This window comes from Streptomyces sp. NPDC079020 (assembly GCF_044542225.1).
Lineage (GTDB): Bacteria > Actinomycetota > Actinomycetes > Streptomycetales > Streptomycetaceae > Streptomyces.
The window spans coordinates 454577-512247 of sequence record NZ_JBITUB010000001.1 but is presented as its reverse complement, the minus strand read 5'-3'; the positions used below and the strand labels follow the sequence as shown (position 1 = coordinate 512247).

The following is a 57671-nucleotide window of genomic DNA, read 5'->3' as shown; positions in this document are numbered from 1 at the left end:
CGATCCGGTCGGTGGAGCCGATGGTGACCCGGGCGCCGTCCGCCGAGCGCACCGTCACCGGCAGCCGGGGCTCGGGGGTGGTGGCCAGCGGCTCGACCCGGTCGGCGGTGGCGGCCGGGGCGCCCGTCGTGCCGGACCCGGCGGCGGGCTCCGCCGTACCGCCGCAGCCGGTCAGGACCAGGGCGAGGGCCACGGCGGCGGCCAGGGCGGCGCCCGTCCTGCCGGGGGCGGCCCGGCGCACGGGACCAGGTCCGCCGGGGCCCTGCCGGCCCGTGGGGGCGTAGTCCTGCGAGAAGCGCACTGGGCACCGTCCTGTCGTTCCGCTGCGTGCGGTTGATGGTTCTTCACGACGTTCTGCGAACTGTCCGGAACGGGGGGTTCCGGGATAGGCAGAACATAGCTTAGGTTAGCCTTACCTGACTCGCTAGGCCTCGGAGGGGTCCTCATGCTGCCGTCCAGATCTGCCCGCGCGCTCGCCGTCGCGCTTCTCGCGGTGCTGCTGGGAGCCCTGCTCCCGGCCACCGCCGCGCAAGCGGCGAGCCGCACGGTGCAGGGGGGCCGGCTGGACTGGGGCATCAAGTCCTCCTTCCAGAGCTATGTCACCGGGCCGATCGCGGGCGGCAGTTGGAGCCTCAGCGGCGGCGCCGCGACGGTCGGCGGCAGCCAGTTCCGTTTCCACTCCGCCACCGGGTCCTACGACCCGTCGAGCGGCGCCTTCAGCTCCGGCTTCTCGGGCGGGGTGCGCTTCACCGGCCACAAGAAGGCCGGCGGCTACGAGCTCGACCTCGCCATCAGCAGGCCCACCGTCAGGATCAGCGGGGGCGGCGGCACCGTCTACGCCGACATGGTCAGCAAGGAACGGGGGAGCGGCCGTGTGACCTCGTCCGCGCAGGTGCCGCTCGCCACCCTCGGGCTCTCCGGGATCAACATGAAGGGCGGTACCACCCCGATCGCCCTCAACAACGTCCCGGCGACCCTGACTTCCCAGGGTGCCAAGGCGTTCGCCGGTTACTACACGGCGGGCACCCCGCTCGACCCGATCAGCCTCTCCGTCGACACGACCGGCCCGGCCGCGAAGCCGGACGCCGCGAAGAAGTCCTCGGAGGCGCCCTCCGGGAAGAAGGCCGAGGACGGGAAGAAGGCGAAGGCGGGCCGCTTCGAGGACGCCGCCGTCGACTGGGGGGTGCGCCGTACCTTCCGCGAGTACGTCACCGGAGCCATCGGCCAGGGGAAGTGGACCCTGGCGGACGGCGCCCAGGACGGCGGGGCGCTGTTCCGATTCCCGCGGGGCAAGGGCACCTACGACGCGAAGAAGCAGACCCTGGACGCCGCCTTCACGGGCAGTGTCCGCTTCACCGGAGCCCATGACCTCGACCTGACGTTCGCCGGAGTGACCGTCGAGGTGGCCTCGGGCAAGGGCACGTTCTCGGCGGACGTGACGAGCGGGGGCGGCACCCGCGAGGACGTCCCCCTCGTCACCTTCACCGCGAAGGACTTCGCACCCGAGGACGGGCTCGCCGTCCTCACCGAGGCCCCCGCGACCCTCACGGCGGACGGCGCCAAGGCCTTCGGGGGGATGTACAGGGCGGGCACCGCGATGGACCCGGTGTCGCTCGCCGTCACCGTCGACGAGAAGGCGCAACTGCCCGCGCTGCCCGACCTCGGCAGCGAGGCGAAGCCCTCCCAGGAGCCCGCGGAGAAGGCCGCGGCCGGGTCCGACGCCGAGCCGGTGGCAGCCGCCTCGGACTCGGGCACCGGCACCGGCACCGGCACGTACCTCGCCATCGGGGGCGGTGCGGTGCTCCTTGCGGCAGCCGGTGCGGTGTACGCCGTCAGCCGCCGCCGGTCCGGCCGGACGTCGTAGCTCCCCCCGGTCCCCGCGACCCGGCCACCTTCCCCGGCCACCCTCCCCGGCCACCTTCCCCGGCTACCTTCCCCGGCCACCCTCCCCGGCTACCTTCCCCGGCTACCTTCCCCGGCTACCTTCCCCGGCCACCCTTTCCAGATCCTTCCGGTCCCCACAGCTCTCCCCGTCCCGTAGCCGCGAAGTCCGCCGCTCCGTAGGGCCCGCATGGCCGCGCGGCCCCCGCAGACCACCCCCGTCCCCCGCTCCATCCCCTGCTTCACCCCTGTTCCCCCCTTTCCTCCCGCTTCATCCCCCGCTCCATCTCCCCTTCCTGACCTAGGAGACCCCCTCTCATGGCAGCCACCCGCCGCCCCATAGCCCTCGCCGCCGCCGTCGCCACGGCCGCCGCGCTGGGCGCGACCTTCGCCCTCCCGGCGCTCGCCGCCGACAGCGGCCCGGCCAAGGACGGCTCCCCGGCCGCCGCCCCCACGATGGAACTGAAGGACGGCACACTGGACTGGGGCTTCAAGGAGTCCTTCCGCAAGTACCTCGCCTCCCCGTTCTCGGGCGGCAGGATCACGGTCACGGACGGTGCGAAGCAGGCCGCGGGCAATGGTGTGTTCACCTTTGTCAACGGCAAGGGCACGTACGACATGACCACCCACGGCACCGACACGGCCTTCGAGGGCGGGGTCAACTTCTATGCCCACAAGGGCGCCCTGGACATCACGCTCTCGGACGTGAAGCTCTCCACGGCCGGCAAGGGCGGCGCGATCACCGCCGATGTGAAGTCCCCCGAGGGCACCAAGAACGACGTGGCGGTCGCCGCCCTGGACCTCTCGGCCGTCCGGCCGGGCCAGGGCGCGGGTGGCGCGATGGTCTTCAAGGACATCCCGGCCACGCTGACGAAGGCCGGCTCCGAGGCGTTCAACGGCCAGTACAAGGAGGGCGACGCCCTCGACCCGGCCACGCTCACGGTGAAGGCGGTCACCGCGCCTCCGACCGAGAAGCCGACCGACCCCCCGACGGAGAAGCCGACGGAGAAGCCCACCGAGAAGCCCACCGAGAAGCCGACGGAGAAGCCCACCGCGCCGTCGACCGGGGAGCCGACCGGGAAGCCCACCCAGAAGCCCACCGAGCCCGCCGCCGACCCGGGCGCGGTGCTGGGCGGAACGCTGGACTGGGGCGTCAAGAAGTCCTTCCGCTCGTATGTCACGGGCCCGATCGCGCACGGCAGGATCGAGATGAGCGGCGGCGCCACCGCCTCCGGTGACGGCTACCGCTTCGGCGACGCCACCGGCCGCTTCGACGCCGCCAAGAAGACGCTCAACGCCGGATTCGACGGCAAGGTCCGCTTCCTGGGCCACAAGGAGGGCGACGCGTACACGCTCGACCTCTCCCTCACCAACCTGGAGATCCAGGCGAACGGCACCTCCGGCCGGCTGATCGCCGACGTCTCCGCCAAGGACCGGGAGACCAAGAAGGTCACCGAGTACACCGGTCTGGCGATCGCCGACCTGAAGATCCCCGCCGGTGCCCTCACCGCCAAGGACGGCGTCGTGAACCTCTCGGACGTTCCGGCGACGCTCTCCGCCGGCGGCACCAAGGCCTTCGGCGGCATGTACGGCAAGGGCGAGCAGCTCGACGCCCTGACCGTCGCGGTCGCGCTCGACAAGAACGCGCAGCTCCCGGGCGGCAGCGGTGGCAGCGGTGGCACGGGCAGCGCCGGCGGCACGGGCTCGTCCGGCACCGGCGGTTCCGCGGGCGGCGGCACGGTCGGCGGCGGAACCGGTGGCACGGTGGGCGGCGCCGGTGCGCTGGCCTCCACCGGCTCCGACATCCCGACCGGTGCGCTGGTCGCCGCCTCGGGCGTCGTCGTGGCGGCCGGTGCGGGCGTGCTGATCGCGGCACGCCGCCGCCGTACCGTCTGATCCGTCCGGCGGGCCCGGTCCACCCAGCGGCCCGTCCGTCCGATCCGTCAACAACTCGTCAGAGACCCGTCAGGGCCGTACCGGCCGTCCGCCGCCGGTACGGCCCCGCGGCGCCGCGGGCGTCCGCGCGGTGCTTGAATGCGCACGTGAGCGACTTCGACGTACCCGATGGCATCGACGTATTACGGGTGTTCTGCGGCCCGGACGGCCGGCACGGCAATGCGCTCGGCGTCGTACGGGACGGAGGCCGCCATCCCGGCGAGGCGTCCCGGCAGGAGCTGGCCCGGCGACTGGGCTTCAGCGAGACCGTGTTCGTCGACGACCCCGAGCGCGGCCTGGTCGACATCTACACCCCCGGACTGCGGCTGCCCTTCGCCGGGCACCCGCTGGTCGGCACGGCCTGGCTGCTCGACCTGGAGATCCTGGAACTGCCGGTCGGAGACGTGTTCGCCCGGCAGGACGGCGAGTTCACCTGGATCGCCGCCCGACCCGAATGGGTGCCGCCGCGCACGCTGGAGCGGTACGGCTCGGCCGCCGAGGTCGAGGCGCTGACGGAGCCGCCGCCGGGCGAGGGCTGGGTCTATGCGTGGGCCTGGGAGGACGAGGCGGCGGGCCGGGTCCGGGCGCGGGCGTTCCCGCGCCGCGGCGACGGGATCGTGGAGGACGAGGCGACCGGCGCGGCGGCGCTGCTGCTCAGCGCGCGGCTCGGCCGGGCCCTGAACATCAGACAAGGACGCGGCTCCCAGATCCTCGCAGCACCCGCGCCGGACGGCACGGTGGAGGTCGGGGGCCGCGTCCTGCTGGCCGTCCGTGGCTGATCCGCGGCTCTGTACCGAACCGCGGCTCTGCACTTCTGTGCTTCTGCACTTCTCTGCCCGGCTGCCCGGCTGCCCGGCTGCCCGGCTGCCCGGCTGCGCGGCGCGTGAATTCTCCGTGTACCGCGTGGATTTCTCCGGCCGGTACTACGCGCTGAGCGGGAAGGCCTCGCCCAGGTCCCGGAACACCGCGGTGTTGAGCGCGAAGGCGCGCTTGCACTCGTCGATGATGCGCTGCTTCTCCAGGTCGTCCGCGTTCACCGCGTCGAGCAGCTCGCGGTATCCCCGCTTGAACGCGGCCGGGTTGGAGATCTGCTCGAAGACGTAGAAGCGCACGCCGTCGCCCTTGCGCTCGAAGCCCCAGGTCTTCTCCGCCGTGTCCCGGATGATCTGGCCGCCGGAGAGGTCGCCGAGGTACCGGGTGTAGTGGTGCGCGATGTAACCGGCGGGCCAGGTGCGGGCGCACTCGGTGACCCGGTCGGCGTAGGCGGCGGTGGCCGGCAGCGGCTCCAGGCCGGTGCGCCAGCCGGGGCCGGCGAGATGCGCCAGATCGCGTTCCAGCTCGGAGCTGCGCAGCAGCTCGGTCTGTATGAAGGGGCCGGCGACCGGGTCGCCGGCCAGCTCCTCCGCACCCTCCTCCAGCGCGCGGTACACGAACCACAGCTGCTCGGTGTAGCGCGTGTACGCGTCCACTCCGAGCCGCCCGCCGAGCAGATCGCTCATGAAGGTCGAGGTCTCCGCCTCGACGTGCTGCTCGTGCGACGCGGTGCGGATGAGCGTCGAGAAGGGGGTGGCGGTGGCGGTTGCGTCCAAGGCGGGCCTCCGGGGACCGAGGGGACGGGAAGTCCGAGGAAAGACGGAAATGCCGGCAGCAACCGCCGCAAAAAGGTGCAGCGGCGCGTGCCGATATGCCGATCTTCCTACTTAGGCTTACCTAAGTCAACTGGTTCCCGACTGTCTGTCGGTAAAAAACCCTGCCCCCGATGGGCGGCCCGGCATGTTACGGAAGGGTGAGAATGTCCGCTCCGGTCTCTGTCACGACCAGCGTGTGTTCGAACTGCGCGGTCCGCTTGCGGTCCTTGGTCACCACGGTCCAGCCGTCGTCCCACATGTCGTAGTCATGGGTGCCCAGCGTCAGCATCGGCTCGATCGTGAACGTCATGCCGGGCTGCATGACGGTGGTCGCGTGCGGGCTGTCGTAGTGCGGGACGATCAGACCGGAGTGGAACGAGGAATTGATCCCGTGCCCGGTGAAGTCCCGCACCACCCCGTACCCGAACCGCTTCGCGTACGACTCGATGACCCGCCCGATCACATTGATCTGACGCCCGGGGCGCACCGCCTTGATCGCCCGGTTCAGCGACTCCCGGGTGCGCTCCACGAGCAGCCGGGACTCCTCGTCCACATCGCCGCAGAGATAGGTGGCGTTGTTGTCGCCGTGCACCCCGTTGATGTACGCGGTGACGTCGAGGTTCACGATGTCTCCGTCGCGCAGCACCGTGGAGTCCGGGATGCCGTGGCAGATGACCTCGTTCAGCGAGGAACAGAGCGACTTCGGGAAGCCGCGGTAACCGAGCGTCGACGGGTACGCGCCGTGGTCGGTCATGAACTCATGGGCGACACGGTCGAGTTCGTCCGTGGTCACCCCGGGGGCGATGTGCTTGGCGGCCTCCTCCATCGCCTGCGCGGCGATGCGTCCCGCGATCCGCATCCGCTCCACGGTGTCGGCGTCCTGGACCTCCGGGCCGGTGTACGGCGTCGGAGCCGGCTTCCCCACGTATTCGGGGCGCCGGATGTTTCCGGGTACGGAACGGACGGGAGTGGGCTCCCCTGGTACAAGCAGTGACTGGCCAGACATGCCAGCGAGTCTAACCAGCGGCCTTGGGGCAGCATGGCACAGAGGAAAGGAGCCGTTGATGGCCCTGTTCAAGAAGCGCACCGTCGGCAAACCGGGCGAGTGGTACTACTGCCTGGTGCACAAGAAGGTCGAGGAAGGCCCGGAGTGCCCGGCGAAGGACCGGTTCGGCCCCTACACCTCCCCGGGGGAGGCACAGCGCGCGATGGACACCGCGCAGGAGCGGAACCTGGAGTGGGAGACCGACCCCAAATGGCACGACCGCACCGGGGGCGACTCCGCGGACGGCCCCGGGGGCGGCTCCGGGGGCGGCTCGCGGAACGGCTCCGGGGGCCCGCCGAAGTAGCCCTTCCGGGCGTCCGGCGGGCGGCGGGGTCAGGACGCCGGGTCCGCCGCCCGCTTCCGCAGCGCGTCCTCGTCCGTCTCCGAGTCGTACCGGATCAGCTTCGGCAGCGCCGCCGTCAGCAGCGCGACCGAGGCGACACAGGCCACCCCGCCCGTCCAGATCGCCGACCGCGTCCCGGTCCACCCCGCCATGGCCCCGGCCCGGACCTGGCCGAGCTGCGGTCCGACGCTGTACGAGAGCACCTCGATGCCCGCGAGCCGCCCCCGCAGCTCCTCCGGAACGGTCTGGTTCCAGATGGTCGAGCGGCCCAGCCCGCTCAGCATGTCGCCCGCGCCCGCCACTCCCAGGCAGACGAGCACCAGCCAGACATTGCTGAACCAGCCCGCCGCCGCGATGGCCAGCCCCCACGCCGCGGCGCCGAACACCACGAACAGCCCGTGCCTGCGCACCCGTGAGGTCCAGCCGCTGGTCAGCCCCAGCACCAGCGAGCCGACCGACCCCGCCGCGTACATCAGGCCGAGCGACCACTCCGCGTCCAGCTCGTCCGCCAGGAACGGGAAGATCGTGTTCGGGAAGGCGAAGAGCATCGCCGCGAGGTCGATCGCGTACGTCCCCAGCAGCACCGGACGGCTCCAGGCGTAGCGCGCGCCCTCCGCGATCCCGCGCAGCGACGGCTTCCCGGCGTCACCGGCGGGCGGCGCGGCGGCCAGCCGCAGACAGAGCAGGACGGAGACGGTGAAGGTGACCACCGTGACCGCGTACGCCGTCGCGTGCCCGGCGTAGGCCACCACCAGACCGGCCAGCGCGGGACCGGCGATCGCGCCGACCTGCCAGCGCAGCGAGTTCAGCGCCGCCGCGGCGGTCTGCTGGTGGTGCGGCACGATCCGGGCCATCAGGGAGTCCAGCGCGGGCCGCTGGAGCCCGGCGAGCGCGGAGACCCCGCCGGCCACCACGTACAGCGGCCAGAGCAGCGGGTCCGTCAGCAGGGCGTTCACCAGCAGGACGGCGGCGAGCACCCCGAGCCCCGCCTCGGTGAGCAGGATCACCTTCCGCCGGTCCACGGCATCGGCGAGCGCCCCGCCGTACAGACCGAAGACGACCAGCGGTACGAGCTCCACCGCGCCCATCGCCCCGACCGCGAGCGGTGACCCGGTCAGCTCCTTGATCTGGAGCGGCAGCGCGATCAGCGCCATGAAGCTGCCGAAGTACGTGATCAGCCCCTGGATCCACAGCAGCCGGAAATCGGCGGAGGAACGCCAGGGCGAGAGGTCGGGCAGCAGCGCCAGGAGCCGGGACGGGAGCGGGGCGGGACGGGCGCGGGGGCCGGGGGAGTCCGTCGCGTCCGGGGCGGCCGGAGGATCCGGAGCGTCCGGCTCGGCAGGGGGAGTGGCTGAGGTCACGAGAGGTCATGCTCGGTGCCGTGCATGCCCTCTGCAACCGGTTTTACCCGGGGGGCGGCGGCGGCTCCGCCGGCCCCCGGGAGAGCCGGTCCCGGAAGCTCCGGTGCCGCCGTCAGCAGGGTCTCGCCGGCCGCGGCAGCCCCGGCCCGGCCGCCGGATGCGCCGGGTCGCCGCGGGCCACTCGGTCCCGGCGCGTACGCCACGGAACGGGGCGGCACGCACGCCGCCCAAGGCCCGGCAGCATGCCCCAAGAGCCCTCGCCCCGCTGCCGGTCGGCGCCGCTCCACCCGAACGGGAGCGTGCGGGGAGGCAGGGACCGTACGCCGGCGGCCCCCGGATTCCGCGTGCCGCCGGCAGTAAGGTCGCCCCCATGACTACCCAAGACAGTGGCAGCGCCCCCAAGCCCCCCGCCAAGGACCCCTGGGACCTGCCCGACGTTTCCGCACTCACCGTCGGTGTGCTCGGCGGGACCGGCCCCCAGGGCCGGGGCCTCGCCTACCGCCTCGCGCGTGCCGGGCAGCGGGTGACCATCGGTTCGCGGGACGCCGGACGGGCCGCCGAGGCCGCGGCCGAGCTGGGATTCGGTATCGAGGGGGCGGACAACGCCGACTGCGCGCGCCGCAGCGACATCGTGATCGTCGCGGTGCCGTGGGACGGCCACACCAAGACCCTGGAAGCGCTGCGCGAGGAGCTCGCGGGCAAACTCGTGATCGACTGCGTCAATCCGCTCGGCTTCGACAAGCAGGGCGCCTACGCGCTGAAGCCGGAGGAGGGCAGCGCCGCCGAGCAGGCCGCGGCCCTGCTGCCGGACTCCCGGGTCACGGCCGCCTTCCACCACCTCTCGGCCGTTCTGCTCCAGGACGTGACGATCGAGGAGATCGACACCGATGTGCTGGTCCTGGGCGAGGTTCGCGCCGACACCGACATCGTGCAGGCGCTCGCGGGCCGTATCCCCGGGATGCGCGGCATCTTCGCGGGCCGGCTGCGCAACGCCCATCAGGTCGAGTCGCTGGTGGCCAACCTGATCTCGGTGAACCGCCGCTACAAGGCGCACGCCGGACTGCGCGCCACCGATGTCTGAGCCGGACCGTACGGACGTCTGAGCCGGACCGGATCCGGGGCGGAGCGGGGCATGAGGGACACTGGACGGGACCGCGCACCATCCCCGGACAGGAGCCACCCCCCATGCCCCGCCTCGCTCTCTACGCGTTCGTCGTCTGCGTCCTCGCCGTCGTCGCAGCAGTGGTCTCCTTCGTCCAGGGCGGCGTCTGGATCGGGGTCCTCTGGGTGCTGGTGGCCGGGCTCTCGTCGAACATGACGTGGTTCTACGTACGCAAGCACCGGATGGCGGCGGACGCGGCCCGCTGACCGCCCGGACCACCGGGCCGCGCTACCCCGGAACCGCGCAGCGGGGGTCCTGCTCGTCCCAGAACTCCTGCCAGAAGCGGTAGGTGTCGAGGCCGCAGTGCGTCTCGAAGCCGCTGACGCCCAGGCCGCGCAGCAGCGCGTCGATCGCGTCGAAGAACGCGATGTTCACCTCGGGGATCCACAGGATGCCGAACACGGCGAGCAGCCCGAACGGTGCGATCGGCTCGACCTGGCGGCGGATCCGGTACGAGAGCCAGGGCTCGATCACTCCGTAGCCGTCCAGCCCCGGAACCGGCACCGAGTTCAGGATCGCCGCGGTGACCTGGAGCATCGCGAGGAACGCCAGCGCGTACCGGAAGGTGTGCGGGACACCGTCCAGGGCGTCCAGCCAGAACGGCGCCGTGCACACGACCGCGAACAGCACATTGGTCAGCGGGCCCGCCGCGGAGATCAGGCTGTGCTTCCAGCGGCCGGTGATCCGCCCCCGCTCGATGTAGACCGCGCCGCCGGGCAGCCCGATCCCGCCCATGATCACGAAGATGACCGGCAGCACGATGCTCAGCAGGGCATGGGTGTACTTGAGCGGGTTCAGGGTCAGATAGCCCTTGTCCTCGACCGAGAGGTCCCCGCTGTGCAGTGCGGTGCGGGCGTGCGCGTACTCATGCAGACAGAGCGAGACGATCCAGGCCCCGGTGACGAAGAGGAAGACCGCGAAACCGGTCCGCCCGGCGAAGTCCGTCCACACCGCCCAGCCCGAAACCGCCGTGACGGCAACGATCCCGAGGAAGATCGGGCTGATCCCTTGGCGTCCGGTGCGGGGCATGGAGCGAGTCTAGGTCGCGCCTGTCCCCGGGAGGGCCTTCCACCGGCGGCGCGGAGGCCGGACGTCACCGGTTTCCCAGGCAGCGGTCCACGAGCCGGGCGGCGGACCGGAGACCGGCGGCCCGGCGGTCACGCGGGGCGGCGGGGCCGCGGCAGGGCCGGGGTGATGGGTGCCGCGTTTTTCCCGGGGTCCGTCGCGGACAATGGGCCCGTGCGCTACTGCATCCTCGGCACCACCCAGGCACTCCGCGACGACGGCACGGCCGTCGCCCTCGGCGGGGCGCGGCTGCGCGCCCTGCTCACCGTCCTCGCGCTGAGCCCCGGCCGCGCGGTCCCGGCCGGGGTGCTCGTCGAGGAGGTGTGGGACGGCGATCCGCCCGCCGACGCGGTGGGCGCCCTGCAGGCCCTCGTGGGGCGGCTGCGGCGTGCGCTCGGCCGGGCGGCCGTCGGGTCGGCGGACGGCGGCTACCGGCTCACCGCCGTCCCGGACGCCGTGGACCTGCACCGGTTCGAGCGGCTCGCCGGTGAGGGGACCCGCGCCCTGGAACAGGGGGACGCCGCCGGGGCCGCCGCCCTGCTGGACGAGGCCCTCGCCCTGTGGCGCGGCCCCGCCCTCGCCGATCTGCCGGACCGGGCCGCGACCGCGTCCCGGTGGGAGGCCCGCAGGCTCGACGCGCGGCGGACCGGGTTCGCCGCGGCCCTCGTGCTGGGCCGGGCGGAGGCGGTACTGCCCGAGCTGACCGCCCTCTGCGAGGATCACCCGCTCGACGAACCGCTCCACGCCCTGCGGATCCGGGCCCTGCGCGACGCGGGCCGGACGGCGCAGGCGCTGGCGGCGTACGAGCAGGTGCGTACGGTGCTCGCCGACCGCCTGGGCACCGACCCGGGGCCCGGACTGCGCGCCCTGTACGGGGAGTTGCTGCACCGGACCGGGACGGGCGCGCCTCCTGCGCCCACGGCTCCCGGGCAGCGGCCGGCCCCGCCGCCGCCCCCGGTGCCTTCCGGCATCCCGCAGCCCCTCCCCGGGCCTCCCGCGCCCGCCGGGAACCTGCGGGCCAGGCTGACCAGCTTCGTGGGCCGCGAGAGCGACATCGCCTCCCTGCGCGAGGACCTCACCCGTACCCGGCTGATCACCCTCCTGGGGCCCGGCGGCGCGGGCAAGACCCGGCTCTCCCAGGAGGTGGCGGAGGCGACGGCGACGGCGTGGCCGGACGGGGTCTGGATGGCCGAGCTGGCCCCCGTGGACGACCCGGACACCGTTCCCGAGGCCGTGCTCACCGCGCTCGGCGCCCGCGAGACCGTGCTGCGCGGTGCCGGAGCGGAGGAGCTGAGGGCCGCCGAACGCGGTGCGGGGGACCCCCTCGTACGGCTCACCGAACACTGTTCCCGGCGCCGCATGCTGCTGCTCCTGGACAACTGCGAGCACGTCATCGAGGCCGCCGCCGCGCTCGCCGACCACCTTCTCGCCCACTGCCCGCAGCTCACCGTTCTGGCGACCAGCCGCGAACCGCTCGGCGTACCGGGCGAGTTCGTCCGGCCCGTCGACCCGCTGCCCGACCCGATGGCGCTGCGCCTGTTCGCCGACCGGGGGAGCGCCGCCAGCCCCGGCTTCCGGACGGACGCGGACGAGGGGACCGCGGCGGCCTGTGCAGAGATCTGCCTCCGGCTCGACGGGCTGCCGCTCGCCATCGAACTGGCCGCGGCCCGGCTGCGGATGCTCACCCCGCGCCAGATCGCCGACCGGCTGGACGACCGTTTCCGGCTGCTGACCAACGGCAGCCGCACCGTGCTGCCGCGCCAGCAGACCCTGCGAGCCGTCGTCGACTGGTCGTGGGACCTGCTGGACTCCGCCGAGCGTGCCGTCCTGCGCCGGCTCTCGGTGTTCGCGGGCGGCTGCGCGCTCGACGCGGCCGAGGAGGTCTGCGCACAACCTGCCGCACGCGGCCCCGGCACGGCGGGCACCGGAGCCGCTGACGGCACCGCGGGCACCGACGCCACCGCACCCGCCGAGGGGACCCCCGTCGACCCCCGGGACGTGGCCGTGCTCCTCGGCTCCCTCGTCGACAAGTCGCTCGTCGTCGCCACGCCCGGCGGTGACGGAGCGATGCGCTACCGGCTCCTGGAGACGGTGGGCGAGTACGCCTCCGAGCGCCTGGACGAGGCGGGCGAGCGGACCGCCGTCGAGCGACGGCATCTGGTGCACTACCGGGAAGTGGCGCGGATCACCGGGCCGGAACTCCGCGGTGCCGGACAACGGGCCGCCATCGACCGCCTCCAGCGCGAGTACGAGAATCTGCGCGGCGTGCTGCGCCGGGCCGTGGCCGCCCGGGACGAGCACGAAGCGCTCTGTCTCGTCCACTCGCTGGCCTGGTACTGGCTGATGCGCGATCTGCGCGCCGAGGCCCGCCACTGGGCCGACGCCACCGCCGCGCTGGGCCCCGATCCGTTCGCCCCGCCGGGCACGCCCGCCCCCACGCTCCCGCGGTCGGCCACCGACCTGCCGCCCCCGATGGAACCCGAGCAGCTCCAGGAGGCGCGGCGGGGGGTGGGTCTCATCCAGCTGGCCTGCATGGACCACGCGGAGGACCTGTGGATGCGCGACGACAACATGGCACGGCTGCGGGTGATCGCGAGCACCTACCGGACGGGTCAGCCGCAGACCTGCCGTACACCGGGCTCGCTCTGGGTGTACGCCGTCATGCTGACCGGTGAGGTCGACCAGCTGAGTGAGGTGATGGACGGGACCGTCCTGGCCTGCCGGGAGCTCGGATATGAGTGGGAGCTGGCCGCCGCGCTCCAGACACGGGCCAACTTCCTGGCCAACCACCCCGCTTCGGTGGACCGGGCCCGGCAGGACGCCGACGAGAGCCTGGAGATCTTCGTCCGGCTCGGCGATGCCTGGGGCGCCGCCGAAGCGCTCTCCTCCCGGGGCGAGGCCCGCGAGAGGGCGGGTGAATTCGTCCGTGCCGCCGAGGACTTCCGCTCCGCCGTCGGCTACGCCGAACGGCTCGGCGCCCAGTCCCAGGTCGCGCTGTTGCGGGCCCGGTACGCGGCCGTCCTCTCCGAGACGGGCCGGGGCGAGGAGGCGGAGGCCATCCTGCGTGAGGTCATCGAGGAGGGGCGGCACTCGGGGAGCGAGGCGACCCCGGCCGCCCGGATGCATCTGGCGCTGTTGCTGGGGGAGACCGGGCGGATCGGCGAGGCCAGGGCACAGCTCGACCTGCTGAGCGCGGAGTTCAGTTCCGAGACCGTGGAGATCTTTGGTGGGTTCGTGCTGGGCGTCGTGGCCTGGCTGGACAATCTGGAGGGCGATCACCCCACGGCGCTGAAGCGCGCCCTGCAGGCCCTGGAACGGTCGCGGGACCGGCTGTCGCGGATGGTGGCGCCGCAGATGACGTCCACTCATCTGGTCGCGGTCGCCTGGGCGCTCGGCGGGACGGGCGGTGAGCGGGGCGCCCGCGACGCCGCGCGGGCGCTCGGTCTGCAGGCAGCGCTGCTGCCCGAGGGCCAGGTGTCGAGGGCGATGGAGCGGCAGAATCTGGCCCGCGCCGAGGCGATCGCCCGCGCCGCGCTCGGTGACACCGCCTATGAACGGGCGTACGCCGAGGGCGGCGACCTCACACTGGAGGAGGTCACCGCCCTGGCGGAGGCGTACCGCTGAGGTGGTCCGCCCCGGATCGGGTCCGCCCGGGGACATCCGGGGTTCGCCCCGGGACATCCGGGGTTCGCCCCGGGACATCGGGTTTCGCCCCGGGATCAGGTCTTCTTGCGGAACCTGGACACCGCGAGGGGGGCCACCACCAGCGTGATCGCCGCCGCCCAGCCCAGCGTCACCCACACCGAGTGGGCGACGGGCCCGCCCATCATCAGACCGCGTGCGGCGTCCGCCAGGTTGGACAGCGGGTTGTACTCGGTGAACGTCTGCAGCCAGCCGGGCATCGTCTGCGTCGGGGCGAAGATCGAGGAGCCGAACTGGAGGGGCATCAGCACGAGCATCCCCGTTCCCTGAACCGCCTGGGCCGTCTTCATGGACAGTCCGAGCAGGATGAAGATCCACATGATGGCGGCACCGAACACCGCCGACAGGGCGATCGCCCCGATCAGCCCGAGCACCGAGGTCCCCAGCTCCATGCCGAGCGCGAAGCCCATGGCCAGCAGGATGAACGTGGCGACCATCATCCGGCCCAGCTCGACCACGATCTTCGCTATGAGGACCGAGGAACGGGCGATCGGCATCGTCCGGAACCGGTCCATGACGCCCTTGCGGAAGTCGTCGTTGACACCGGTGCCCACCGCGGAGGCGATGCTCATGCCCATCATCGCCATCAGGCCGGGGATCAGGTAGTTCAGATAGTCCTGCCGGTCTCCGCCCAGGCTGCCGCCGACCGAGCCGCCGAAGACGTACACGAAGAGCAGCGTGAAGATGATGGGCATCAGGACCGCGTCGAACATCGACTCGGGGTCCTTCTTGATCTGGAGCAGATTGCGCCGCACCAGGGCCCCGATGTGCCGCAGATTGGCCCGCAGGCCGATCCGGCCCTCGCCGGGAAGCGCCTTCGCCGGTACGGGCTCGATGGGCGTGGGTGTCAGAGTCGCCGTGCTCATGCCGCGACCTCCTCGGGGATCGTGCCGGTCACCGACGGGGACTTCTCACCGGTGATGGAGAGGAAGACCTCTTCCAGGCTGGGCAGTGCGGTGGCCACATGGGCGAGGGAGAACCCCCGGGTGCCCAGCAGCCCTATGACGGCGGTGAGCTGTTCGTCGCTGAGGATCGGCACGAGCAGCAGCCCCTCGTCCGGTACGGCCTGCGCGCCCGCGATCCCGTCGAGTCCGGCCTCCCCGAGCGCCCGGGCCATCGCGGCCAGCTGCGCCGGGTCCGAGGGCCGGATCTGGAGCGTGCGGCCGCCGACCTTCGCCTTGAGCTCGTCCACCCCGCCGCGCGCGATGATCCTCCCCTGGTCGATGACCGTCAGTTCGTCGGCGAGCTGCTCGGCCTCCTCCATGTACTGGGTGGTGAGCAGCACGGTCGCCCCCTCCGCGACCATGCGCCGCACCTCGTCCCAGACCTCGTTACGGGTGCGGGGGTCGAGCCCCGTCGTCGGCTCGTCCAGATACAGGACGGCCGGGCTGCCGATCATGGAGGCGGCCAGGTCGAGCCGGCGCCGCATGCCTCCGGAGTACTCCATCGCGGGGCGCCGGGCGGCGGCGGTGAGCGAGAACCGCTCCAGCAGTTCGTCGGCGCGGGCACGGGCCCGCTTGCGCGGCAGGTCGAGAAGCCGCCCGATCATGTAGAGGTTCTCCCAGCCGGAGAGCTTCTCGTCGACCGAGGCGTACTGTCCGGTCAGCCCGATCCTGCGGCGCAGCTGCCGGGGCTGCTTCACCACGTCGTAGCCCGCCACGACGGCGTGCCCGGCATCGGGAAGGATCAGGGTCGAAAGGCAGCGTACGAGAGTGGTCTTGCCGGCGCCGTTGGGGCCGAGCACACCGAGCACGGTGCCTTCGCCCACATCGAGATCCACGCCGTCCAGCGCTCTGGTCGATCCGTAGTGCTTGACCAGCCCCCGTACCTCGACGGCGTTCCCGCCGTGCCTGAGGTTGTTGTCGATTCGCGTCATGCCCCCATGGCACCAGCCGCGACCGACAGCCCGCCGACATCCCGCCGACAGCCCCGGCGGCCGGCGGACGACAGGGCGACAGCCCGCCGATGGGGGATGTCGGCGGGCTGTCGGTGGTGCGGGAAATGGTCCGCGGGAGTGGCAGTTCCTAATGGAACGTGTGCTCGGGCGCCGGGAACGAACCGCCCACGACCTCGTCGGCGAACTCCTTCGCCGCGTCACCGAGCACCTTGCGCAGGTCGGCGTACTGCTTGGTGAAGCGCGGCACCTTGCCGCCGGTCAGGCCGACCATGTCGGTGTAGACCAGCACCTGGGCGTCCGTGTCGGGCCCGGCCCCGATGCCGACGGTCGGGATGTGCAGGGTGCGGGTGACCTCGGCGGCCAGCCCGGCCGGTACGAGTTCCAGCACGACGGCGAACGCGCCCGCGTCCTGCACCGCCTTCGCGTCGCGCAGCAGCTGCTGCGCGGCCTCCTCGCCGCGGCCCTGCACCCGGTAGCCCATCGCGTTGACGGACTGCGGGGTCAGACCGATGTGGGCCATGACCGGGATGCCGGACTCGACCAGCAGCCGGATCTGCTCGTGGGAACGCTCGCCGCCCTCCAGCTTGACCGCGCCGACCCCGGACTCCTTGACCAGCCGGGTGGCGTTGCGCAGGGCCTGGACGGGGCCTTCCTGGTACGAGCCGAAGGGGAGGTCGGCGACGATCAGGGCCCGCTTGGTGCCCCGGACGACGGCGGCGGACAGCATGGCGATCTCGTCCATCGTGACGGGCACGGTGGTCTCGTAGCCGAGGTGGCAGTTGCCCATGGAGTCCCCGACGAGCATGACCGGGATACCGGCCTCGTCGAAGACCGACGCGGTCATCGCGTCATAGGCGGTGAGCATGGGCCACTTCTCGCCGCGCTCGGTGGCGGCGGCGATGCTGTGGACGGTGATGCGGCGGGTGCTCGTGCCTCCGTACAGCGCTTTGCTGCTGTCGGCGGTGGGACCCGCGGGGGATGGGGCGGAATGATTCTGCGCAGCCTGAAGCGACATGGCGAAACGGCTCCTTCGTCATCTCGAGGCGCCCTTACGGCGTCCCCGGATCCCCTCCATGGTGGCATCCCCGCGCGGCCGGCGGGAAGTGGGCCCGCACGAGTCGTCGAGGAGGGTAAAGACTTATCAATACGAGACGGTGTCGTATCGGAAGTGGGCTAGGGTCGGGGGCATGTCCATACCGACCGGCGCTCCCGCCGCCGTGCCCCGTGTCCCCGAGGCGATCCACCGCCGCCGCTGGGCGATCCTCACCGTTCTCATGTTCAGCCTGCTCATCGTGGTGCTGGACAACTCGATCCTGAATGTCGCGGTCAAGACGATCGCGAGCCCTGCCCCGACCGGGATCGGCGCCACCCAGAGCGAGCTGGAGTGGGCGATCAACTCCTACACACTCGTCTTCGCGGGGCTGCTCTTCACCGCCGGTCTGCTCGGCGACCGCATCGGCCGCAAGAAGGTCCTCCTCTTCGGCATCCTCGTCTTCGGCATCGGTTCCGGGCTGGCCGCGCTCTCCTCCTCGCCCGCCGAACTCATCACCTGGCGCGCCCTGATGGGATTCGGCGCCGCGTTCGTGATGCCCGCCACGCTCGCCGTCCTGATGAACGTCTTCGAGCGCGACGAGCAGCCCAAGGCCATCGGCATCTGGGCGGGCAGCGTCGGCCTCGGCATCGCCATCGGCCCCATCACCGGGGGGCTGCTCCTGGAGCACTTCTGGTGGGGCTCGATCTTCCTGGTCAACGTGCCCGTGGTGGTCGTCGCGCTGGTCGCGATGGTGCTGCTCGTACCGGACTCCCGGGACCCGAAGCCCGGCAGGGTCGACCCGCTGGGCGTCGTGCTCTCCATCGTCGGCCTGGTCCTGCTGGTGTACGGCATCATCCGCGGCGGCGAACTCGCCGACTTCACCGACTCCACGGTGCTGGTCTCCAGCATCGGCGGTCTCGTCGTGCTGGCCGCGTTCGTCTGGCACGAGAAGCGCAGCAGCCATCCGGCCATCGACATCACGTACTTCAGGAAGCCGGCCTTCTCCGCCGCCGTGGCCGCCATCGCCCTGGTCTTCTTCGCGCTGATGGGAGTGACCTTCTTCTCCGCGTTCTATCTCCAGAGCGTGCGCGGATACACCGCGCTGGAGTCCGGGCTGCTGATCGTGCCGCTCGCCGCCGCGCAGATCATCTTCGCGCCGCGTGCCCGGCTGGTCGTCGACCGGTTCGGAGCCCGCGCCGTCTGCACGGTGGGCATGCTGCTGGTCGCGGGCGGACTCGCCGCGTTCGCCCTGTTCGACGCCGGTACGCCGGTCTGGGTGATGTGCCTGGTCTTCTTCGCCCAGGGCACCGGCATGGCGCACATCATGCCGCCGGTCACCGTCGCCGTGATGCAGGCGCTGCCCCGGGAGAAGGCCGGTTCCGGCTCGGCGATCAACAACACCTTCCGTCAGGTCGGCGGGGCGCTCGGCGTCGCGGTGCTCGGCTCGGTACTGTCCACCGTCTACCGGGGTGACATCGAAGGGCATCTCGCCGCGGTCCCGGCCGGGGTCAGGGACGTCGCGGGTGAGTCGATCGAGGCCACGCTGGGCGTCGCCGCCGAGCTCGGCCCGGCCGGCCGGCCGCTCGTCGCCGCGGCCAACGACGCGTTCATCGGCGCCATGCATGTGACCGCCCTCGGATCGGCGGCGGTCGCGCTGATCGGCGCGCTGGTGGTCGGACTGTTCCTGCCGGGCAGGCAACCGGTCGGGGACGGCCCGGCGGGACCGGCCGCCGGTCCCGGTCAGGAGCCGGTGCTGGAAGGCAGGGCGGCCGGAAGGTAACCCCGGCGGCGGGACGACCGACGGCCGGAAGCCGCCCCCGACGGGGTGACTCCCCGGCCGTCGGTCGTCCCGCGCACGCCGGGTCGGCGAGAATCGGGGCGACGGCAGGACAGTGCGGCGAGAGGCGGATCTCCAGGTGCCGGAACAGGAACGGGCGGGTCACACGGACCCCGTGGACCACGCGGCCCCTGCGGGCCCCGTGGACCACGCGGCCCCTGCGGGCCCCGTGGACCACGCGGCCCCTGCGGGCCCCGTGGACCACGCGGCCCCCGCGGACCATGAGGGGCACGAGAACCGCACGGATCACGGGCAGGGGTGCCACGATGCCGTCCGGGCGCCGGACTGCGGCGGCGCCGGCCGCGCGCAGGATCCGGAGCCCCGTCGTGGCCGCCCCCGCAGCGCCGCGGCCGAACGGGCCATCCTGGACGCCGTCATCGGACTCCTGGAGGCGGGAGAGCCCCTGGCCGGCCTGTCCATCGAGCGCATCGCCCGCACCGCGGGGGTCGGCAAGGCCACCATCTACCGGCGCTGGAGCGGCAAGGAGGAGCTCTTCGTCGACGTCCTGCGCGACATGGAGCCCGCCGACGCCGTCGTCTCCGGCACCGCGGGACTCGACGATCTGCGCGTGCTCCTGGAGACCCTGCGGACCCGCGGCCTGGCGCAGCGGTCCTCGGTCCTCCTGCACAACGTCTTCGCCCAGATGAAGAGCCACCCCAAGCTGTGGTCCGAATACCAGAGCACGGTGATCGCACCGCGCCGGGCCGCGATGCTGGCGGCGGTGCGGCGGGCGGTGGACGCGGGCGAGCTCCGGGACGACATCGATGCGGAACTGATCGACGATCTGTTCCTCGGTCCGATGCTCGTACGCACCGTCCACCGCCCCGACGCCGCGCTGCCGGAGGATCTGGCCGACCGCATCATCCGGGTGCTGCTCCAGGGGCTTGCCCCGGAAGCCTCGGGTCAGAGCTGACACGCCGGGCCTTCGCCCGAGTATGCGGGTTCTGTCACAAGGGCCCGTGGCCCGGCTCCGGCCGGAACCCGCGGTCCCGGCCCGTTCGTCCTGATCTCCGAACAGCCGCGGTCGGCGGCGGGAAAGAAGCCGCGCATCGCCTAGGGTCGAGAACGCGGCGACGGGCATGGCACGAGGCAGTGAGGACAGCGCAATGGTGCAGGCGTACGGAGCGGACACCGGGAACGGCAGCGCGGAATCGCAGCGCACCGGATCCCGCTTCCGGGGCCTGTGGGAGCGTTGGACCGCGGACCGCGGAATGTGGCGGCGCGGCATCGTGCTGGCGGCCTGCTCGGTCTTCATCACCCTGGTGATGGTCTTCCACGCGCAGATCCCCAACTCGGTCGGCAACCTCGGCAGCCTCACCGAGACGTTCCTGCCCTGGATCGTGCTCCTGGTTCCCGTTCTGCTGGTTCTGGGGCTGGTGCGGCGCTCGGCGACCGCGCTGATCGCCCTGCTCCTCCCGGTGGTGGTCTGGCTCAATCTGTTCGGCGGGCTGCTCACCGACAAGTCGGGCACCGGCGGCGACCTCACCGTCGCCACCCACAACGTCAACGCGGACAACCCCGACCCCGCGGGCACCGCCCAGCAGGTCGCCGGTTCCGGGGCGGACGTGGTGGCCCTCCAGGAGCTGCCGGGCAAGCAGGTGGCGACGTACGAGAAGTCGCTCGCCGACCGCTATCCGTACCACTCGGTCCAGGGCACCGTCGGGCTGTGGAGCAAGTACCCGCTGAGCGACACCCGCCCCGTGGACATCAAGATGGGCTGGACGCGGGCGATGCGCTCCACCGTCGCCTCGCCGAGCGGGAAGGTCGCGGTGTACGTGGCCCACCTGCCGTCCGTGCGGGTCAAGCTGCACGCCGGGTTCACCGCCAACCAGCGCGACGACAGCGCCGACGCCCTCGGCGAGGCGATCGCCGACGAGCCGCTCGAACGGGTGGTCCTGCTCGGTGACCTCAACGGCACGATGAACGACCGTTCGCTGAACGGGGTCACCTCGCAGATGCGCTCCACCCAGGGGGCGGCGGGCGACGGCTTCGGGTTCAGCTGGCCGGCCTCGTTCCCGATGGCACGGATCGACCAGATCATGGTGAAGGGCGTCGAGCCGATGTCCTCGTGGACGCTCTCGGCGACCGACAGCGACCATCTCCCGATCGCCGCCCGCGTCGAACTCTGACGCAACGGTCCGTTCACCTCGCGGCGGACAACCGCTGCGAGAGTCTTCCGGTTGCTCGCACAAGGCCCCGCGGCGAAGTCGCTGCCGGTGGTGCCCGAGCCGCCACCCGGCGCACACCGGTCGCCCCACGCGCGTCCGGCGAGTGAGAACGGAACGGCCGCGGCGGCCGGGAACGGAGCGGCCGCCGAAGGTCCGAGCTCTCCGGCGGCCGCTCCGGCCGTCATCCCCGCGTCACTCCGACTCGCGCCACCGGTTCGTGATCGGCAGCCGCCGGTCCTTGCCGAAGCCCTTGGGCGAGATCTTCGTGCCCGGCGGGTACTGCCGCCGCTTGTACTCCGCGGTGTCCACCATCCGCAGCGTCTTCGCGACCAGCGCCGCGTCGAACCCGGCCGCCACGATCGCCTCCAGGCCCTGGTCCCGGTCGACGTACAGCTCCAGGATCCGGTCCAGTACGTCGTAGTCGGGCAGCGAGTCCGAGTCGACCTGGCCGGGCCGCAGCTCGGCGCTGGGCGGCTTGGTGATCGACGCCTCCGGGATCGGCGGGGTCTGCCCGCGCTCCGCGGCGGCCCGGTTGCGCCACTTGGCGAGCCGGAAGACGGACGACTTGTACACGTCCTTGATCGGTCCGTACGCGCCGACGGCGTCGCCGTACAGCGTCGAGTAGCCGACCGCCAGCTCGGACTTGTTGCCCGGCGCGAGCACGATCTGGCCCTCCTGGTTGGAGATCGCCATCAGCACCGTGCCGCGCAGCCGTGCCTGGAGGTTCTCCTCGGCCAGACCGGTCAGCTCCAGCGACGCCATGTACGCGTCGAACATGGGCTCGATCGGTACGGTGCGGAAGTTCAGCCCGGTACGGCGGGCCAGCTCGGCCGCGTCGCCCTTGGAGTGGTCCGAGGAGTACTTCGACGGCATCGAGACGCCGTACACCTGCGACGCGCCGAGCGCGTCGCACGCGATGGCCGCGACCAGTGCCGAGTCGATGCCGCCGGAGAGCCCGATCAGCACGCTGCTGAACCCGTTCTTCGCGGCGTACGCGCGCAGCCCGACGACCAGCGCCGAGTAGATCTCCTCGTCGGCGTCGAGCCGCTCGGCGTAGCCGCCGGCCAGCTCCGGCTCGTACGGGGCGAGGGGGTCCTCGGAGAGCACGACATGGTCGATCCGCAGCCCGTCGTCCACGACGCCGGACGGTGCCCCGGCCGCCGCGGCCGGCAGATCCAGATCGAGGATCACGCTGCCCTCGGCGAACTGCGGGGCACGGGCGATGATCTCGCCCTGTTTGTCGACGACGATCGAGTCACCGTCGAAGACCAGCTCGTCCTGCCCGCCGATCATCGCCAGATAGGCGGTGGTGCAGCCGGCCTCCTGGGCCCGCTTGCGGACCAGTTCGAGGCGGGTGTCGTCCTTGTCCCGCTCGTACGGCGAGGCGTTGATCGACAGCAGCAGCCCGGCCCCGGCGGACCGGGCGGCCGGGACCCGGCCCCCGTCCTGCCAGAGGTCCTCGCAGATCGCGAGGGCCACATCGACGCCGTGCACCCGCACGACGGGCATCGAGTCGCCCCGCACGAAGTACCGGAACTCGTCGAAGACCCCGTAGTTGGGCAGGTGGTGCTTGGCGAAGTTCAGCGCGATCCGCCCGCGGTGCAGCACCGCGGCGGCGTTGCGCGGCGAGCCGGAGGGCTGGCCGAAGCGCGGCGCGGCGGACTCCGAGCGGTCGAGGTATCCGACGACGACCGGCAGTTCGCCGAAGCCCTCCGCGTCGAGACGCACGGCGAGCGCGCGCAGTGCGTCCCGCGAGGCCTCGACGAAGGACGACCGCAGGGCCAGGTCCTCGACGGGGTATCCGGTCAGCACCATCTCGGGGAAGGCCACCAGATGGGCGCCCTGCCCGGCGGCGTGCCGGGTCCAGTGGACGATCGCCTCGGCGTTGCCGGTGAGGTCGCCGACGGTCGAGTCGATCTGATTCAGTGCGAGGCGTAGTTGAGGCACGCCGCCCAGTGTAATCGTCTTTCTGACGCGATGTCCTGGCGGGCCCGCGAGAAGTCGTCGGGACCCACCAGGAACGGGCGTCCGGGCCCAGCAGGATCAGGTGTCGGGACCCACCGGGAAAGGGCTCAGCGGCGGTAGCCGAGAACCGTCATCATGCCCGCCTCCGCGTGGTAGACGTTGTGGCAGTGCAGCATCCACAGACCGGGGTTGTCGGCGTCGAAGTCCACGGTCAGCGAGCGGTGCGGCAGGACGATCGCGGTGTCCTTGCGGGCCCCGGCGGCGTTGCCGGCCATCGCGAAGGTGTGGCCGTGCAGATGCAGCGGATGCCACATCGCCGTCGCGTTGTCGAACACCAGCCGGATCCGTTCCCCGGCCTCGACCGGACGCCGCTGATCCGCGGTGTACGGCTTCGCGTCGAAGGCCCAGTCGTACGCGGCCATGCCGCCGGTGAGCCGGATGCGCAGGGTCCGGTCCGGCGCGCGGGCGGCCAGCGCCACCGACTCGTCCGGCACCAGCCGGCCCGCCTGCACCAGCTTCCCGTCCAGCTCCCGGGGCCGTACGGAGGCGGCGGGCGCGGCACCCCCGCCGGTCCGCAGCAGCGCCGTCGCCGACGCCTTCTTGCCCTCGGCGAGCGCGGTCAGCGGGAACACCCCGTCCCCGGCGGTGACCAGGACGTCGTACCGCTCGCCCATCCCGAGCAGCAGCGCGTCGGTGGTGGTGTGCCGGACGGGGAAGCCGTCGGTGTGCGTCACCGTCATCCGGTGACCGCCGAGCGCGACACGGAACGCGGTGTCGCCGCCCGCGTTGATGATCCGCAGCCGGATCCGGTCACCGGGCCGAGCGGCGAAGACGGACGGGTCCCGCGCGGTGCGTCCGTTGACCAGGTAGTGCGGATAGGCGACATCACCCGCGTCACCGCCGAGCAGCGGGCTGGTGGCGCCCATCATCATCCGTGAGGGCCCGCCGCCCTCGCCGCCGGAGGGCATCTTCGACATGTCGTGCCCGCCGCCGTGGTCCATGCCGCCGTGCTCCGTACCGCCGTCCCCGGAGCCGCTGCCGTCACCGCCCCCCATGCCCCGGCGCAGTTCGGCCAGGACCGCGTCCGGGGTGGAGCCGTCGACCCCGTCGACCCAGTCGTCGAGGACGACGACCCACTCCTTGTCGTACGCGAGCGGCTCCTTCGGATCCTCGACGATCAGCGGGGCGTACAGCCCGCGGTCCTGCTGGACGCCCGAGTGCGGATGGAACCAGTACGTCCCCGGGTGCGGCACCGCGAACCGGTAGGTGAAGTCCGCGCCCGGCGCGATGTCCCGCTGCGTCAGCCCGGGGACCCCGTCCATGTCGTTGCGCAGGGCCAGACCGTGCCAGTGCAGCGAGGTCGGCTGCGGCAGATGGTTGGCGAGGGTGAGCGCCAGGGTGTCACCGGCGGTGACCCGGACCTCGCGGCCGGGCAGCCGGTCCCCGTACGCCCAGGAGCTGACGGTGCGCCCGCCGCCCAGATCGAGGCGGGTGGGGGTGGCGGTGAGCGAGACCTTCCGTACGGGACCGGAGCCCCGCTCGGCCTCGGCGGCGGCGACCTCCTTGCCGTCGGGGGACACGAAGAGGGCATCGGCCTTCGCGCCGGAGGACGGACCGGTCGGCGCGTCGTCGGAACAGGCGGCCAGGACTCCGCTGCCGGCGACGGCGAGGGCGGCGCCGAGCACGGCGCGCCGGGTGGGCTTGGTGGGCATGACTGAGTGCACCTCAAGGCGAAATCGTGTGCTGGATGTGGGGAGGGCGGAGGAGAGCGCCCACTCCTAAATACGCAGCACCGACACCTGGGCGAGCACGGACGTGCGGGGCGGCGGGTTCGGCCACAGGGCCCGCAGCAGCCGCTCGCCCGCCGCCGCACCGGGCGGCCGGCCGAAGGCACGGAGCCCGAGCAGCCAGGAACCGAGCAGAGCCAGGCCCCAGGCGCCGAGGACGGCGAGACAGGCCGAGAGGGGGTCCATGCCGCTCATCGGCGCACCGTCGGGGGAGTGCGTGGCGAGAGCCGCGCCGAGGGCCGCGGTGGCGTGCGCGCCGACTCCCGGGGCGGGTGTGGCCGCGGACGGGTGCGCCACCGGGTCACCCGCGGGCCTCTCGTGCGCCGAGGTCGTCCCGGAGGCCGGCGCGCCGTGTTCGGCGGGATGCCCGACCGTGTGCATGGAGACGATCCCGAAGAGCAGCGCGGCGAGCAGCAGCAGCCGCCCGTACGTCGCACGCCTCTTCCCCTGACCGGCCATGCCCCGCACCCTACCCCTACCGGGTATGTGGGCGGGAGGGCGGCCCGGTACTCCTTCCGGCGAAGGGGCACCGGGCCGCGGGCTCCCGGTACAGCGGCTCAGCGGCTCAGCGGCTCAGGGGGCAGCGGCTCCGGGGCAGCGACTCGGCGGGGCGGTCGCTCCGTGGCCCGGCCCGGTCGCTCCGTGGCTCAGCCGCGTGCGTAGACCTTCTCCGCCCAGCCGGCGATCTGTTCCTCGGAGAGGTGCCGCGCGAGGTCGGCCTCGCTGATCATGCCGATCAGCATCTTGTTCTCGACCACCGGAAGCCGGCGGATCCGGTGGGTCTGCATCTCCTCCAGCACCGCGTCCACGCCCGCGCCCGCGTCGATCCAGCGCGGCGTGCCCTGGGCGAGTTCGCCCGCGGTCACCTTCGACGGATCGAGGCCCTTCGCCACACAGCCGATGACGATGTCCCGGTCCGTGAGGATGCCGACCATCCGGTCCCGGTCACCGTTGGCGGAGATGGGCAGCGCGCCCACGTTGTGCTCGCGCATCAGCTGTGCGGCACGGTCGAGCGTCTCGTGGGCCGGGATCCACTGGGCTCCGGAATGCATGATGTCTCTGGCGGTCGTCATGAGGGATTCCTCCTGCGTGCCGGTGGCACTGCCGTAAAGCCCCGAGCGAACCCATCGTCATGGGCCCGCCCGGAGCACGCGACCGCTATCACCCGTTCGGGTGTGTACGGGAGGTGACGTGACGACTCAGGAGCGTGGCTTCGCGCCGCGCGCCGCGAGCATGTCCGCCATCAGGTCCAGCTCGGACTGCTGGGCCTCGGCCATGCCCCGGGCGAGCCGCCGCTCCACCGGTACGGTGCACAGCTCGGCGCACCCTTCGGCCATGGCGACGCCGCCCTTGTGGTGGTCGGTCATCAGCTGGAGGTAGAAGACCTCGGCCCGCCCGTCGTCGAGCGTGCCCAGCTCCTCCAGCTCGGCCCTGGTGGCCATGCCCGGCATGAGGGCGCCGTCCTTGCCTGCCGGTCCGGCCGTCCCCGCCATGTCGTGCCCCTGGTGCCCACCGCTGCCCGGGGCCATCCACGCCATGGGCGGGCGCCCGTCCGGGGCGACCTTCGGCAGCTCCCACAGATCCAGCCAGCCGAGCAGCATGCCCCGCTGGTTGGCCTGGGTGTTGGCGATGTCGTACGCGAGCCGGCGCACGTCCTCGTCCTTCGTGCGGTCGCGCACGATGAAGGACATCTCCACGGCCTGCTGGTGGTGGACCGCCATGTCACGGGCGAACCCCGCGTCGGCGGAGGCGGCAGACGGCACACGGAGCTGTTCCGCGCCGCTCCCGCCGGGGGTCCGGTCCGGCCCGTCGTCCCGTGCGGAGGCGATCGTCGCCACCCCCGCGAACAGGACCGCGAGCGCCACGGCGGACCCCGCCACCCACCGCGTACGCCCGCCGCGCCGCGTACCGCCGTCGGGCTCCGTACCGCCGTCGGGCCGCGTGGCGCCGTCGGGCCGCGTGGCGCCGTCGGGCTCCGGGGTCACTGGGGTGCCGCCAGCCCGCCGGTGCAGGGCGCGCCCGGCTCCGGCGTCTGCGGCCCCTGGACGTACTTGGCGAAGAACTGGTCCACCCGCCGGTCGTCCGCGCCGTCCACCGTGACCTGCTTGCCCCAGGCACTGAGCATGATCGCCCCGGCCTGGCCCTCGTACGGGCTCATCAGCGAGTAGGGCGTGGCGCCGACACGCTCGGCGAGCTTCTTCACATCGGCCTCGGGGGCCTTGTCGTTGTACGTCACCCAGACCGAGCCGTGCTCCAGGGAGTGGACGGCGTTCACGTCGGCGAGGGCCTTCTCGTACACGTCGCCGTCGCAGTTCATCCACGCCTGGTTGTGGTCGCCGCCGACCGGGGGCTTCATGGGGTAGGCCACGTCCCCGGCCACATGGTTGCGGGTCAGCTTCTTGGCGTCCCAGGTCTTCTCGTCCTTGACCGGCTCGGCCGCCAGTTCCTTCAGGTCCTTCCCGGGCTGCTTGGCGTCCTGCGCCACACCCTCCTCCCGCTTCTCCCTCGCCTCGGACTTCTCCAGCAGCATGTAGGAGCCGAAGCCGACCAGACCGGCCACGACGACCGCGCTGAGGCTTATGGCGATGACACGGGTGCGGCGGTCGCGCGCGTGGTCGTCGTTGCGCATCTGCTCCATGCGGGACCTGTGGTCGAAGCTCATGTCGTCGAGTCCTTCTGCGAAGGGGCTGGGAGGGGCAGAACCGGTCCGTGGACCGGTGTGCACAGGCCGGCCCGGAGGCCGCCGCGTCCCGTGCACACCATGGGCGCCGATCGTAGTGGGTGGCCGAGTGCTCTCTCTCACATCGAGTGCGTAATCTGGGTGAAATCCCGGGTCGTGATACTGGAGTTTCTCCCCTACCCCGGGCGGTGGTGCAAGGACCGTCTGAACTGCAAGGATGTGGCTATGGACAAGCAGCAGGAATTCGTCCTCAGGACCCTTGAGGAGCGCGACATCCGCTTCGTGCGGCTGTGGTTCACCGACGTCCTCGGGTTCCTGAAGTCCGTTGCCGTGGCCCCGGCCGAACTGGAGCAGGCGTTCGACGAAGGCATCGGTTTCGACGGGTCGGCCATCGAGGGCTTCGCCCGGGTGTACGAGTCCGACATGATCGCCAAGCCGGACCCGGGGACGTTCCAGATCCTGCCGTGGCGGGCGGAGGCCCCCGGCACCGCCCGGATGTTCTGCGACATCCTGATGCCCGACGGCTCGCCTTCCTTCGCGGACCCGCGCTATGTGCTCAAGCGCATCCTCGCCAAGACCTCCGACCTGGGCTTCACCTTCTACACCCACCCGGAGATCGAGTTCTTCCTGCTGAAGGACAAGCCGGTCAACGGCACCCGCCCGACCCCCGCCGACAGCTCCGGCTACTTCGACCACACCCCGCAGAACGTCGGCATGGACTTCCGCCGCCAGGCGATCACGATGCTCGAATCCATGGGCATCTCGGTCGAGTTCAGCCACCACGAGGGCGCCCCCGGCCAGCAGGAGATCGACCTGCGGTACGCGGACGCGCTCTCCACCGCCGACAACATCATGACCTTCCGCCTCGTCATGAAGCAGGTCGCGCTGGAACAGGGCGTACAGGCCACCTTCATGCCTAAGCCGTTCTCGGAGTACCCGGGCTCGGGCATGCACACCCACCTCTCCCTCTTCGAGGGCGACCGCAACGCGTTCTACGAGTCGGGCGCCGAGTACCAGCTCTCCAAGGTCGGCCGTTCCTTCATCGCGGGCCTGCTCAGGCACGCGGCGGAGATCTCCGCCGTGACGAACCAGTGGGTCAACTCCTACAAGCGCATCTGGGGCGGCTCGGCCCGCAGCGCGGGCGCGGGCGGCGAGGCCCCCTCGTACATCTGCTGGGGCCACAACAACCGCTCCGCGCTGATCCGGGTCCCGATGTACAAGCCGGGCAAGACCGGCTCGGCCCGCGTCGAGGTCCGCTCCATCGACTCCGGCGCCAACCCCTACCTGACCTACGCGGTGCTCCTCGCCGCGGGCCTCAAGGGCATCGAGGAGGGCTACGAACTCCCGGCCGGCGCCGACGACGACGTCTGGGCGCTCTCCGACGCGGAGCGCCGCGCGATGGGCATCGAGCCGCTCCCGCAGAACCTGGGCGAGGCGATCTCGCTGATGGAGAAGAGCGAACTGGTCGCCGAGACCCTCGGGGAGCATGTCTTCGACTTCTTCCTGCGCAACAAGAAGCAGGAGTGGGAGGAGTACCGCAGCGAGGTCACGGCCTTCGAGCTGAAGAACCTGCTGCCGGTGCTGTAGGAGAGGGCCGGCGCGACGATATCGGCTTGTCGACCGGGGCCCACGGCTTGCGGCTGTGGGCCCTGCCGCTCTCCGGTGGGCCGTGCCGGGCCGTCTACCGTTGTGTCATCAGGTACGACGCACCAGCATCAGCAGCGAGAGCGAGCCCCCGAGGCACGTCGCTCAGCGCACGTCCCTCAGAAGCGAGTGAGCGTGAAAGCCCCACGACCTGTTGACCCGACGCTGCCGCGCGACCGGAGCCCCGAGCGGGTCTGGTACACGTCGTACGGCTCCAACACGCACCTCGACCGGCTCGCGGCCTATATCCGGGGCGGGCGCGCGTCCGGCGCGGCAACGGGGTCCCCGGGCAGCCGAAACCCGACGATGCCCGCCCGCTCCATCCCCGTGGAGCTGACCGGTGCCATGTACTTCGCCACCTGGTCGACCCTCTGGCGAGGGGGACTGGCCTTCTACGACCCCCGCGCGAACGGGCGCGTACTGGCACGGGCGCATCTCGTGACCACCGATCAGTTCTCCGATATCGCGGCCCAGGAAATGCACGAGGAGCCCGGCAGGGATCTGTGCCTGGCGGAAGTGCTGACCCATGGACGCGCCGTACGGGGCGAGGGCCGGTACGAGACGCTGGTGTGCGCCGGTCAGGTCGACGGAATGCCCCTCCTGACCTTCACGGCTCCCTGGGGGATGCACGACGTTCCATGGGTTCCGCCCTCGGCCGCCTATGTCCGGTTCCTGGCCCTGGGCCTCCGGTCCGCCGGCGGGTGGGACACGGAAGAGGTCGCGTCGTACGTCGCCGCACGCCCCGGCGCCGCTGACAGCTGGTCGTATCAGTCAATCGTCGATCTCCTGGGCGAAGGCGCGTGAGGAGCGGAGCTGGCTCCGCGGCCCGGCCCGCTCATCCGCCGTCATTCACCGGCCCCGTTCCCGAAATGGCGTGGTCGGCCCTGACGTCGGACGCGTGCGTCCAGGTGCGGGCGATGGCGCCGACGGCCTGACGGGTGTTCCGGCCGCGGCGCCGGACGGCAGGGTTCTCGTGTCAGACGGTGATGACCGAGGGGCCGGCGAACTCGGTGGCGAGCGCGTCCATGAGGACCTCGTCGCAGACGGAGCCGAGCCAGAAGCCCGCTTCGCGAAGCGTTCCGGCGGCCCGGAAGCCGGCCTTCTCGTAGGCGCGTACCCCCGCCTTGTTGGGGGCGAGCACCTTGAGCCACACCATTCGCAGGTTGGTGATGTGGAACGCGTAGTCGAGGACCAGCCGCGTGGTGATGGTGCCCAGGCCACGCCCGCGTGCCTCGGGGGCGAGCATCACGACGTACTCGGCCGTGCGTACGGACGGGTCGGGCAGCAGGGTGGCCACTCCCGCCGGGACCGGGCTGCCGGTGGCGAGGTCGTACACCGTGAAGCGGATGTTGTCCCCGCGCAGCTGATGGGCGATGCCTTCTGTGCGGGCTTCGAGGGATTCCGGCTGCTGGCGCCCGTAGCCGACCAGAAGAGCCGGGTCCTGTTCCCAACGCCAGTACGTCTCCACCAGGTCTGCCCGGTAGGGGCCGAGCGCGCAGGTGTCGGTGCCGATCCAGAGGACGGGCTCAGGGGTGTTGCTGATGGCGGGCTCCGATGGTCAGCGCAGGCGTGTAGTCGAGAGTTGAGGGCGGCTCGGCGACCGGACCGCCGTCCACAGTCTGTACCCAGGCGTGCAGCCGGACAGGGTCTGCGGCGATTCCGTGACACCAGACGACGGAAAGCCGGTGGGCCGAGAGCAGCAGCACTGCGGCGACGGATTCTTCCAGGCAGGCGGTTCGGACGGGCGCATGCCACGCGGAACGGCGAATGGAGAGCACGGCCTCCGTCGCCTCCGCGGGAGAAGCTGGGCGACGTGCAGCACAGACGGATGCCCGCAGGGCCAGGATGAGCCGGTTCATCACGCTCTTCCTGCTGCCTGCGCGCTCGATGGCCCACGTCGCGGCGAGGGCGGCTCCGGCCGTCGTGGTGAAGGGGCGAGCCGCGCGGGTGAGTCCGGCGGGGTGTTCAGCACTTCCCCAACTCGGCGCAGGAGCTGGTGCGGAGACGGGCGGGCCCCACGACACCGGCTTCGATGTGGGGCGCAGGGCCCCGACGTGCAGTAGGTGGGCTGCCAACGGCAGAGGCATCGCGGTGAGGTGACCGGACCGGGCCGCGTCCTGCCAGTGAGCCGCGCTTTTCGGCAGCAGACACCGCACGCGCCCGGTCCGGTAGTCGATGAGGACCAGAACATGAGGGAAGGCGATGGTGCGGATATACCTCGGGGCGCAGGCGTAGAGCGGGATATCAGCCACGGACTGTCTCCTTGGGAGAGGTGATCCATGTGGGACCGGCGGTCTGTCCCCGGGCCGCCAGCCAAGCCTCGGTTGCGAGCGCCTGTTCCAGAGTGGCCAGCGACATGGGTATGCCGGCGGCGGCGTGCCCCAGAGAACGAACCAAGCGTGAGGCGTCGATCAGCCCGGTCTCCGCCAGACGCCCGTGCACCAGCTCAAGGAGGTCGGGCATGTTGGCGCGCAGACCCGCGTAGTGGTCGGCGTCGAAGCTGCCCTTGGTACGTCGGTCCGTAATGGCTCGCGGCAGTAAGCCGGCCATCGCCACGCTCAGCAATGGCTTGTAGGCGTGGATGGGCGGACGCAGGTCGATGGGCGTCCGGAGCACGGTGTCCACCACCATGGGGTCGAGGAAAGGATTGTTGAGATCGATCCCCGAGGCAGCCGCCAGTTCGGCGTCCGCCACGGCGGTGCGAGCGACTTCGCGGACCTCGTCCACCAGAGTGCGTACTGAGGCGTCGAGGCCGGGCAACCGGTCGGGAACGGAGGCGGCCCGGCATGCGCCCGCGCGCAGCAGCTCGCGAGCGCCGGCACCGGCCCACGGGGGAAAGGGCAGCAGCGGAAACCAACGGACGCTTCCATGTTCCCCGTGTCGTGCGCGGCCAACGGAATCGATGAGCGCGATGAGGGCGTGAGCGCGACTGGTTCGCGAGACGAGGACGGCGTCGCGCAGGAGAGGCACGGGCGATACCCGGCGTAGTCTCGCCCAGCCGAACCCCTCGCTCACAGCCCGTCGGGCGAGACCGTGGCGAATCAGGTCTGCCAGGTGGACGGGTGGCTGAAAGAGAAGGCTGTCGCCGCCGTCGCCCGTCAGATGGGTGCGGGTCCCGAACTCCTCCCTCATCCAGGTGATCTGCCCGATGAGCCGGGCTCGGGTGATAATGGAGGGAGCCGGTTCATCGGTTGCCGTCACAGCGGAGATGGCCGTGTACGGCAAGTGTTTTGCCGACATGGCCAGTAGGCGGTGGTTGATCCGCCCGGGGTACGCATCGGTCGCCCGGCGGGCATGGCGCAGGTCGGCGCCCGAGGTGTTGCGCTCGGGGTGGACCGTGACGGCGTTCAGCCGGACGCCGTCAGGCAGAGCGATAGCGGCCAGAGCAGCAAGGGATGTCGAATCGAGGCCGCCCGACATATCGCAGGAGAGCGCAGGGTCCGACCCGACTCGCGCTGAGACCGCTTGGAAGAGGGCTGTGCGTAAGCGTTCGGCGGGCGTTCGATACGTGTCAGGATCCGGTCTCCATACCGTCGTGGTGCGGGGGACTCCACCGTCGGACGGAAGGACGATCGGGCTTCCGGGTGGGAGCTGTTCGATGCCGGCGAAGAATGTCCGTCCGCTGGAGAGTGCGGGAACCGATGGCAGGAAGATCGAGCAGGCAAGGCGTTCGACATCCACTGCGGCGCGTGTGAGAGAGGCCAGGGCTCGGGCCGAACTGCACCATACCCACTCACCTTCATGACGGACGAGATACACGGGGCGGGCGGAGGCAGGGTCGGTGTGCACATGACGGCCTCTTCGGATTCCTCGATGACCGTGTAAGCGCCGGGCCACCGCCAGGTGACGTCCTCGGGCAGCGTTGCCGAGCGAAGGCGTGGCAGGTCGGAGTCCCTGGCTCCGCACCGTCCGAGGATGAGAACCTGCCGTCGGCCGTCCACGCATGCCGCCGAACGGACCGGAACATTACCGAGCGTCCAGGTGTGAAGTCGTGAGGTGAGGTGACGAGAGCCCGTCGGTCGACACCCCGGCCGGGAAGAGGTACCGCTTCCACCGAAGATCATGATTGGCACTCCAGAGTTGAGGTCGCACCCGTGGGGTGCGGCCATGAGGGCCCGCACCCCACAGGGAGGGCATCAGCTGTTGTAGGCGCGACGCTTGTCCTCGCTCTGGCCGCCGCCCTGGCCCTCGGTGAGCACGGTTGCGTCACCGATCTCGACAGGGAGCAGCTCGTACTCGTCGGTGTTCTCGGTGTTCCGCGGTGCGCTCATGATGTCTCCTCCTGCTTGGGCGATGGGAATACTGCAGGGCCGAACGTTCAGGCCGATATGACCTGGAGGCGCATAGGTGACTCGCCGTCGGGAGAGGCTTTGTTCCACCCGGCCGTCAGGTTTGCTGGCATTCAGTCAACTCCCTTACTGGTGTGAAGTCCTGGGCCATCCGGTGGTGCACATTCCCTCCGGGGGCCGCTTTGGGGGGCCGGAAATCCGAAACGGAACTTTCAGAAGCTTGGGGGGCGGGCATGATGGCACCGGAGGGCATCGGCGCACTGCTGAGGGGGATTCGGGAAGCGGCGGGCCTGACGCGTGAGGAGCAGGCATCGGTGATACAGGCGGCTCGGGGCGGAAAGTGGTTCGACCCGGAGAACCTGAAGCGGTGGGAAACCGAGCGACGCTTGCCCACGCCGATGTGGCACGCACTTCTCGCCGAGTGCTACGGCAGGCAGACGGAGGAGATCGTTCGCGCTGTTGTGGTCAGCCGACGTCGACGAAGGCTTCACCGGCTGGTCGGGGCGTACGCCGAGCAGGAGTCCGCGCTCGCGCTCACCATGGCCCCGTCCGTCATGACCCGCGCACTGATCGCCGTCGACGGTGCGGTCTGTGTCCGGGCGGACGGCGATCCGACCGTGGCGGCCGGTCTCGCCATCGGCGCATGGATCGGACTTCCCTCGGCGTACCGCGACGGGTTGGTCCGCTCACGGGTCGAGGCGTTGTGCCGGACGCTCCCCGGGCGTCCGGGGAACATGCTGCGGGACGCGTTGGCGAGCCGCTGAGCCCGCCCGGGGAAAGGGCCGAGCCGGCAGGCTCTCGCCCTCTCAAGCGAATCCGCGGGCGATCTCGTCCAGGATCTCGTCGATGATCTCCGCCGGTTCGCGCGTCAGGTCCTCCTCGATCCACATGCGCATGGCGATCCGCATCGAGGACAGGAACGCCGCCGCGAGGACCGTCGGCCGTACCGGTCCCTCGGCGGGTCCCGGGCGGGTGGCCACCGCTTCGGCCAGGTCGCGTTCCATCGCGGCGTGGTTGGCCAGCTGGCGGGCGAGCAGGGAGGGGTGGCGCATGGCCAGGCGGGTGCGTACCGCCCAGGCGCGCTCCGGTGGGTTGACCCGGTCCGCGAACTCCGTCATCGCCGCCCGCAGCGCGGTCCAGGCGGGCTCTTCCGCGGGGCGAGCGCGCACGGTCCGTACGAGTGCTCTTATCTGCCGCTCCTCCCCGTACAGGAGGGCGTCCTCCTTGTTCGTGAAGTAGTTGGAGAACGTTCTGCGGGAGATCCCGGCCGCGTCCGCGACGGCCTCCACCGTCACATGGTCGAAGCCGTGCTCGACGGTGAGGCGCAGCGTCGCCTCGTGCACGGCCTGCCGGGTGGCTTCCTTCTTGCGTTCCCGCAGTCCCACAGAGCTCTCCATGGGGGCATTATCCATCCCGGCCAACATTATTGCGCAGTGGGCAAAATTGCCCAGTGTGCATGTATGGTGAAGCCTTCCCTTTCCTGCCCGAACCCTCCGGAGGTTGCGCGTGAGCGCACAAACGGCCGCGCCGACCGACGTCGCGCCGATGGATCACCGTCATGTGCTGAGAGCCCTCAGCGGACTGCTCATCGTGCTGTTCGTGGCGATGATCAGCAGCACGGTGGTCTCGGTCGCGCTTCCGCAGATCATCGGCTCGCTCAACGGCACGCAGTCGCAGTACACCTGGGTCGTCACCGCGACCCTGCTCGCGTCCACCGCCTCCACCCCGATCTGGGGCAAGCTCGCCGACCTGTTCAGCAAGAAGCTGCTGCTCCAGATATCCATCGGCATCTTCGTCGTCTCGTCGATCGCCTGCGGGTTCGCCCAGTCCACCGAGCAGCTGATCGCCTTCCGCGCCCTCCAGGGCCTGGGCATGGGCGCCCTCCAGGTGCTCGTCCAGGTGATCATCGCCGCGATGATCAGCCCCAAGGAGCGTGGCCGCTACAACGGTTACCTCGGCGGCGTCATGGCCGTCGCCACCGTCGGCGGCCCGCTGCTGGGCGGCTTCATCACCGACGCGTCCTGGCTGGGCTGGCGCTGGTGCTTCTTCGTCGCGGTGCCGTTCACGCTGCTCGCCTCCGTGATGCTCGGCCGCACCCTGCACCTCGCCGAGGTGCGCCGCCCCGAGACCAAGGTCGACTACCTCGGTGCCACGCTCATCGCCGCGGGTGTCAGCCTCCTGCTGCTCTGGGTCACCTTCGTCGGCAACGACTTCGACTGGATCTCCTGGCAGACCGCGGCCATGGTCGGCGCGAGCGTCGTGATCCTGGGCGCCGCCGTACTGGTCGAGGCCCGGGTCAAGGAGCCGGTCGTCCCGCTCCATGTCGTACGCCGGCGGGACCCCGCCCTCGCGATCGTCGCGAGCCTCGCGGTCGGCATGGCGATGTTCGGCGGCGCGGTCTTCCTCGGCCAGTACTTCCAGATCGGCCGCGGCTACTCTCCGACCGAGGCCGGGCTGCTCACCATCCCGCTGATGGCCGGGGTGCTCGTCTCCTCGACCGTCGCCGGCCGCATGGTCTCCAGAACCGGCAAGGTCAAGCCTTACATCATCGCCGGAGTCGTCGTGCTCACCCTCGGCTTCCTGGGGCTGTCCACGATCGACCACGAGACCTCCCTGGTCCTCGTGTCGTTCGGGATGCTCGCCGTCGGCCTCGGTGTCGGTATGTCGATGCAGAACCTCGTCCTGGTCCTCCAGAACACGGTCCCGCTCAGCGAACTCGGCGCGGCCAGCGGCGCGATCACCTTCTTCCGCTCCCTCGGCGGCACGATGGGCGTCTCGGTGCTCGGCGCCGTGCTCGCCAACCAGGTCGCCACGAAGATCACCCACGGGCTGACCGAGCTGGGCATCGACCCGGCGGCCTCCTCGTCGGGCGGCTCGACCCTGAACGTCGCGGCGATGCCGCCGCAGGTCCAGGAGGTCGTACGTGCCGCGTACGGCGACGCGACGGGCCACATCTTCCTGATCTCGGCGGGCATCGCGGTGATCGGCGTGGTCGCGTCCCTGTTCCTGACCTCCACGAAGCTGCGTGACAGCGTGGACCTGTAGCGCCGCGGTTCCCTGTCCCCGCGGGTGTGCCCCGTGCCGTCACGGCACGGGGCACACCTCTTCCGGACGCGAGAACACCCGCTCGACTGCGGTAATGTGACCCCTCCCCGTACGGGTACCAGACCCCGGCGCGCGGGGACCAGACCCCGCACGGGGACCGACCGAGGAGGTGAGACCCATTACCGCTGTATCAGGCTGGGTGCTCATCTCTCACGATCGCGTCGTCCACCGGGCGTAAGCGGTCGCGGAGCGCTCATCGGCTTTCCGAAAGGCTCCGCTCCATGTCGGTCTTCCCCTCGTCCACCCGCTCCTCGATCGTCAGCACGCTGCGTGCCGCCGGCTGTGTCTTCGCCGAGGACGAGGCCGGACTCCTCCTCTCCACCGCCGGATCCCCGGCCGCGCTGGCCGCCATGGTCGAGCGCCGGGCCGCCGGCCTTCCGCTCGAACACGTCCTGGGCTGGGCCGAGTTCTGCGGCCGGCGGATCGCCGTCGACCCCGGTGTCTTCGTGCCCCGCCGCCGTTCCGAATTCCTGGTCCGGCAGGCCGCCGCACTCGCCCCCGCGGGCCCGGTCGTCCTCGACCTCTGCTGCGGAACGGGCGCGCTCGGAGCGGCCCTGGCCGCCTGTCTGGACGGGGTCGAACTGCACGCCGCCGACGTCGAACCCGCGGCCGTGCGCTGCGCCCGCCGCAATGCCGTCGACCCCGGCCGGGTCTACGAGGGCGACCTCTTCGCCCCGCTTCCCGCCTCACTGCGCGGCCGCGTCGACATCCTGCTCGCCAATGTCCCCTACGTACCGACCGGGGACGTCGAACTGCTGCCCGCCGAGGCACGCGTCCATGAGCCCCGGGTCGCGCTGGACGGCGGCGGCGACGGACTCGACGTGATGCGCCGCGTGGTGGCCGAGGCACCGCACTGGCTCGCCCCCGGCGGCAGTCTGCTGGTCGAGACGAGCGAGCGCCAGGCGGCGCGGGCGGCCCGGACCATGGGCGACGGCGGGCTCGTCCCGCGCGTGGCCACCTCCGAGGAGCTGTACGCCACCGTGGTCGTCGGAACCCGGCCCGGCGGCGCATCCCTCAGCCGAACCGCCACCGCGTCTGGCTGAACGGCTCGCCCTTGGCGAAGCCGAAGGCCGTGCGCGGGGTCACCGCGAAGACGTCCGCACGGCCGGCCGCCCCGTTGACGAACGCGCCGTCGCTCACCTCGAAGTGCCAGTCGCCGCCGTACTTCTCCTCCCACGCCCCGGCCAGCCGGGTCAGCGCCCCGGCGTCCGTCACCCGGTCCGCGCGGCCCTCGACGACCACGTCGAAACCCGAGTCCAGGGTGTTGGCCCCGGTCGTCAGGACCACTTCGGGGTTGGCGGCCAGATTGCGCGCCTTGCGCTCGGCGGGGCCCGTGCAGAAATGCAGCGCGCCGTCCCGCCAGACCCCGATCAGCGGTGTCACGTGCGGGCGGCCGTCCGGACGGACCGTGGACAGCCAGTACAGCCGGGCCGCGTCCAGCACGGCCACCCCCTCCTGCCAGGGGCGGGCGGTGGCGCCCGCGCTGCTGTACCGGGCGTCCAGCTCGGTCACGGGAACTGCTGAGGACATCGTTCCTCCAGGGGTTCACCTCTCATTGTGCGGACCGGCCCCGGCTTCGCGTCGACCGGCGCGGGGATAGGCTCGAATCCGCTGTGAACGAGAATCGGTCGGCGGGCAGGAGAGCGCGGGATGACAACGGTGCCGGGGCGCAGGAGCAGTACGTTCACCCGACTGCTGCGGCACGGTTTCACCGACCCCTCCGCCGCCGAGCAGCTGCTCGACCTCGATGCGCTGATCTCCGTACGCGCCGATCCCGTCCTCCTGGAAGCGCTCGGCGCGACCGCCGACCCCGATCTCGCGCTGCGCGGCCTCGTCCGGCTCGTCGAGGCGCAGGACGAGGACGAACGGCAGGTGCTGCTCGACACCCTGGTGACCGCCAAGCCCCTGCGGGACCGGCTGCTGGGTGTGCTGGGCGCCTCGGAGGCGCTCGGGGACCATCTGGCACGGCATCCGCGCGACTGGCACGCCCTCGTCACCTACGAGGCCGCCGACCTGCACCCCGGGATCGCCGAGTTCGAGCAGGGGCTCGCCGACGCCGTCGACCCGGACTCGCTGCGTGTCTCCTACCGCCGGTGCCTGCTCGGCATAGCGGCCCGTGACGTGTGCGGGACGACGGACCTCGCCGAGACCGCAGCCGAGCTGGCCGACCTGGCCACCGCCACCCTGCGGGCGGCGCTCGCCATCGCCCGTACGGCCGTGCCCGCCGACGCCGCACAGTGCCGGCTCGCCGTCGTCGCGATGGGCAAGTGCGGCGGCCACGAGCTGAACTACGTCTCCGACGTCGACGTGATCTTCGTGGCGGAGCCGATCGACGGGACCGAGGAGAGCGCCGCCGTCCAGGCCGCCACCCGGCTCGCCGCCCATATGATGCGGATCTGCTCCGACACCACCGTCGAGGGCACCATCTGGCCGGTCGACGCCAACCTGCGCCCCGAGGGACGCAACGGGCCGCTGGTGCGCACCCTGACCTCGCACCTGGCGTACTACCAGCGCTGGGCCAAGACCTGGGAGTTCCAGGCCCTGCTGAAGGCCCGGCCGGTCGCCGGTGACCCGGAGCTCGGCGCGGAGTACGTGGAGGCCGTCTCCCCGCTCGTCTGGCAGGCCGCCGACCGGGACAACTTCGTCCCCGATGTGCAGAAGATGCGCCGCCGCGTCGTCGACAACATCCCCGCCGACCGGGTGCACCGGGAGCTCAAGCTCGGCCCCGGCGGACTGCGGGACGTGGAGTTCGCCGTCCAGCTGCTCCAGCTGGTGCACGGGCGCAGCGACTCCACCCTGCACAGCGGAACGACGCTGGAGGCGCTGCGGGCGCTCGCCGGGGGCGGTTACGTGGGCCGGGCGGACGCGGCGCAGCTCGACGAGGCGTACCGCTTCCTGCGCTCCATGGAGCACCGCATCCAGCTCTACCGGCTGCGCCGCACCCATCTGGTCCCCGAGGACCCGGCCGACCTGCGGCGCCTGGGCCGCTCCCTGGGGATGCGCACGGACCCGGTCAACGAGCTGAACAAGGCGTGGAAGCGGCACGCCTCCGTCGTACGGCGGCTGCACGAGAAGCTCTTCTACCGGCCGCTGCTGGACGCGGTCGCCCAGCTGGCGCCCGGGGAGACCCGGCTCAGCGCGAAGGCGGCCGGAACCCGGCTCGAAGCCCTCGGCTACGCGGACCCGGCCGCCGCGCTGCGGCATCTGGAGGCCCTGTCGTCAGGGGTGTCCCGCAAAGCGGCCATCCAGCGCACGCTGCTGCCGGTGCTGCTCGGCTGGTTCGCGGACTCCGCCGACCCGGACGCGGGTCTCCTGGGCTTCCGCAAGGTGTCCGACGCGCTCGGCAAGACCCCCTGGTACCTGCGGCTCCTGCGGGACGAGGGGGCGGCGGCGGAGAACCTCGCACGGGTCCTGTCGGCCGGCCGCCTCGCCCCCGATCTGCTGCTGCGGGCCCCCGAGGCCGTCGCGATCCTGGGCGATCCGGAAGGGCTGAAGCCGCGCACCCGGGAGCACCTGGAGCAGGAGGTGCTGGCCGCGGTCGGCCGGGCGGACGGCGCCGAATCGGCGGTCGCCGTCGTCCGCGGCGTACGGCGGCGGGAGCTGTTCCGTACGACGGCGGCGGACATCATCGGCTCCTACGGCACCGAGGAAACCCCCGCCGAGCCCGACCACGGCGCCCTCGTGGACCGGGTCGGCTCCGCGGTCACCGACCTGAACGCCGCCACGCTCGCCGGGGCGCTGCGCGCCGCCGTCCGCGAGCGGTGGGGCGACACCCTGCCGACCCGGTTCGCCGTCATCGGGATGGGCCGCTTCGGCGGTCATGAGCTGGGATACGGCTCCGACGCCGACGTCCTGTTCGTCCACGCGCCGCGCGAGGGCGTCGGCGACGAGGAGGCGAGCCGGGCGGCCAACACGGTGGTCACCGAGATGCGCAGACTGCTCCAGCTGCCCACCGCCGATCCGCCCCTCCTGATCGACGCCGATCTGCGGCCCGAGGGCAAGAGCGGGCCGCTGGTGCGCACCCTGAAGTCGTACGAGGCGTACTACCGGCGCTGGTCGCTGGTCTGGGAGAGCCAGGCCCTGCTGCGGGCCGAGATGATGGCGGGCGACGAGGCGCTGGGGCGCGGCTTCATCGAGCTGATCGATCCGCTGCGGTACCCGATGGAGGGGCTGGGGGAGGACGCGGTCCGCGAGATCCGCCGGCTCAAGGCCCGGATGGAGTCCGAGCGGATGCCGCGCGGGGCCGACCCGACGCTCCACACCAAGCTGGGGCGCGGCGGGCTGAGCGATGTCGAGTGGACCGTACAGCTGCTGCAGATGCGGCACGGCTGGGCGGAGCCCGGACTCCGTACGACCCGCACCCGTGAGGCGCTGGCCGCGGCGTGCGCGGCGGAGCTGATCCCGGCCGAGGACGCCCAGGTCCTCGATGACGCGTGGGTGCTGGCGACACGGGTGCGCAACGCGGTGATGCTGGTCCGGGGACGGCCCGGCGACATGTTCCCCTCCGACGCGCGGGAGATGACGGCCGTGGGGCGCTACCTGGGGTACGAGCCCGGACATGTCGGCGACATGCTGGACGACTACCGGCGGATCACCCGGCGGGCGCGGGCGGTCGTGGAGGAGCGGTTCTACGGGGCGCAGTGAGGTTCCGCGGGCCCGCGGGTGCCGTACCCCGGCCCGGGGTACGGCACGGGGGCCGTACGGCTCCTCGCGCCCGGGGCCTCAGCGGCGGCCCGAGGACTCCGGTACCGGGCGCCGGACCCGTGGCGAGGCGCCCGGGGCCAGCGCCGACAGATGTCCCCGCCCGGACGGCACCAGTTTCGGCAGGCGGTGGGGCAGCGATCCGTACCAGGCGTGCGAGAGTGCGAAGCCGAACGCCAGGCAGGCCATGCCGCCCACCGCGTCCAGCCAGAAGTGGTTGGCCGTGGCCACGATCACGACGAGGGTGGCCATGGGGTAGAGCAGCCCCAGGATCCGCGCCCAGGGGGCGGAGGCGAGCGCGAAGATCGTCAGACCGCACCAGAGCGACCAGCCGATGTGCATGGAGGGCATCGCCGCGTACTGGTTCGACATGTTCTTGAAGTTGCCCGAGGCCATCGAACCCCAGGTCTCGTGCAGCAGCACCGTGTCGATGAAGTGCCCGCCGTTCATCAGACGGGGTGGTGCCAGTGGGTACAGGTAGTAGCCGAGCAGGGCGACGGCCGTGGTCGCGAAGAGCACCAGCCGGGCCGCCGCGTAACGGCCGGGGTGACGGCGGAACAGCCAGACGAGCACTCCGACGGTGACCACGAAGTGCAGCGTCGCGTAGTAGTAGTTCATCGACACGATCAGCCATGTCACCGAGTTCACGGCATGGTTGACGGACTGCTCGAAGGCGAGGCCCAGCGACTTCTCCACCGACCAGATCCAGTCGGCGTTGCTCAGGGCCGCGGCCTTCTGCTCGGGCACGGCGTTGCGCACAAGTGAGTACAGCCAGTAACTGACCGCGATGAGCAGGATTTCGAACCAGAGCCGTGGACGGCGCGGGGCCCGCAATGCGCGGAGCTTCGCCGTTCTTCCGTTCCGCTTGGCCTCGGGGGCCGCCTCGTCCACGATGGGTGACGGGGTGCCGGCCGTTCGGCCTTCCTGTGTTTTCACGTGCGATTCACCCATAGGCACAGAGTCTGCCAGATACGTCCCCCTCCGCCCGATCATCCTCCGGTCGGGTTCAGGTCGCACGATATGCGTCTCAAGGACGAGAGTGGGACCCTGAGGAGGGTCCGGGGCCCGAGGCCGTTGAACCGCGAACCACCAGCTCGGGCATGAAGACGAACTCGCTGTGCGGGGCCGGGGTTCCGCCGATCTCCTCCAGGAGCGTGCGGACGGCGGCCTGGCCCATCGCCGTCACCGGCTGCCGGATCGTGGTCAGCGGCGGATCGGTGAACGCTATGAGCGGCGAATCGTCGTAGCCCACCACCGACAGATCGCGCGGCACCTGCCGCGACAGCCGCCGGGCCGCCCGGATCGCGCCCAGGGCCATCATGTCGCTCGCGCACACCACGGCCGTGCATCCGCGTTCCAGCAGTGCCGAGGCGGCGGCCTGACCGCCCTCCAGCGTGTACAGGGAGTGCTCGATCAGCTCCTCCACCTGCTCCGGGGCGAGGCCGAGCTGTTCGCGCATCGTGGCGTGGAAGCCCTCGATCTTGCGGAGTACCGGAACGAAGCGCTTGGGGCCGACCGCGAGGCCGATCCGCTGGTGTCCCAGCGCGACCAGATGGGTCACCGCGAGCCGCATCGCCGCCCGGTCGTCGGGCGAGATGAACGGGGCCTGCACCTTCGGCGAGAAGCCGTTCACGAGGACGAAGGGAACGCCCTTGGCGCGCAGTTGTTCGTAGCGCCGCATATCGGCGGACGTGTCCGCGTGCAGTCCGGAGACGAAGATGATGCCGGAGACGCCGCGGTCGACGAGCATCTCCGTCAGCTCGTCCTCGGTGGAGCCGCCGGGACTCTGCGTCGCCAGCACCGGGGTGTAGCCCTGCCGGGTCAGCGCCTGGCCGATGACCTGCGCCAGCGCCGGGAAGATGGGGTTCTCCAGCTCGGGCGTGATCAGGCCGACCAGTCCCGCGCTGCGCCTGCGCAGCCGTACGGGGCGTTCGTAGCCCAGGACGTCGAGCGCCGCGAGGACGGATTCGCGGGTGGCCGCTGCGACACCGGGCTTGCCGTTCAGGACTCGGCTGACCGTCGCTTCGCTGACCCCCGCCTGAGTTGCGATATCGGCAAGCCGTGCGGTCATGGAAGGCGACTGTACCGGGCCTGTGCCGGATTGCCCACTGTGAGCGGGATTCGGGCGCGAGGCTGCCTCCCGGCCGTCGGCGACGGCGCCCGCGTAATGATCCGCGGCAACGTCTTGCAAGCTCTTGCGGACCCGTCGTGCGGGCTGCGATCGGATCGTCGCACTACGGATTCACCGCGCGTGGCCTGCGGCAGCAGGGGGTAGGGGTTTCCGTCAAGGGTTCTGGCGGCAACCTTGAGGACACGTGAATGTAACGATCGCCGGAGCTTGCAGAAATCTTCCGCAAGGTCTTTCGGTCGTCTTTCATCCTTGTTACGTTCACGTCGACCCGGCGCCGCGACGGAGCGGTACGGCAGTTGAAGGAGTTCAGATGCGACGTGGCATAACGGCCACCGCCCTGGTCGCGGCCCTGGCGCTCGCGGCGACCGCCTGTGGCAGCGACGACGAGTCCGGCGGCGGCAAGAGCTCGGGCGAGCTCTCCGGCACGGTTACCTGGTGGGACACCTCGACCGTCGGCAGCGAGGACAAGGTCTTCAAGAAGCTGGCCGAGGGCTTCGAGAAGAAGCACCCGAAGGTCGACGTCAAGTACGTCAACGTCCCCTTCGGCGAGGCGCAGAACAAGTTCAAGAACGCCGCGCAGTCCGGCGGCGGCGCCCCCGACGTGATCCGCTCCGAGGTCGCCTGGACCCCTGAGTTCGCGGACCTCGGCTACCTGGCCCCGCTGGACGGCACCGCCGCGCTGAAGGACGAGGACGACTTCCTCAAGCAGGCCGCCGCGTCCACCAAGTACAACGGCAAGACGTTCGCCGTTCCCCAGGTCATCGACTCCATGGGTGTCTTCTACAACAAGAAGATCTTCAAGGAGGCCGGCGTCGAGGTGCCGACGACCATCGCCGAGCTGAAGACCGTCTCGGAGAAGATCAAGGACAAGACCGGCAAGACCGGCCTCTACCTCCGCGGCGACGACGCCTACTGGTTCCTGTCCTTCCTGTACGGCGAGGGCGGCGACCTGGTCGACGCGAGCAACAAGTCCGTCACCGTCGACAGGCCCGAGAGCGTCAAGGCGTTCAAGGTCGTCAAGGACCTGGTCAAGTCCGGGGCCGCCAAGACCGACGCCACCGACGGCTGGGAGAACATGCAGTCGTCGTTCAAGGACGGCAAGGTCGCGATGATGATCAACGGCCCGTGGGCCGTCGCCGACACCCTCGCGGGCAATGAGTTCAAGGACAAGGAGAACCTGGGCATCGCCCCGGTCCCGGCCGGCTCCGTCGCCCAGGGCGCACCGCAGGGCGGCCACAACCTCGCCGTCTACGCGGGCTCCAAGAACCTCGACGCCTCCTACGCCTTCGTCGAGTACATGACCTCCGTGCAGAGCCAGGCCCAGACGGCCGGCGAGCTGAACCTGCTGCCGACCCGTACCTCCGCCTACGCCAAGCAGGAGGCCGTGGACAGCGAGATCGTCGGCTTCTTCAAGCCGGTCGTCGAGACCGCCGTCGAGCGCCCCTGGATCCCCGAGACCGGCAGCCTCTTCGCCCCGCTGGTCACCGAGTACACCAAGGTCCTCACCGACCAGACCACCCCGGAGAAGGCCGCCTCCGCGACCGGCGACTCCTACCGCAAGCTCCTCAAGGGCTGGAAGTAACAGGAAGGTTGGCCCACTGATGGCTGTCCACACCAGCCAGTCGGTGGCGAAGGCCGCGGACGACGTCGTCGTCCGCGGCCCCAGCCGCGGTACTGGCAACCCCCCGGCGCCGGGCCGGCTCCGGCGCGCCCTGTCGACCCACTGGTACGCCTGGGTCATGGTCGCCCCGGTCGTCCTCGTCATCGGGGTGATCATCGGCTACCCGCTGGTCCGCGGTGTCTACCTGTCGATGACCGATGCCAACGAGCGCAACGTCGCCCGGTCCATCGGGGTCAACGAGATGCCCGCCACCTACAAGTTCGTGGGTGCGGACAACTACGTCGACGCGCTGACGGGTACCCAGTTCCTCGGCACGCTCGGCTGGACGCTGGTGTGGACGGTCTCCTGCGTGGGCATCACCTTCTGCCTCGGCATGGCGCTGGCCAACATCCTCAACCGCCGTATCGCCGGACGCTCCGCCTACCGCATGGCGCTCATCCTGCCCTGGGCCATCCCCGGCTTCGTCTCCGTCTTCGCCTGGCGCTTCCTCTACAACGAGGACCGCGGGCTGCTCAACAAGATCCTGAGCGGCGCGGGCATCGACGGGGTGCCGTGGCTGAACGACCCCACCTGGGCCAAGTTCTCCGTCATCGCGGTCAACGTCTGGCTCGGCATCCCGTTCATGATGGTCGCCCTGCTCGGCGGACTGCAGTCCATACCCTCGGAGCAGTACGAGGCCGCGGAGATGGACGGCGCCACCGCCTGGCAGCGCTTCCGTCACATCACGCTCCCCGGACTGCGTCCGGTCTCCACCACGGTGGTCCTGCTCTCCACCATCTGGACCTTCAACATGTTCCCGGTGATCTTCCTGCTGACCCGCGGCGGACCCGGCGAAGCCACCCAGATCCTCGTCACCCAGGCGTACAAGTTCTCCTTCGAGATCAGCCCGCGCGACTTCGCGCAGTCCTCCACCTGGGGCGTGCTGATCCTCGTACTCCTGATGCTCTTCGCCGTGGTCTACCGGCGAGTCCTGCGCACCCAGGGAGACAACTGGTGACCACCGCAGCCCAGCACGCCGTCCGCAAGCCGCGCCTGCGCGGAGACCGCTCGCCGGTCGCCTCCGTGGCCCTGCACCTCACCCTGATCATCGCGTCCGTCATCGCGGTCTTCCCGGTGCTGTGGGTCCTGCTGACCTCGCTGAAGCCCGCCAAGTACGCCACGACGACGGACTTCTTCCGCGAGACCACGTTCGTGAACTACACGAACCTGATCCGGGACACCGAGTTCCTGAGCTGGTTCGGCAACTCCGTGATCATCGCGGGACTCTCCACCGTCATCGGGGTGTTCGTCTCCGCCACCACCGGCTACGCCGTCAGCCGCTTCCGCTTCCCCGGCAAGCGCGGGCTGATGTGGACGCTGCTGATCACCCAGATGTTCCCGGTCGCGGTCCTCATCGTGCCGATCTACAACATCATGTCGAACATCGGCCTGCTCAATCAGCCCGCCGGTCTCGTCATCACCTACCTCACCATCTCGGTGCCGTTCTGCGCCTGGATGATGAAGGGCTTCTTCGACACCATCCCGCGCGAGATCGACGAGTCGGGCCAGGTCGACGGCCTCACCCCGTTCGGCACGTTCTGGCGGCTCATCCTGCCGCTCGCCAAGCCCGGCCTCGCCGTCACCGCGTTCTACTCCTTCATCACCGCCTGGGGCGAAGTCGCGTACGCCTCCGCCTTCATGGTCGGCGACGAGAACCTCACGCTCGCCGGCGGACTGCAGAAGTTCGTCAACCAGTACGGGGCCCAGTGGGGCCCGATGACCGCCGCCTCCGTACTCATCGCGATCCCGGCCGCCCTGGTCTTCCTGTTCGCGCAGAAGCACCTGGTCACCGGAATGTCCGCCGGAGCCGTCAAGGGCTGAGCCGGACACCAGCAGAGCCCGCACGACCGACCGCACCAGTCACGGCGGCGCCGGATCCCCGACCCGGTCCCGGCGCCGCTCCCCACCCAGACACCCCAGGGACGACATGACCCAGCACCTCGCTGCCCCCTCCACCGGCACGTCCGACGACGCCCCGGGCCACCGCACCGGCTGGTGGCAGGACGCGGTGATCTACCAGGTCTATCCACGCAGCTTCGCCGACGGCAACGGCGACGGCATGGGCGATCTCGCAGGCGTCACCGCCCGGCTCCCCCACCTCAGGGACCTCGGCGTCGACGCCGTCTGGCTCAGCCCCTTCTACGCGTCGCCGCAGGCCGACGCGGGCTACGACGTCGCCGACTACCGGGCCATCGACCCGATGTTCGGCAGCCTCCTGGATGCCGACGCCCTGATCCGCGACGCCCATGACCTGGGCCTGCGCATCATCGTGGACCTGGTGCCCAACCACTCCTCCGACCGGCACGAGTGGTTCAGGCGCGCCCTGGCCGAGGGTCCCGGCTCCGCCCTGCGCGACCGCTACCACTTCCGGCCCGGCAAGGGCGAGAACGGCGAACTCCCGCCCAACGACTGGGAGTCCATCTTCGGCGGCCCCGCCTGGACCCGGACCACCGGCCCCGACGGTACCCCCGGTGACTGGTACCTCCACCTGTTCGCCCCCGAGCAGCCCGACTTCAACTGGGAACACCCGGCCGTCGCCGACGAGTTCCGCTCGATCCTGCGCTTCTGGCTCGACATGGGCGTCGACGGCTTCCGCGTCGATGTCGCCCACGGCCTCGTCAAGGCCGAGGGCCTGCCGGACCTCGGCGGCCACGACCAGCTCAAGCTGCTCGGCAACGACGTCATGCCGTTCTTCGACCAGGACGGCGTGCACGAGATCTACCGCAGCTGGCGCACCATCCTGGACGAGTACCCGGGTGAGCGGATCGCCGTCGCCGAGGCCTGGACCCCCACCGTCGAGCGCACCGCCAACTACGTGCGCCCCGACGAGATGCACCAGGCCTTCAACTTCCAGTACCTGTCCACCGCCTGGGACGCCGCCGCGCTGCGCAAGGTCATCGACACCTCACTGGACGCGATGCGGCCGGTCGGCGCCCCCACCACCTGGGTGCTCTCCAACCACGATGTCACCCGGCACTCCACCCGCTTCGCCAACCCGCCCGGCCTCGGCACGCAGATCCGTACCGCGGGAGACCGCGAGCTCGGCCTGCGCCGGGCCCGCGCGGCGACGCTGCTGATGCTGGCCCTGCCCGGCTCCGCCTACGTCTACCAGGGCGAGGAGCTCGGCCTGCCCGACGTCACGGACCTGCCCGACGAGGTCCGCCAGGACCCGTCGTTCTTCCGCGCGCAGGGCCAGGACGGCTTCCGCGACGGGTGCCGGGTGCCGATCCCGTGGACCCGCGAGGGCAGCTCGTACGGCTTCGGCAGCGGCGGCAGCTGGCTCCCGCAGCCCGACGGCTGGGGCGAGCTCTCCGTCGAGGCGCAGACCGGGGTGGAGGGCTCCACGCTGGAGCTGTACCGCTCCGCGATCACCGCCCGCCGCGAACACCCGGGGCTCGGCGCGGGGACCGCGGTCGAGTGGCTGGACGCCCCCGAGGGCGTCCTGGTCTTCGGCCGGCCCGGCTTCGTCTGCACCGTCAACACCACCGGCACCCCGGTTCGGATGGCGGCCCGCGGCAGTGTGCTGCTGTCCAGCGCGCCGGTGACCGTCGACGGCGCCGAGGCCGTCCTGCCCGCGGACAGCACCGTGTGGTGGACGGTGTGACCCTGCCCGCGCCCAGGACCGGTGCGGCCCCCCGGCTCTCCGACATCGCCGGACAGGCCGAGGTCAGCGAGGCGACCGTGAGCCGGGTGCTCAACGGGAAGCCGGGCGTCGCGGACACCACGCGTCAGCGGGTGCTCGCGGCGCTCGACATCCTCGGCTACGAACGGCCCGTACGGCTGCGGCAGCGCAGCGCGGGCCTGATCGGGCTGGTGACACCCGAACTCATCAACCCGATCTTCCCGGCGTTCGCGCAGTCCGTCGAACAGGTCCTGGCCGGGCACGGCTACACCCCCGTGCTCTGCACCCAGCTGCCGGGCGGCGCCACCGAGGACGAGCTCGTCGAGCAGCTCGTCGAACGGGGCGTCGGCGGCATCGTGTTCCTCTCCGGGCTGCACGCCGATCTGTCGGCGGACCCGGCACGGTACGCCGCGCTCACCGAGCGCGGCGTACCGTTCGTCCTGATCAACGGCTACAACGAACGGATCAGCGCCCCGTTCGTCTCGCCGGACGACTCCGCCGCCGTGCGGATGGCCGTCGGGCATCTGGCCGACCTCGGGCACCGCAGGATCGGTCTGGCCATCGGACCGCAGCGCTATGTGCCCTCGCGCCGCAAGCGCGACGGCTTCCTCGACGCGTCGGTATCGGTGCTGGGCCTGTCCCGCGACGAGGCCGAACTCCTGGTGTGCTCCACGCTGTTCAGCGTGGAGGGCGGCCAGGTCGCGGCGGGTGCCCTGCTCGACCTGGGCTGCACCGGCATCGTCTGCGGCAGCGACCTGATGGCGCTCGGCGTGGTGCGGGCGGCCCGGGGGCGGGGGCTCGACGTACCGCGCGACGTCTCGGTCGTCGGCTTCGACGACTCGCAGCTGATCGCGTTCACCGACCCGCCGCTGACCACCGTGCGCCAGCCCGTGCAGGCGATGGCGGCGGCGGCGGTGGGCGCGCTCCTGGAGGAGATCGGCGGGAGCCCGGTGCAGCGCACGGAGTACGTGTTCCAGCCGGAGCTGGTGGTCCGGGGGTCGACCGCGGCGGTGGGACGCGCCGGGTGAGGCCGGGGGCGGTGGACACCCCCGGGGGTTCAGGCCGTCACGGGAGAAGTCCCCACGTACAGGAGAGGCACCGGAGCCGGCCCGGAAGGGCCTGCGGGGAGTGAGCGGCCCTTGGTGCCTCTCCTGCCGTGACCGGCCCGGCCGGCCGGGCGCGTGGGGCCCGGTGCGCCGAAGCGGCCGGGACCCCCGGCCGACCGGACCGGAGTCCGGAAGAACGTAACATTCGCGCAATATCTTGCGGAAGGCCTTGCAGGCAGAAAACTGCCGGATTTCATGGATGTGAGCGGGAGATGTCCAAAGGGTTGACCCGGGCCGGGCGGGCTCGTACGGTCTGCTCCGCAGCAAGGTTTGCATTCTTGCAGCAAGAACCTTCAGGACCTTGAGGGCACGGCGCGTTGCCACGTGAGGCTGCACCGTCACCCGCGTTTCCCCCACCGCAGGAGGAAAGACATGGCACGCAGACCCCTCTCCGCCGCGCTCGCACTCGTGGCAGGCGCCGCTGTCCTCGCCGTCCCCGCCCAACTCGGCGCCGCAGGCGCCGCGCAGGCCGCCGGTCCCGGCGGCAAGGACGTCACCGCCGTGATGTTCGAGTGGAAGTTCGACTCCATAGCCAAGGCCTGTACGGACTCCCTGGGTCCGGCGGGCTACGGCTTCGTCCAGGTCTCGCCGCCCCAGGAGCACATCCAGGGCGGCCAGTGGTGGACCTCCTACCAGCCCGTCAGCTACCGGATAGCCGGCCGGCTCGGCGACCGGAACGCCTTCGCCGCCATGGTGAACACGTGTCACGGGGCGGGCGTCAAGGTCGTCGCCGACGCCGTCATCAACCACATGTCGGCCGGCTCGGGCACCGGCACCGGCGGTTCCGCCTACGGCAAGTACGACTACCCGGGCATCTACTCGGTCAACGACATGAACGACTGCCAGTCGCCGATCACCAACTACGGCGACCGCGGCAACGTACAGAACTGCGAACTCGTCGGCCTGGCCGACCTGGACACCGGCGAGGACTACGTACGCGGCAGGATCGCCGGTTACCTCAACGACCTGCTCTCCCTCGGCGTCGACGGCTTCCGGATCGACGCCGCCAAGCACATGCCCGCCGGTGACCTCGCCAACATCAAGTCGCGGCTGAGCAACCCCGGTGTCTACTGGAAGCAGGAGGCCATCCACGGGGGCGGCGAGGCCGTCTCGCCCTCCGAGTACCTCGGCACCGGTGACGTCCAGGAATTCCGCTACGCCCGGGGCCTCAAGCAGACGTTCCTCGACGAGAATCTCGCCAATCTGAAGAACTACGGCGAGGGCTGGGGCTTCATGGAGTCGGGCAGGTCAGCGGTCTTCGTCGACAACCACGACACCGAGCGCAACGGCGAGACGCTGAACTACAAGAACGGCGCCGACTACACCCTCGCCAGCGTCTTCATGCTGGCCTGGCCCTACGGCTCCCCGGACGTCCACTCCGGCTACGAATGGTCCGACAAGGACGCCGGGCCGCCCAACGGCGGTCAGGTGAACGCCTGTTACAGCGACGGCTGGAAGTGCCAGCACGCCTGGCGCGAGATCTCCTCCATGGTCGGCTTCCGCAACGCCGCACGGGGCCAGGGAGTCTCGAACTGGTGGGACAACGGCGGCGACCAGATCGCGTTCGGCCGGGGCTCGAAGGCGTACGTCGCCATCAACCACGAGGGCTCCGCCCTGACCCGTACGTTCCAGACCTCGCTGCCCGCCGGTGACTACTGCGACATCCAGTCCGGCAACGGCGTCACCGTCGACGGATCGGGGCAGTTCACCGCCACCCTGGGATCCAATACCGCGCTCGCCCTGCACGCGGACGCCCGCACCTGCACCGGCGACGGAACGGCCCCCGGCAGGTCGGGGCTCTGACCGGCGACGTCCGGCGCGGCTGACCACGACTTCCGGGCGGGCCGGGGGCGCACGGCTGTGCACCTCCGGCCCGCCCGGAGACCCCCCACGCGCTTTTGCTTTTGTTCCCACCGCAGAGAACCCGAGGAGTACCCGCCCGTGTCCCGAACCACCCTCCGGCGGGGGGCCGTCGCAGCACTCTGCGCGGCGCTGCTGCCCGTCGTACCGGCGGCCTCGGCGGCCGCTCCGTCCAGACCCCCGGCCCCGCCCCCGGACGCCGCGCTGGCCCGGGAACCGGCCCGGCACGACCTGACCCGTGAGCAGTTCTACTTCGTACTGCCCGACCGCTTCGCCAACGGCGACCGGGCCAACGACCGGGGCGGGCTGACCGGTTCACGCCTGGAGACCGGGTACGACCCCACCGACAAGGGCTTCTACCAGGGCGGCGACCTCAAGGGCCTGACCGGGAAGCTCGACTACATCAAGGGCCTGGGCACCACCGCCATCTGGCTGGCCCCGATCTTCCGGAACCGGCCCGTGCAGGGCACCGGCAAGGACGCCTCGGCCGGCTACCACGGCTACTGGATCACCGACTTCACCCAGGTCGACCCGCACTTCGGGACCAACGCCGACCTGGAGAAGCTGATCGACAAGGCCCATGCCAAGGGCATGAAGGTCTTCTTCGACGTCATCACCAACCACACCGCCGACACCGTCGACTACGCCGAGAAGGAGTACGGCTACAAGCCCAAGGGCGCCTACCCCTACCTCGACCGGGACGGCCGTCCCTTCGACGACAGCCGGAGGATGGCGAAGGTCGACCGGGACACGTTCCCGTACACCCCGAAGACCACCGTGGACGCGGGCACCAAGAAGCCGTCCTGGCTGAACGACCCCACGATGTACCACAACCGGGGCGACTCGACGTTCGCCGGTGAGTCGGCCGAGTACGGCGACTTCTCCGGGCTCGACGACCTGTGGACCGAGCGGCCCGAGGTCGTGAACGGCATGGCGGAGATCTACGAGAAGTGGGTCCGCGACTTCGATATCGACGGGTTCCGCATCGACACCGTCAAACACGTCGACCTGGACTTCTGGACCCAGTGGGCCACCGCGCTGGACACCTACGCCGCCGGGCGCGGCCGGGACGACTTCTTCATGTTCGGCGAGGTGTACTCCTCCGACACCGCGGTCACCTCGCCCTATGTCACCCGGGGGCGGCTGGACGCGACGCTCGACTTCCCGTTCCAGGAGGCCGCCAGGGGGTACGCCTCCCAGGGCGCCCCGGCCTCGAAGCTCGCCGCCGTGTACCGCGACGACTACCGGTACACCACCGACAAGGCCAACGCCTACGAGCAGGTCACCTTCCTCGGCAACCACGACATGGGCCGGATCGGCACCTTCCTGAAGCAGGACAACCCGAAGGCCGATGACGCCGAGCTGCTGAAGCGGGCCCGCCTCGCCAACGAGCTGATGTTCCTCTCGCGCGGCAACCCCGTCATCTACTCCGGCGACGAGCAGGGCTTCACCGGCGCGGGCGGCGACAAGGACGCCCGCCAGCCCCTCTTCGCCTCGCGGGCCGCCGACTACCTCGACGACGACCTGATCGGCACCGACCGCACGCACGCCACGGACGCGTACGACACCGGGCACCCGGTCTACCGCTCGATCGCCGCTCTCGCCGAGCTGACCAAGGACCACCCGGCGCTGCGCGACGGCGTACAGACCGAGCGCTACGCGGAAGGCTCCGTGTACGCCTTCTCCCGTACCGCCACCGGGCGGCCGTACGAATACCTCGTCGCCTCCAACAACGGCACCGCGCCGCGGACCGTCGAGCTGCCCACCGGCTCCGCACACATGAACTTCCGTACGCTGTACGGCGGTTCGGGTGCCGTCCGCAGTGGTGGCGACAAGTTGGTCACCGTCACCGTGCCCGCGCTCTCCAGCGTTGTGCTGCGCGCCGACAAGCCGCTCGGTTCCCCGGAGGCCGGGCCGTCGATCACCCTGGAGGCGCCCGCCGCCGGAGCCACCGGCACCGTCGAGCTGACCGCCGGAACCGGGGGAGGAGAGCTCGACCGGGTCGTCTTCGCCGCACAGACCGGCAACGGCACCTGGCGCACCCTCGGCTCCGCCGACCACGCCCCGTACAAGGTCACCCAGCACCTGGACGCCTCGGTGAAGGCCGGGACGCCGCTGCGGTACAAGGCCGTCGTCATCGACCGCGCCGGACGCACGGCCAGTGCCCTCGCCTCGACCACGGCGGGCCAGGCGCCTCCCGCGGAGAAGCCCGTCGCCGTCGAACGCGACTACGCCGTCGTCCACTACCGGCGTGCGGACGGCGACTACGAGGGCTGGCAGCTGAAGTCCGGTGACACCACCGCGGACTTCACGGGACGCGACGCCTACGGCGCGTTCGCCTGGATCAAGCTCGGCGAGGGCGCGTCCTCGCTCCCGTACACGGTCGAGAAGGCCGGTACGGCGGACGGCCCGCAGCGCACCGTCGACCTCGCCCGGACCGGACAGGTCTGGATCGAGCAGGGCAAGGACGGGCAGAGCACCGAGGCCCCCGAGGCACCCGGCCAGGACACCACCAAGGCCGTCCTCAACTACCACCGGGCCGACGGCGACTACGACGGCTGGGGGCTGCACACCTGGACCGGGGCCAAGAACCCCACCGACTGGGCCAAGCCGCTCCAGCCGGTGAAGAAGGACTCCTACGGAGTCACCTTCGAGGTCCCGCTCACCGACGGTGCCACCTCGCTCAGCTACATCCTGCACAAGGGCGACGAGAAGGACCTCCCCAGCGACCAGTCCCTGGACCTCGCCACCCACGGGCACGAGGTCTGGATGCTCGGCGGACAGCCGGGGTACCTGCTGCCGCAGGCCGGCGGCGTCCCCGCCCCCGACCTCACCAGGGCCGAGGCCCAGTGGATCGACTCCGGCACCGTCGTGTGGAAGGTGAAGGCCACCGGGGCCACCAGCCAGCAGCTCGTGTACGCCAAGGACGGCGGCATCTCCGTCGTGGACGGCGCGCTCTCCGACGAGGGCCGGTGGCTGCGGCTGCGCACCACCGGCCTCACCGACGCGCAGAAGGCGAAGTACCCGCACCTCAAGGACTATCCGGCGTTCACCGTCGACGCCCGCGACCGGGACCGGGTCCGTGAGTCCCTGCGCGGCCAGCTCATCGCCACCCAGCGCGCCGCGAACGGCGCACTGCTCGCCGCCACCGGGGTGCAGACCGCCGGAGTCCTGGACGACCTGTACGGGAGGAACGCGAGCGGCGCGGCCCTCGGACCGGTCTTCCGGCACGGCACGCCCACGCTCTCGGTGTGGGCGCCCACCGCCCGTACGGTCTCCCTCGAACTCGACGGCCGCACCGTCCCGATGCGGCGCGACGACCGCACCGGCGTCTGGTCGGTGACCGGGAAGAAGAGCTGGCGGGGCAAGCCCTACCGGTACGCCGTGCGGGTCTGGGCGCCCAGCGTGCGGAAGACCGTCACCAACAAGGTCACCGACCCGTACTCCACCGCCCTGACCACCGACTCCGCCCGCAGCCTCGTCGTCGACCTCGACGACCCGGAGCTGGCACCGCGCGGCTGGTCGTCCCTGAGGAAGCCCGCCGCCACCCCGCTGCGCGACGCCCAGATCCAGGAGCTGCACATCCGGGACTTCTCCGTCTCGGACCGCACCTCGTCCCACCCCGGCCAGTACCTCGCCTTCACCGACACCCGGTCCGACGGGATGAAGCACCTGCGGCGGCTCGCCGACGCGGGCACCAGCTATGTGCACCTGCTGCCCGCCTTCGACATCGGGACGATCCCGGAGAAGGAGTCGGACCGGAGCAGGCCCGGCTGCGACCTGTCCGTGTACGCCCCCGACTCCGAGGAGCAGCAGGCCTGCGTCGCGAAGAGCGCCGCGAAGGACGCCTTCAACTGGGGCTACGACCCGCTGCACTACACCGTCCCCGAGGGCTCCTACGCCTCCGACCCCGAGGGCACCGGGCGCACCGTCGAGTTCCGCCGGATGGTGCAGGGCCTCAACGGCGCCGGACTGCGCACCGTCATGGACGTCGTCTACAACCACACCGTCGCCTCCGGCCAGGACGACAAGTCCGTCCTCGACCGCATCGTGCCCGGCTACTATCAGCGGCTCCTGGAGGACGGCACCGTCGCCACCTCCACCTGCTGCGCCAACACCGCCCCCGAGAACACCATGATGGGCAAGCTCGTCGTCGACTCGGTGGTCACCTGGGCCAGGGAGTACAAGGTCGACGGCTTCCGCTTCGACCTGATGGGACACCACCCCAAGGCCAACATCGTCGCCGTCCGCGAGGCACTGGACGCCCTCACGACGGCGAAGGACGGCGTCGACGGCAAGAAGATCATCCTGTACGGGGAGGGCTGGAACTTCGGTGAGATCGCGGACGACGCGCGCTTCGTCCAGGCCACCCAGAAGAACATGGCCGGTACCGGGGTCGCCACCTTCTCCGACCGGGCCCGCGACGCCGTGCGCGGCGGCAGCCCCTTCGACGAGGACCCCGGCGTGCAGGGCTTCGCCACCGGCCTCTACACCGACCCCAACACCTCCCCGGCCAACGGCACCACCGCCGAACAGCGGGCCCGGCTCCTGCACTACCAGGACCTGATCAAGGTCGGCCTCACCGGCAGCCTCGCCGACTACACCTTCACCGACACCACCGGCCGCACCGTCAAGGGCTCGGCCGTCGACTACAACGGCGCCCCCGCCGGATACGCCGCCGCACCCGGCGAGGCCCTCGCCTACTCCGACGCCCACGACAACGAGACGCTCTACGACACGCTCGCCTTCAAGCTCCCGGCCGCCACCCCGGCGGCCGACCGGGCCAGGGCGCAGGTGCTGGCCATGGCGGTGTCCACCCTGTCCCAGGGGCCCTCGCTCTCCCAGGCGGGCACCGACCGGCTGCGCTCCAAGTCCCTGGACCGCAACTCCTACGACAGCGGCGACTGGTTCAACGCCCTGCACTGGGACTGCCGCGACGGCAACGGCTTCGGACGCGGCCTGCCGCCCGCCGCCGACAACAAGGACAAGTGGTCCTACGCGAAGCCCCTGCTGGCCTCGCCCGCGATCACCCCGGGCTGCGCGCAGATCGACGGCGCCGCGGCCGCGTACCGGGACCTGCTCACCATCCGTTCCACCGAGAAGGAGTTCGGTCTCACCACCACCGGGCAGGTGCAGGCGGCCCTGTCCTTCCCGCTCTCGGGCAAGGACGAGACACCCGGCGTTATCACGATGCGCCTCGGCTCCCTGGTGGTCGTCCTCAACGCCACGCCCGGCACCGCGAGCCAGCGCGTCCCCGCCCTCGCCGGAACGTCCTTCGCCCTGCACCCGGTTCAGGCGACGGGGGCGGACCTTACCGTCAAGAAGGCCTCGTACGACGGGAAAGCGGGCAGCTTCACCGTCCCAGGGCGCACGGTCGCCGTCTTCTCGGCGCGCTGAGGCCCACAGGGCCTACGGTGGCGGCAGACGTCGGCGAAGCGCCGCACCACAGCTGGACACCGTGCGCATCCGCCCGGTCCCACGGCCCGGCCGCGGCTCCTCTCCCTCCCGGGGACGGCGCCGCGGCCGGGCCGGCCGGGCCCCGGGGCGGCGCTGCCGGGCGTCCGCTGCCTCACCGGCGGACCCCTGCTCCAGCGCGCCGGACGGTGATGAACGACCATGGTGGGAAACCTTCCCGAGGAGACGACCAGCTTCGTCGGACGGCAGGCCGAACTGGCCCGGCTGAAACGCGCACTGGCCACCGGGCGGCTGACCACACTCATCGGCCCCGGCGGCGTCGGCAAGACCCGGCTCGCCCTGCGGAGTGCCCGGATCGCGGCGGAGCGCTACCCCGACGGAGCCTGGTGGGCCGATCTGTCCCCGCTCCACGACGCGGGGCCGCTGCTCCCCACCGTCTCGGAAGCCGTCGGGTTCGCCGACCACACCCTGCGGATGCCCGTCGACGCCCTGTGCGAATGGCTCGTCGACAAGCGGCTGCTGCTCGTCCTCGACTCCTGCGAGCACCTGCGCACCTCGTGCGGCCATCTGCTGGGGGAGATCCTCACCACCTCACCCGGCCTGAACGTCCTCGTCACCAGCAGGCAGCCGCTGGGCACCCGGGGCGAAC

Annotated in this window: 45 protein-coding genes and 1 pseudogene (2 of these 46 running past the window's edge); 24 read left to right on the top strand and 22 right to left on the bottom strand. The window is 71.2% G+C overall.

Annotation, left to right across the window (positions count from 1 at the left end; translation table 11 throughout):
* Positions 1 to 301 carry the beginning of a hemin ABC transporter substrate-binding protein gene (locus tag ACIGJO_RS02300; RefSeq protein ID WP_399950784.1) on the bottom strand. The gene continues 791 nt to the left of window position 1, outside the view, so the window shows 301 of its 1092 coding nt (coding positions 1–301); its start codon is at positions 299 to 301; the stop codon falls past the left edge of the window.
* Between the two features lie 144 nt (positions 302 to 445).
* On the opposite strand from ACIGJO_RS02300, the gene ACIGJO_RS02295 reads away from it, so the two are divergent.
* The 3 genes from ACIGJO_RS02295 (at position 446) to ACIGJO_RS02285 (ending at position 4595) form a co-directional block, all read left to right on the top strand.
* Entirely contained in the window at positions 446 to 1864 is a 1419-nt protein-coding gene (locus tag ACIGJO_RS02295; protein WP_399950781.1) for an HtaA domain-containing protein, read from the top strand.
* Positions 1865 to 2199: 335 nt separating this feature from the next.
* Positions 2200 to 3777 carry an HtaA domain-containing protein gene (locus ACIGJO_RS02290; protein WP_399950778.1) on the top strand — a complete coding sequence of 526 codons (1578 nt, stop codon included), beginning with the start codon at positions 2200 to 2202 and terminating at the stop codon, positions 3775 to 3777.
* A 146-nt stretch (positions 3778 to 3923) separates the two neighbouring features.
* Entirely contained in the window at positions 3924 to 4595 is a 672-nt protein-coding gene (locus ACIGJO_RS02285) for a PhzF family phenazine biosynthesis protein (RefSeq protein ID WP_399950775.1), read from the top strand.
* Between the two features lie 144 nt (positions 4596 to 4739).
* Here ACIGJO_RS02285 and ACIGJO_RS02280 read toward each other — a convergent pair whose 3' ends face one another.
* Together ACIGJO_RS02280 and map are read right to left on the bottom strand one after the other, a co-directional pair.
* Complete coding sequence (locus ACIGJO_RS02280) at positions 4740 to 5405, bottom strand: heme oxygenase (biliverdin-producing) (protein WP_399950772.1); 666 nt, start codon at positions 5403 to 5405, stop codon at positions 4740 to 4742.
* 187 nt (positions 5406 to 5592) lie between these two features.
* The gene (map, locus tag ACIGJO_RS02275; protein ID WP_399950769.1) at positions 5593 to 6450 is read right to left on the bottom strand and encodes a type I methionyl aminopeptidase; all 858 of its coding nucleotides are present in this window, start codon (positions 6448 to 6450) and stop codon (positions 5593 to 5595) included.
* Between the two features lie 58 nt (positions 6451 to 6508).
* Between map and ACIGJO_RS02270 the strand changes: the two genes are divergently transcribed.
* Positions 6509 to 6793, top strand: a complete 285-nt coding sequence (locus ACIGJO_RS02270) for a hypothetical protein (RefSeq protein ID WP_399950766.1) — start codon at positions 6509 to 6511, stop codon at positions 6791 to 6793.
* Positions 6794 to 6822: 29 nt separating this feature from the next.
* Here the strand turns inward: ACIGJO_RS02270 and ACIGJO_RS02265 are convergent, their stop codons facing one another.
* A complete protein-coding gene (locus ACIGJO_RS02265; protein WP_399951694.1) occupies positions 6823 to 8070 on the bottom strand; it encodes an MFS transporter in 1248 nt (415 codons plus the stop codon).
* Positions 8071 to 8563: 493 nt separating this feature from the next.
* Between ACIGJO_RS02265 and npdG the strand changes: the two genes are divergently transcribed.
* The gene (gene npdG / locus ACIGJO_RS02260; protein ID WP_399950763.1) at positions 8564 to 9274 is read left to right on the top strand and encodes an NADPH-dependent F420 reductase; all 711 of its coding nucleotides are present in this window, start codon (positions 8564 to 8566) and stop codon (positions 9272 to 9274) included.
* Between the two features lie 104 nt (positions 9275 to 9378).
* Positions 9379 to 9561, top strand: a complete 183-nt coding sequence (locus ACIGJO_RS02255) for a hypothetical protein (protein WP_266930152.1) — start codon at positions 9379 to 9381, stop codon at positions 9559 to 9561.
* 22 nt (positions 9562 to 9583) lie between these two features.
* On the opposite strand, the gene ACIGJO_RS02250 is transcribed toward ACIGJO_RS02255, so the two are convergent.
* Positions 9584 to 10384: a site-2 protease family protein gene (locus tag ACIGJO_RS02250; RefSeq protein ID WP_399950760.1), complete on the bottom strand. Its 801-nt coding sequence runs from the start codon at positions 10382 to 10384 to the stop codon at positions 9584 to 9586.
* Between the two features lie 210 nt (positions 10385 to 10594).
* On the opposite strand from ACIGJO_RS02250, the gene ACIGJO_RS02245 reads away from it, so the two are divergent.
* On the top strand, positions 10595 to 14044 hold the full coding sequence (locus ACIGJO_RS02245; protein ID WP_399950757.1) for an AfsR/SARP family transcriptional regulator: 3450 nt from the start codon (positions 10595 to 10597) through the stop codon (positions 14042 to 14044).
* 95 nt (positions 14045 to 14139) lie between these two features.
* On the opposite strand, the gene ACIGJO_RS02240 is transcribed toward ACIGJO_RS02245, so the two are convergent.
* The 3 genes from ACIGJO_RS02240 to panB all read right to left on the bottom strand — a co-directional run bounded on the left by ACIGJO_RS02240 (position 14140) and on the right by panB (position 17034).
* Positions 14140 to 14988, bottom strand: a complete 849-nt coding sequence (locus tag ACIGJO_RS02240) for an ABC transporter permease (protein ID WP_399950754.1) — start codon at positions 14986 to 14988, stop codon at positions 14140 to 14142.
* A complete protein-coding gene (locus ACIGJO_RS02235) occupies positions 14985 to 15998 on the bottom strand; it encodes an ATP-binding cassette domain-containing protein (protein ID WP_399950751.1) in 1014 nt (337 codons plus the stop codon). The genes ACIGJO_RS02240 and ACIGJO_RS02235 overlap by 4 nt, the downstream gene beginning before the upstream one ends.
* Positions 15999 to 16146: 148 nt before the next feature.
* Positions 16147 to 17034 carry a 3-methyl-2-oxobutanoate hydroxymethyltransferase gene (gene panB, locus ACIGJO_RS02230; RefSeq protein WP_399950748.1) on the bottom strand — a complete coding sequence of 296 codons (888 nt, stop codon included), beginning with the start codon at positions 17032 to 17034 and terminating at the stop codon, positions 16147 to 16149.
* 172 nt (positions 17035 to 17206) lie between these two features.
* Here panB and ACIGJO_RS02225 point away from each other — a divergent pair, with 172 nt between their 5' ends.
* The 3 genes from ACIGJO_RS02225 (at position 17207) to ACIGJO_RS02215 (ending at position 21018) form a co-directional block, all read left to right on the top strand.
* Positions 17207 to 18832, top strand: a complete 1626-nt coding sequence (locus ACIGJO_RS02225; RefSeq protein WP_399950744.1) for an MFS transporter — start codon at positions 17207 to 17209, stop codon at positions 18830 to 18832.
* 253 nt (positions 18833 to 19085) lie between these two features.
* Positions 19086 to 19802 (top strand): TetR/AcrR family transcriptional regulator, encoded by a 717-nt coding sequence (locus tag ACIGJO_RS02220; protein ID WP_399951692.1) that lies wholly within the window; start codon positions 19086 to 19088, stop codon positions 19800 to 19802.
* Positions 19803 to 20100: 298 nt separating this feature from the next.
* Positions 20101 to 21018 (top strand): endonuclease/exonuclease/phosphatase family protein, encoded by a 918-nt coding sequence (locus ACIGJO_RS02215; protein WP_399951688.1) that lies wholly within the window; start codon positions 20101 to 20103, stop codon positions 21016 to 21018.
* Positions 21019 to 21249: 231 nt separating this feature from the next.
* Here the strand turns inward: ACIGJO_RS02215 and ACIGJO_RS02210 are convergent, their stop codons facing one another.
* The 6 genes from ACIGJO_RS02210 to ACIGJO_RS02185 all read right to left on the bottom strand — a co-directional run bounded on the left by ACIGJO_RS02210 (position 21250) and on the right by ACIGJO_RS02185 (position 27471).
* The gene (locus ACIGJO_RS02210; protein ID WP_399950741.1) at positions 21250 to 23004 is read right to left on the bottom strand and encodes an NAD+ synthase; all 1755 of its coding nucleotides are present in this window, start codon (positions 23002 to 23004) and stop codon (positions 21250 to 21252) included.
* A 125-nt stretch (positions 23005 to 23129) separates the two neighbouring features.
* Positions 23130 to 24734, bottom strand: coding sequence for a multicopper oxidase family protein (locus ACIGJO_RS02205; RefSeq protein WP_399950738.1), 1605 nt, complete (start codon positions 24732 to 24734; stop codon positions 23130 to 23132).
* A gap of 66 nt (positions 24735 to 24800) precedes the next feature.
* The gene (locus ACIGJO_RS02200) at positions 24801 to 25268 is read right to left on the bottom strand and encodes a hypothetical protein (protein WP_399950735.1); all 468 of its coding nucleotides are present in this window, start codon (positions 25266 to 25268) and stop codon (positions 24801 to 24803) included.
* Positions 25269 to 25456: 188 nt separating this feature from the next.
* The gene (locus ACIGJO_RS02195; RefSeq protein ID WP_399950732.1) at positions 25457 to 25882 is read right to left on the bottom strand and encodes a CBS domain-containing protein; all 426 of its coding nucleotides are present in this window, start codon (positions 25880 to 25882) and stop codon (positions 25457 to 25459) included.
* Between the two features lie 126 nt (positions 25883 to 26008).
* Positions 26009 to 26689, bottom strand: coding sequence for a DUF305 domain-containing protein (locus tag ACIGJO_RS02190; RefSeq protein WP_399951685.1), 681 nt, complete (start codon positions 26687 to 26689; stop codon positions 26009 to 26011).
* Positions 26690 to 26790: 101 nt separating this feature from the next.
* Positions 26791 to 27471 carry a DUF3105 domain-containing protein gene (locus ACIGJO_RS02185; protein ID WP_399950729.1) on the bottom strand — a complete coding sequence of 227 codons (681 nt, stop codon included), beginning with the start codon at positions 27469 to 27471 and terminating at the stop codon, positions 26791 to 26793.
* 243 nt (positions 27472 to 27714) lie between these two features.
* Here ACIGJO_RS02185 and glnA point away from each other — a divergent pair, with 243 nt between their 5' ends.
* Both glnA and ACIGJO_RS02175 read left to right on the top strand, forming a co-directional pair.
* Positions 27715 to 29076, top strand: coding sequence for a type I glutamate--ammonia ligase (gene glnA / locus ACIGJO_RS02180; RefSeq protein ID WP_399950726.1), 1362 nt, complete (start codon positions 27715 to 27717; stop codon positions 29074 to 29076).
* A 192-nt stretch (positions 29077 to 29268) separates the two neighbouring features.
* A complete protein-coding gene (locus tag ACIGJO_RS02175) occupies positions 29269 to 29937 on the top strand; it encodes a histone deacetylase (RefSeq protein ID WP_399950723.1) in 669 nt (222 codons plus the stop codon).
* Between the two features lie 172 nt (positions 29938 to 30109).
* On the opposite strand, the gene ACIGJO_RS02170 is transcribed toward ACIGJO_RS02175, so the two are convergent.
* From ACIGJO_RS02170 to ACIGJO_RS02155, 4 genes are all read right to left on the bottom strand, one after another.
* Entirely contained in the window at positions 30110 to 30646 is a 537-nt protein-coding gene (locus tag ACIGJO_RS02170; protein ID WP_399951682.1) for a GNAT family N-acetyltransferase, read from the bottom strand.
* Positions 30647 to 30659: 13 nt separating this feature from the next.
* On the bottom strand, positions 30660 to 31385 hold the full coding sequence (locus tag ACIGJO_RS02165; RefSeq protein WP_399950720.1) for a lasso peptide biosynthesis B2 protein: 726 nt from the start codon (positions 31383 to 31385) through the stop codon (positions 30660 to 30662).
* Positions 31378 to 33078 carry an albusnodin/ikarugamycin family macrolactam cyclase gene (locus ACIGJO_RS02160; RefSeq protein WP_399950717.1) on the bottom strand — a complete coding sequence of 567 codons (1701 nt, stop codon included), beginning with the start codon at positions 33076 to 33078 and terminating at the stop codon, positions 31378 to 31380. The genes ACIGJO_RS02165 and ACIGJO_RS02160 overlap by 8 nt, the downstream gene beginning before the upstream one ends.
* Before the next feature lie 191 nt (positions 33079 to 33269).
* Complete coding sequence (locus ACIGJO_RS02155) at positions 33270 to 33404, bottom strand: albusnodin family lasso peptide (protein WP_399950714.1); 135 nt, start codon at positions 33402 to 33404, stop codon at positions 33270 to 33272.
* 251 nt (positions 33405 to 33655) lie between these two features.
* Here ACIGJO_RS02155 and ACIGJO_RS02150 point away from each other — a divergent pair, with 251 nt between their 5' ends.
* Positions 33656 to 34186: a helix-turn-helix domain-containing protein gene (locus tag ACIGJO_RS02150; protein WP_399950711.1), complete on the top strand. Its 531-nt coding sequence runs from the start codon at positions 33656 to 33658 to the stop codon at positions 34184 to 34186.
* Between the two features lie 42 nt (positions 34187 to 34228).
* Here ACIGJO_RS02150 and ACIGJO_RS02145 read toward each other — a convergent pair whose 3' ends face one another.
* Positions 34229 to 34819 carry a TetR family transcriptional regulator gene (locus ACIGJO_RS02145; RefSeq protein WP_399950709.1) on the bottom strand — a complete coding sequence of 197 codons (591 nt, stop codon included), beginning with the start codon at positions 34817 to 34819 and terminating at the stop codon, positions 34229 to 34231.
* A 148-nt stretch (positions 34820 to 34967) separates the two neighbouring features.
* On the opposite strand from ACIGJO_RS02145, the gene ACIGJO_RS02140 reads away from it, so the two are divergent.
* Positions 34968 to 36467, top strand: a complete 1500-nt coding sequence (locus tag ACIGJO_RS02140; protein ID WP_399951678.1) for an MDR family MFS transporter — start codon at positions 34968 to 34970, stop codon at positions 36465 to 36467.
* A gap of 281 nt (positions 36468 to 36748) precedes the next feature.
* Positions 36749 to 37570, top strand: a complete 822-nt coding sequence (locus ACIGJO_RS02135; protein WP_399950706.1) for a putative protein N(5)-glutamine methyltransferase — start codon at positions 36749 to 36751, stop codon at positions 37568 to 37570.
* Here ACIGJO_RS02135 and ACIGJO_RS02130 read toward each other — a convergent pair.
* Complete coding sequence (locus ACIGJO_RS02130) at positions 37542 to 38057, bottom strand: pyridoxamine 5'-phosphate oxidase family protein (RefSeq protein ID WP_399950703.1); 516 nt, start codon at positions 38055 to 38057, stop codon at positions 37542 to 37544. The two genes, ACIGJO_RS02135 and ACIGJO_RS02130, sit on opposite strands and share 29 nt — an antisense overlap.
* A 120-nt stretch (positions 38058 to 38177) precedes the next feature.
* On the opposite strand from ACIGJO_RS02130, the gene ACIGJO_RS02125 reads away from it, so the two are divergent.
* Positions 38178 to 41171 (top strand): bifunctional [glutamine synthetase] adenylyltransferase/[glutamine synthetase]-adenylyl-L-tyrosine phosphorylase, encoded by a 2994-nt coding sequence (locus ACIGJO_RS02125; RefSeq protein ID WP_399950699.1) that lies wholly within the window; start codon positions 38178 to 38180, stop codon positions 41169 to 41171.
* Between the two features lie 78 nt (positions 41172 to 41249).
* On the opposite strand, the gene ACIGJO_RS02120 is transcribed toward ACIGJO_RS02125, so the two are convergent.
* Entirely contained in the window at positions 41250 to 42179 is a 930-nt protein-coding gene (locus ACIGJO_RS02120) for a phosphatase PAP2 family protein (RefSeq protein ID WP_399950696.1), read from the bottom strand.
* A gap of 76 nt (positions 42180 to 42255) precedes the next feature.
* Positions 42256 to 43299: a LacI family DNA-binding transcriptional regulator gene (locus ACIGJO_RS02115; protein WP_399950693.1), complete on the bottom strand. Its 1044-nt coding sequence runs from the start codon at positions 43297 to 43299 to the stop codon at positions 42256 to 42258.
* Between the two features lie 370 nt (positions 43300 to 43669).
* Here ACIGJO_RS02115 and ACIGJO_RS02110 point away from each other — a divergent pair, with 370 nt between their 5' ends.
* From ACIGJO_RS02110 to ACIGJO_RS02075, 8 genes and pseudogenes are all read left to right on the top strand, one after another.
* The gene (locus tag ACIGJO_RS02110) at positions 43670 to 44941 is read left to right on the top strand and encodes an extracellular solute-binding protein (protein WP_399950690.1); all 1272 of its coding nucleotides are present in this window, start codon (positions 43670 to 43672) and stop codon (positions 44939 to 44941) included.
* A 19-nt stretch (positions 44942 to 44960) separates the two neighbouring features.
* A complete protein-coding gene (locus tag ACIGJO_RS02105) occupies positions 44961 to 45977 on the top strand; it encodes a carbohydrate ABC transporter permease (RefSeq protein WP_399950687.1) in 1017 nt (338 codons plus the stop codon).
* Positions 45971 to 46840 carry a sugar ABC transporter permease gene (locus ACIGJO_RS02100; RefSeq protein ID WP_399951675.1) on the top strand — a complete coding sequence of 290 codons (870 nt, stop codon included), beginning with the start codon at positions 45971 to 45973 and terminating at the stop codon, positions 46838 to 46840. The genes ACIGJO_RS02105 and ACIGJO_RS02100 overlap by 7 nt, the downstream gene beginning before the upstream one ends.
* Before the next feature lie 106 nt (positions 46841 to 46946).
* Complete coding sequence (locus tag ACIGJO_RS02095; protein ID WP_399950684.1) at positions 46947 to 48623, top strand: glycoside hydrolase family 13 protein; 1677 nt, start codon at positions 46947 to 46949, stop codon at positions 48621 to 48623.
* On the top strand, positions 48608 to 49669 hold the full coding sequence (locus ACIGJO_RS02090; protein WP_399950681.1) for a LacI family DNA-binding transcriptional regulator: 1062 nt from the start codon (positions 48608 to 48610) through the stop codon (positions 49667 to 49669). Before ACIGJO_RS02095 ends, ACIGJO_RS02090 begins: the two co-directional genes overlap by 16 nt.
* Before the next feature lie 450 nt (positions 49670 to 50119).
* Positions 50120 to 51532, top strand: a pseudogene (locus ACIGJO_RS02085) (alpha-amylase family protein); the annotation flags it as partial.
* A gap of 156 nt (positions 51533 to 51688) precedes the next feature.
* Positions 51689 to 57004: a pullulanase-type alpha-1,6-glucosidase gene (gene pulA / locus ACIGJO_RS02080; RefSeq protein WP_399950678.1), complete on the top strand. Its 5316-nt coding sequence runs from the start codon at positions 51689 to 51691 to the stop codon at positions 57002 to 57004.
* A gap of 219 nt (positions 57005 to 57223) precedes the next feature.
* A protein-coding gene (locus tag ACIGJO_RS02075) for an ATP-binding protein (protein ID WP_399950675.1) crosses the window boundary here: on the top strand, positions 57224 to 57671 show its 5' end (the start). 1583 nt of this gene lie beyond the right edge of the window; the window shows 448 of its 2031 coding nt (coding positions 1–448); its start codon is at positions 57224 to 57226; its stop codon lies beyond the right edge, outside the window.

What these genes read in the sequence shown, in the direction of transcription:
- ACIGJO_RS02295 (WP_399950781.1), top strand. Translation starts at nt 446, where the DNA reads ATGCTGCCGTCCAGATCTGCCCGCGCGCTCGCCGTCGCGCTTCTCGCG.
- ACIGJO_RS02290 (WP_399950778.1), top strand. Translation starts at nt 2,200, where the DNA reads ATGGCAGCCACCCGCCGCCCCATAGCCCTCGCCGCCGCCGTCGCCACG.
- map (WP_399950769.1), bottom strand. Translation starts at nt 6,450, where the DNA reads ATGTCTGGCCAGTCACTGCTTGTACCAGGGGAGCCCACTCCCGTCCGT.
- ACIGJO_RS02270 (WP_399950766.1), top strand. Translation starts at nt 6,509, where the DNA reads ATGGCCCTGTTCAAGAAGCGCACCGTCGGCAAACCGGGCGAGTGGTAC.
- npdG (WP_399950763.1), top strand. Translation starts at nt 8,564, where the DNA reads ATGACTACCCAAGACAGTGGCAGCGCCCCCAAGCCCCCCGCCAAGGAC.
- ACIGJO_RS02255 (WP_266930152.1), top strand. Translation starts at nt 9,379, where the DNA reads ATGCCCCGCCTCGCTCTCTACGCGTTCGTCGTCTGCGTCCTCGCCGTC.
- ACIGJO_RS02250 (WP_399950760.1), bottom strand. Translation starts at nt 10,384, where the DNA reads ATGCCCCGCACCGGACGCCAAGGGATCAGCCCGATCTTCCTCGGGATC.
- ACIGJO_RS02240 (WP_399950754.1), bottom strand. Translation starts at nt 14,988, where the DNA reads ATGAGCACGGCGACTCTGACACCCACGCCCATCGAGCCCGTACCGGCG.
- ACIGJO_RS02235 (WP_399950751.1), bottom strand. Translation starts at nt 15,998, where the DNA reads ATGACGCGAATCGACAACAACCTCAGGCACGGCGGGAACGCCGTCGAG.
- panB (WP_399950748.1), bottom strand. Translation starts at nt 17,034, where the DNA reads ATGTCGCTTCAGGCTGCGCAGAATCATTCCGCCCCATCCCCCGCGGGT.
- ACIGJO_RS02225 (WP_399950744.1), top strand. Translation starts at nt 17,207, where the DNA reads ATGTCCATACCGACCGGCGCTCCCGCCGCCGTGCCCCGTGTCCCCGAG.
- ACIGJO_RS02215 (WP_399951688.1), top strand. Translation starts at nt 20,101, where the DNA reads ATGTGGCGGCGCGGCATCGTGCTGGCGGCCTGCTCGGTCTTCATCACC.
- ACIGJO_RS02205 (WP_399950738.1), bottom strand. Translation starts at nt 24,734, where the DNA reads ATGCCCACCAAGCCCACCCGGCGCGCCGTGCTCGGCGCCGCCCTCGCC.
- ACIGJO_RS02200 (WP_399950735.1), bottom strand. Translation starts at nt 25,268, where the DNA reads ATGGCCGGTCAGGGGAAGAGGCGTGCGACGTACGGGCGGCTGCTGCTG.
- ACIGJO_RS02195 (WP_399950732.1), bottom strand. Translation starts at nt 25,882, where the DNA reads ATGACGACCGCCAGAGACATCATGCATTCCGGAGCCCAGTGGATCCCG.
- ACIGJO_RS02185 (WP_399950729.1), bottom strand. Translation starts at nt 27,471, where the DNA reads ATGAGCTTCGACCACAGGTCCCGCATGGAGCAGATGCGCAACGACGAC.
- glnA (WP_399950726.1), top strand. Translation starts at nt 27,715, where the DNA reads ATGGACAAGCAGCAGGAATTCGTCCTCAGGACCCTTGAGGAGCGCGAC.
- ACIGJO_RS02160 (WP_399950717.1), bottom strand. Translation starts at nt 33,078, where the DNA reads ATGCGTGGACGGCCGACGGCAGGTTCTCATCCTCGGACGGTGCGGAGC.
- ACIGJO_RS02155 (WP_399950714.1), bottom strand. Translation starts at nt 33,404, where the DNA reads ATGAGCGCACCGCGGAACACCGAGAACACCGACGAGTACGAGCTGCTC.
- ACIGJO_RS02150 (WP_399950711.1), top strand. Translation starts at nt 33,656, where the DNA reads ATGATGGCACCGGAGGGCATCGGCGCACTGCTGAGGGGGATTCGGGAA.
- ACIGJO_RS02145 (WP_399950709.1), bottom strand. Translation starts at nt 34,819, where the DNA reads ATGGAGAGCTCTGTGGGACTGCGGGAACGCAAGAAGGAAGCCACCCGG.
- ACIGJO_RS02140 (WP_399951678.1), top strand. Translation starts at nt 34,968, where the DNA reads ATGGATCACCGTCATGTGCTGAGAGCCCTCAGCGGACTGCTCATCGTG.
- ACIGJO_RS02135 (WP_399950706.1), top strand. Translation starts at nt 36,749, where the DNA reads ATGTCGGTCTTCCCCTCGTCCACCCGCTCCTCGATCGTCAGCACGCTG.
- ACIGJO_RS02130 (WP_399950703.1), bottom strand. Translation starts at nt 38,057, where the DNA reads ATGTCCTCAGCAGTTCCCGTGACCGAGCTGGACGCCCGGTACAGCAGC.
- ACIGJO_RS02125 (WP_399950699.1), top strand. Translation starts at nt 38,178, where the DNA reads ATGACAACGGTGCCGGGGCGCAGGAGCAGTACGTTCACCCGACTGCTG.
- ACIGJO_RS02120 (WP_399950696.1), bottom strand. Translation starts at nt 42,179, where the DNA reads ATGGGTGAATCGCACGTGAAAACACAGGAAGGCCGAACGGCCGGCACC.
- ACIGJO_RS02115 (WP_399950693.1), bottom strand. Translation starts at nt 43,299, where the DNA reads ATGACCGCACGGCTTGCCGATATCGCAACTCAGGCGGGGGTCAGCGAA.
- ACIGJO_RS02110 (WP_399950690.1), top strand. Translation starts at nt 43,670, where the DNA reads ATGCGACGTGGCATAACGGCCACCGCCCTGGTCGCGGCCCTGGCGCTC.
- ACIGJO_RS02105 (WP_399950687.1), top strand. Translation starts at nt 44,961, where the DNA reads ATGGCTGTCCACACCAGCCAGTCGGTGGCGAAGGCCGCGGACGACGTC.
- ACIGJO_RS02095 (WP_399950684.1), top strand. Translation starts at nt 46,947, where the DNA reads ATGACCCAGCACCTCGCTGCCCCCTCCACCGGCACGTCCGACGACGCC.